General features: G+C 71.2%; 54 protein-coding genes and 2 pseudogenes (1 of these 56 running past the window's edge). 27 read left to right on the top strand and 29 right to left on the bottom strand.

Going from position 1 to position 56081, the window contains the following annotated elements:
- Together AB0M56_RS45415 and AB0M56_RS45410 are read left to right on the top strand one after the other, a co-directional pair.
- Nucleotides 1-790 carry the 3' portion of a cytochrome P450 gene (locus AB0M56_RS45415; RefSeq protein WP_364188345.1) on the top strand. It extends 419 nt beyond the left edge of the window, so the window shows 790 of its 1209 coding nt (coding positions 420-1209); the start codon falls outside the window, past its left edge; its stop codon occupies nt 788-790.
- Between the two features lie 60 nt (nt 791-850).
- Nucleotides 851-1603 carry a metallophosphoesterase family protein gene (locus AB0M56_RS45410; protein ID WP_364188342.1) on the top strand — a complete coding sequence of 251 codons (753 nt, stop codon included), beginning with the start codon at nt 851-853 and terminating at the stop codon, nt 1601-1603.
- On the opposite strand, the gene AB0M56_RS45405 is transcribed toward AB0M56_RS45410, so the two are convergent.
- The 8 genes and pseudogenes from AB0M56_RS45405 to AB0M56_RS45370 all read right to left on the bottom strand — a co-directional run bounded on the left by AB0M56_RS45405 (nt 1569) and on the right by AB0M56_RS45370 (nt 11749).
- Complete coding sequence (locus AB0M56_RS45405) at nt 1569-2444, bottom strand: SGNH/GDSL hydrolase family protein (RefSeq protein ID WP_364188390.1); 876 nt, start codon at nt 2442-2444, stop codon at nt 1569-1571. The genes AB0M56_RS45410 and AB0M56_RS45405 overlap by 35 nt on opposite strands.
- A 299-nt stretch (nt 2445-2743) precedes the next feature.
- The gene (locus tag AB0M56_RS45400; protein WP_364188339.1) at nt 2744-3931 is read right to left on the bottom strand and encodes a phosphotransferase; all 1188 of its coding nucleotides are present in this window, start codon (nt 3929-3931) and stop codon (nt 2744-2746) included.
- 79 nt (nt 3932-4010) lie between these two features.
- Nucleotides 4011-4952 (bottom strand): DUF389 domain-containing protein, encoded by a 942-nt coding sequence (locus AB0M56_RS45395; protein ID WP_364188336.1) that lies wholly within the window; start codon nt 4950-4952, stop codon nt 4011-4013.
- Nucleotides 4952-6814, bottom strand: coding sequence for an aspartate--tRNA ligase (gene aspS, locus AB0M56_RS45390; RefSeq protein WP_364188333.1), 1863 nt, complete (start codon nt 6812-6814; stop codon nt 4952-4954). Before aspS ends, AB0M56_RS45395 begins: the two co-directional genes overlap by 1 nt.
- A 441-nt stretch (nt 6815-7255) precedes the next feature.
- Complete coding sequence (locus tag AB0M56_RS45385; RefSeq protein ID WP_364188331.1) at nt 7256-9163, bottom strand: intein-containing Rv2578c family radical SAM protein; 1908 nt, start codon at nt 9161-9163, stop codon at nt 7256-7258.
- A 52-nt stretch (nt 9164-9215) separates the two neighbouring features.
- Nucleotides 9216-10537, bottom strand: a pseudogene (locus tag AB0M56_RS45380) (NAD(P)(+) transhydrogenase (Si-specific)).
- 167 nt (nt 10538-10704) lie between these two features.
- Nucleotides 10705-10911 carry a DUF397 domain-containing protein gene (locus AB0M56_RS45375; protein ID WP_364188328.1) on the bottom strand — a complete coding sequence of 69 codons (207 nt, stop codon included), beginning with the start codon at nt 10909-10911 and terminating at the stop codon, nt 10705-10707.
- Nucleotides 10901-11749 carry a helix-turn-helix transcriptional regulator gene (locus AB0M56_RS45370; RefSeq protein ID WP_364188326.1) on the bottom strand — a complete coding sequence of 283 codons (849 nt, stop codon included), beginning with the start codon at nt 11747-11749 and terminating at the stop codon, nt 10901-10903. The genes AB0M56_RS45375 and AB0M56_RS45370 overlap by 11 nt, the downstream gene beginning before the upstream one ends.
- A 125-nt stretch (nt 11750-11874) precedes the next feature.
- On the opposite strand from AB0M56_RS45370, the gene AB0M56_RS45365 reads away from it, so the two are divergent.
- Together AB0M56_RS45365 and AB0M56_RS45360 are read left to right on the top strand one after the other, a co-directional pair.
- Complete coding sequence (locus AB0M56_RS45365; RefSeq protein WP_364188323.1) at nt 11875-12159, top strand: zinc finger protein; 285 nt, start codon at nt 11875-11877, stop codon at nt 12157-12159.
- Between the two features lie 114 nt (nt 12160-12273).
- Entirely contained in the window at nt 12274-12486 is a 213-nt protein-coding gene (locus AB0M56_RS45360) for a hypothetical protein (protein WP_364188320.1), read from the top strand.
- 86 nt (nt 12487-12572) lie between these two features.
- On the opposite strand, the gene AB0M56_RS45355 is transcribed toward AB0M56_RS45360, so the two are convergent.
- On the bottom strand, nt 12573-15581 hold the full coding sequence (locus AB0M56_RS45355; RefSeq protein WP_364188318.1) for a BREX system ATP-binding domain-containing protein: 3009 nt from the start codon (nt 15579-15581) through the stop codon (nt 12573-12575).
- Nucleotides 15582-15873: 292 nt separating this feature from the next.
- On the opposite strand from AB0M56_RS45355, the gene AB0M56_RS45350 reads away from it, so the two are divergent.
- Nucleotides 15874-17268, top strand: coding sequence for an FAD-binding oxidoreductase (locus AB0M56_RS45350; RefSeq protein WP_364188315.1), 1395 nt, complete (start codon nt 15874-15876; stop codon nt 17266-17268).
- A 58-nt stretch (nt 17269-17326) separates the two neighbouring features.
- Here the strand turns inward: AB0M56_RS45350 and AB0M56_RS45345 are convergent, their stop codons facing one another.
- From AB0M56_RS45345 to AB0M56_RS45305, 9 genes are all read right to left on the bottom strand, one after another.
- Nucleotides 17327-18640 (bottom strand): glutamine synthetase, encoded by a 1314-nt coding sequence (locus AB0M56_RS45345; protein WP_364188312.1) that lies wholly within the window; start codon nt 18638-18640, stop codon nt 17327-17329.
- Nucleotides 18637-20430 (bottom strand): IucA/IucC family protein, encoded by a 1794-nt coding sequence (locus AB0M56_RS45340; RefSeq protein WP_364188310.1) that lies wholly within the window; start codon nt 20428-20430, stop codon nt 18637-18639. The genes AB0M56_RS45345 and AB0M56_RS45340 overlap by 4 nt, the downstream gene beginning before the upstream one ends.
- Nucleotides 20427-21752 carry a SidA/IucD/PvdA family monooxygenase gene (locus tag AB0M56_RS45335; protein WP_364188307.1) on the bottom strand — a complete coding sequence of 442 codons (1326 nt, stop codon included), beginning with the start codon at nt 21750-21752 and terminating at the stop codon, nt 20427-20429. The genes AB0M56_RS45340 and AB0M56_RS45335 overlap by 4 nt, the downstream gene beginning before the upstream one ends.
- Complete coding sequence (locus AB0M56_RS45330; protein ID WP_364188304.1) at nt 21749-23194, bottom strand: aminotransferase class V-fold PLP-dependent enzyme; 1446 nt, start codon at nt 23192-23194, stop codon at nt 21749-21751. Before AB0M56_RS45330 ends, AB0M56_RS45335 begins: the two co-directional genes overlap by 4 nt.
- A gap of 712 nt (nt 23195-23906) precedes the next feature.
- A complete protein-coding gene (locus AB0M56_RS45325) occupies nt 23907-24860 on the bottom strand; it encodes an LLM class F420-dependent oxidoreductase (RefSeq protein ID WP_364188302.1) in 954 nt (317 codons plus the stop codon).
- Complete coding sequence (locus AB0M56_RS45320) at nt 24857-26968, bottom strand: prolyl oligopeptidase family serine peptidase (protein ID WP_364188299.1); 2112 nt, start codon at nt 26966-26968, stop codon at nt 24857-24859. The genes AB0M56_RS45325 and AB0M56_RS45320 overlap by 4 nt, the downstream gene beginning before the upstream one ends.
- Before the next feature lie 20 nt (nt 26969-26988).
- A complete protein-coding gene (locus tag AB0M56_RS45315; protein WP_364188296.1) occupies nt 26989-27840 on the bottom strand; it encodes a PPK2 family polyphosphate kinase in 852 nt (283 codons plus the stop codon).
- 15 nt (nt 27841-27855) lie between these two features.
- Nucleotides 27856-28323 (bottom strand): SRPBCC family protein, encoded by a 468-nt coding sequence (locus tag AB0M56_RS45310; RefSeq protein ID WP_364188293.1) that lies wholly within the window; start codon nt 28321-28323, stop codon nt 27856-27858.
- Nucleotides 28320-28652: a metalloregulator ArsR/SmtB family transcription factor gene (locus AB0M56_RS45305; protein WP_364188290.1), complete on the bottom strand. Its 333-nt coding sequence runs from the start codon at nt 28650-28652 to the stop codon at nt 28320-28322. The genes AB0M56_RS45310 and AB0M56_RS45305 overlap by 4 nt, the downstream gene beginning before the upstream one ends.
- A gap of 144 nt (nt 28653-28796) precedes the next feature.
- Between AB0M56_RS45305 and rocD the strand changes: the two genes are divergently transcribed.
- Both rocD and AB0M56_RS45295 read left to right on the top strand, forming a co-directional pair.
- On the top strand, nt 28797-30032 hold the full coding sequence (rocD, locus tag AB0M56_RS45300; RefSeq protein WP_364188288.1) for an ornithine--oxo-acid transaminase: 1236 nt from the start codon (nt 28797-28799) through the stop codon (nt 30030-30032).
- 45 nt (nt 30033-30077) lie between these two features.
- On the top strand, nt 30078-31433 hold the full coding sequence (locus AB0M56_RS45295) for a DUF2252 domain-containing protein (RefSeq protein ID WP_364188286.1): 1356 nt from the start codon (nt 30078-30080) through the stop codon (nt 31431-31433).
- Between the two features lie 129 nt (nt 31434-31562).
- On the opposite strand, the gene AB0M56_RS45290 is transcribed toward AB0M56_RS45295, so the two are convergent.
- From AB0M56_RS45290 to AB0M56_RS45280, 3 genes are all read right to left on the bottom strand, one after another.
- Nucleotides 31563-31862 carry a hypothetical protein gene (locus tag AB0M56_RS45290; protein WP_364188284.1) on the bottom strand — a complete coding sequence of 100 codons (300 nt, stop codon included), beginning with the start codon at nt 31860-31862 and terminating at the stop codon, nt 31563-31565.
- Nucleotides 31863-32065: 203 nt separating this feature from the next.
- On the bottom strand, nt 32066-32653 hold the full coding sequence (locus AB0M56_RS45285) for an FAD-dependent oxidoreductase (protein WP_364188282.1): 588 nt from the start codon (nt 32651-32653) through the stop codon (nt 32066-32068).
- A 5-nt stretch (nt 32654-32658) separates the two neighbouring features.
- Nucleotides 32659-32946 (bottom strand): FAD-dependent oxidoreductase, encoded by a 288-nt coding sequence (locus AB0M56_RS45280; protein WP_364188279.1) that lies wholly within the window; start codon nt 32944-32946, stop codon nt 32659-32661.
- A gap of 102 nt (nt 32947-33048) precedes the next feature.
- Between AB0M56_RS45280 and AB0M56_RS45275 the strand changes: the two genes are divergently transcribed.
- Nucleotides 33049-33624 carry a phosphatase PAP2 family protein gene (locus tag AB0M56_RS45275; RefSeq protein ID WP_364188277.1) on the top strand — a complete coding sequence of 192 codons (576 nt, stop codon included), beginning with the start codon at nt 33049-33051 and terminating at the stop codon, nt 33622-33624.
- Here the strand turns inward: AB0M56_RS45275 and zapE are convergent.
- Nucleotides 33587-34609 carry a cell division protein ZapE gene (zapE, locus tag AB0M56_RS45270; RefSeq protein ID WP_364188275.1) on the bottom strand — a complete coding sequence of 341 codons (1023 nt, stop codon included), beginning with the start codon at nt 34607-34609 and terminating at the stop codon, nt 33587-33589. The two genes, AB0M56_RS45275 and zapE, sit on opposite strands and share 38 nt — an antisense overlap.
- A 103-nt stretch (nt 34610-34712) precedes the next feature.
- On the opposite strand from zapE, the gene AB0M56_RS45265 reads away from it, so the two are divergent.
- From AB0M56_RS45265 to AB0M56_RS45215, 11 genes and pseudogenes are all read left to right on the top strand, one after another.
- Entirely contained in the window at nt 34713-35462 is a 750-nt protein-coding gene (locus tag AB0M56_RS45265; RefSeq protein WP_364188273.1) for a pyrimidine reductase family protein, read from the top strand.
- A pseudogene (locus AB0M56_RS45260) lies at nt 35462-35701 on the top strand (sigma-70 family RNA polymerase sigma factor); the annotation flags it as partial. The gene AB0M56_RS45265 and the pseudogene AB0M56_RS45260, both read left to right, overlap by 1 nt.
- 37 nt (nt 35702-35738) lie before the next feature.
- Nucleotides 35739-35930: a hypothetical protein gene (locus AB0M56_RS45255; protein ID WP_364188393.1), complete on the top strand. Its 192-nt coding sequence runs from the start codon at nt 35739-35741 to the stop codon at nt 35928-35930.
- A 203-nt stretch (nt 35931-36133) separates the two neighbouring features.
- Nucleotides 36134-36586 carry an Asp23/Gls24 family envelope stress response protein gene (locus tag AB0M56_RS45250; protein ID WP_364188270.1) on the top strand — a complete coding sequence of 151 codons (453 nt, stop codon included), beginning with the start codon at nt 36134-36136 and terminating at the stop codon, nt 36584-36586.
- A 41-nt stretch (nt 36587-36627) separates the two neighbouring features.
- Nucleotides 36628-36804 (top strand): hypothetical protein, encoded by a 177-nt coding sequence (locus AB0M56_RS45245; protein WP_220238397.1) that lies wholly within the window; start codon nt 36628-36630, stop codon nt 36802-36804.
- The gene (locus AB0M56_RS45240) at nt 36801-37190 is read left to right on the top strand and encodes an Asp23/Gls24 family envelope stress response protein (RefSeq protein ID WP_364188267.1); all 390 of its coding nucleotides are present in this window, start codon (nt 36801-36803) and stop codon (nt 37188-37190) included. The genes AB0M56_RS45245 and AB0M56_RS45240 overlap by 4 nt, the downstream gene beginning before the upstream one ends.
- Nucleotides 37190-37726 carry a DUF6286 domain-containing protein gene (locus tag AB0M56_RS45235; protein WP_364188264.1) on the top strand — a complete coding sequence of 179 codons (537 nt, stop codon included), beginning with the start codon at nt 37190-37192 and terminating at the stop codon, nt 37724-37726. The genes AB0M56_RS45240 and AB0M56_RS45235 overlap by 1 nt, the downstream gene beginning before the upstream one ends.
- On the top strand, nt 37723-38322 hold the full coding sequence (locus AB0M56_RS45230; RefSeq protein ID WP_364188261.1) for an alkaline shock response membrane anchor protein AmaP: 600 nt from the start codon (nt 37723-37725) through the stop codon (nt 38320-38322). The genes AB0M56_RS45235 and AB0M56_RS45230 overlap by 4 nt, the downstream gene beginning before the upstream one ends.
- Nucleotides 38323-38348: 26 nt before the next feature.
- Nucleotides 38349-39428, top strand: a complete 1080-nt coding sequence (locus AB0M56_RS45225) for an ATP-dependent DNA ligase (protein WP_364188258.1) — start codon at nt 38349-38351, stop codon at nt 39426-39428.
- A gap of 68 nt (nt 39429-39496) precedes the next feature.
- Entirely contained in the window at nt 39497-41062 is a 1566-nt protein-coding gene (locus AB0M56_RS45220) for an alpha/beta hydrolase (protein ID WP_364188256.1), read from the top strand.
- 13 nt (nt 41063-41075) lie between these two features.
- Nucleotides 41076-41744, top strand: coding sequence for a DNA alkylation repair protein (locus tag AB0M56_RS45215; RefSeq protein WP_364188253.1), 669 nt, complete (start codon nt 41076-41078; stop codon nt 41742-41744).
- Nucleotides 41745-42766: 1022 nt separating this feature from the next.
- Here the strand turns inward: AB0M56_RS45215 and AB0M56_RS45210 are convergent.
- Nucleotides 42767-43009, bottom strand: coding sequence for a DUF2630 family protein (locus AB0M56_RS45210; RefSeq protein WP_364188250.1), 243 nt, complete (start codon nt 43007-43009; stop codon nt 42767-42769).
- Between the two features lie 87 nt (nt 43010-43096).
- On the opposite strand from AB0M56_RS45210, the gene trxA reads away from it, so the two are divergent.
- A complete protein-coding gene (gene trxA / locus AB0M56_RS45205; protein WP_364188247.1) occupies nt 43097-43480 on the top strand; it encodes a thioredoxin in 384 nt (127 codons plus the stop codon).
- Nucleotides 43481-43564: 84 nt separating this feature from the next.
- Here trxA and AB0M56_RS45200 read toward each other — a convergent pair whose 3' ends face one another.
- Both AB0M56_RS45200 and pruA read right to left on the bottom strand, forming a co-directional pair.
- Nucleotides 43565-44494 (bottom strand): proline dehydrogenase family protein, encoded by a 930-nt coding sequence (locus tag AB0M56_RS45200; protein WP_364188245.1) that lies wholly within the window; start codon nt 44492-44494, stop codon nt 43565-43567.
- A 13-nt stretch (nt 44495-44507) separates the two neighbouring features.
- Nucleotides 44508-46136: an L-glutamate gamma-semialdehyde dehydrogenase gene (pruA, locus tag AB0M56_RS45195; protein WP_364188242.1), complete on the bottom strand. Its 1629-nt coding sequence runs from the start codon at nt 46134-46136 to the stop codon at nt 44508-44510.
- A gap of 156 nt (nt 46137-46292) precedes the next feature.
- On the opposite strand from pruA, the gene AB0M56_RS45190 reads away from it, so the two are divergent.
- Genes AB0M56_RS45190 through AB0M56_RS45180 form a run of 3 tightly spaced genes read left to right on the top strand, consistent with a single transcriptional unit; the run spans nt 46293 to nt 49051 of the window.
- A complete protein-coding gene (locus AB0M56_RS45190) occupies nt 46293-47888 on the top strand; it encodes a helix-turn-helix domain-containing protein (RefSeq protein ID WP_364188240.1) in 1596 nt (531 codons plus the stop codon).
- 42 nt (nt 47889-47930) lie between these two features.
- Complete coding sequence (locus tag AB0M56_RS45185) at nt 47931-48551, top strand: maleylpyruvate isomerase N-terminal domain-containing protein (RefSeq protein ID WP_364188237.1); 621 nt, start codon at nt 47931-47933, stop codon at nt 48549-48551.
- Nucleotides 48548-49051 (top strand): AAA family ATPase, encoded by a 504-nt coding sequence (locus tag AB0M56_RS45180; RefSeq protein ID WP_364188235.1) that lies wholly within the window; start codon nt 48548-48550, stop codon nt 49049-49051. Before AB0M56_RS45185 ends, AB0M56_RS45180 begins: the two co-directional genes overlap by 4 nt.
- 52 nt (nt 49052-49103) lie before the next feature.
- Here AB0M56_RS45180 and AB0M56_RS45175 read toward each other — a convergent pair whose 3' ends face one another.
- The 4 genes from AB0M56_RS45175 to AB0M56_RS45160 all read right to left on the bottom strand — a co-directional run bounded on the left by AB0M56_RS45175 (nt 49104) and on the right by AB0M56_RS45160 (nt 52216).
- Nucleotides 49104-49355: a S1 RNA-binding domain-containing protein gene (locus tag AB0M56_RS45175; protein WP_364188232.1), complete on the bottom strand. Its 252-nt coding sequence runs from the start codon at nt 49353-49355 to the stop codon at nt 49104-49106.
- Nucleotides 49356-49535: 180 nt separating this feature from the next.
- Nucleotides 49536-50531: an LLM class flavin-dependent oxidoreductase gene (locus AB0M56_RS45170; RefSeq protein ID WP_364188229.1), complete on the bottom strand. Its 996-nt coding sequence runs from the start codon at nt 50529-50531 to the stop codon at nt 49536-49538.
- A gap of 48 nt (nt 50532-50579) precedes the next feature.
- Nucleotides 50580-50972, bottom strand: coding sequence for a DUF6221 family protein (locus AB0M56_RS45165; RefSeq protein ID WP_364188227.1), 393 nt, complete (start codon nt 50970-50972; stop codon nt 50580-50582).
- 221 nt (nt 50973-51193) lie between these two features.
- Entirely contained in the window at nt 51194-52216 is a 1023-nt protein-coding gene (locus AB0M56_RS45160; RefSeq protein ID WP_354880849.1) for a DNA polymerase domain-containing protein, read from the bottom strand.
- Between the two features lie 65 nt (nt 52217-52281).
- Between AB0M56_RS45160 and AB0M56_RS45155 the strand changes: the two genes are divergently transcribed.
- The 4 genes from AB0M56_RS45155 to msrB all read left to right on the top strand — a co-directional run bounded on the left by AB0M56_RS45155 (nt 52282) and on the right by msrB (nt 55607).
- A complete protein-coding gene (locus AB0M56_RS45155; RefSeq protein ID WP_364188224.1) occupies nt 52282-52956 on the top strand; it encodes a TVP38/TMEM64 family protein in 675 nt (224 codons plus the stop codon).
- A 117-nt stretch (nt 52957-53073) separates the two neighbouring features.
- Nucleotides 53074-54750, top strand: coding sequence for a serine/threonine-protein kinase (locus AB0M56_RS45150; RefSeq protein ID WP_364188388.1), 1677 nt, complete (start codon nt 53074-53076; stop codon nt 54748-54750).
- Nucleotides 54751-54856: 106 nt separating this feature from the next.
- Nucleotides 54857-55162, top strand: a complete 306-nt coding sequence (locus tag AB0M56_RS45145; RefSeq protein ID WP_220238380.1) for a hypothetical protein — start codon at nt 54857-54859, stop codon at nt 55160-55162.
- Nucleotides 55163-55181: 19 nt separating this feature from the next.
- Nucleotides 55182-55607: a peptide-methionine (R)-S-oxide reductase MsrB gene (gene msrB, locus AB0M56_RS45140; RefSeq protein WP_220247509.1), complete on the top strand. Its 426-nt coding sequence runs from the start codon at nt 55182-55184 to the stop codon at nt 55605-55607.
- The last annotated feature ends 474 nt before the right edge of the window (nt 55608-56081 follow it).

The following is a 56081-nucleotide window of genomic DNA, read 5'->3' as shown; positions in this document are numbered from 1 at the left end:
GATCGCCGAGCTGCTCGGCGTGCCGGCGAGCGACCGCCACCTGTTCCGCGAGTGGGTGGACCGGCTGTTCGAGAGCCCGGAGCAGTTCTCGCTCACCGACGACTCCGAGGAACAGCAGCAGCGGCTGAAGGAACAGCTGGCCGTGAGCCGCAAGTTCACCGACTACCTCGGCGAGCACGCCGACGAGCGCCGCCGCAACCCGCGTGAAGACCTGCTCACCAAGCTCGTCGAAGCGGAGGTCGACGGAGAACGGCTCACGCGTTCGGAGATCGTGAACTTCGCCCAGGTGCTGCTTCTGGCTGGGCACATCACCACCACGATGCTGCTGGGCAACACCGTGCTGTGCCTCGACGCGTTCCCCGAGTGGGACGCCCGCGCGCGCGCGGACCGATCGCTGCTGGCGCCGGTGATCGAGGAGTCGCTGCGCTACCTGTCGCCGTTCGGGGCCGTGGCGCGCGTGACCAACCGCGAGGTGACGGTCGGCGGCACCACGATCCCGGCCGACCAGATGCTCATGGTCTGGGTCGCCGCGGCCAACCGCGACCCGCGCGTGTTCGCCGAGCCGGACTCGTTCGACCCGACGCGCGAGGACATCACCCACGCGCACCTGGCGTTCGGGCGCGGCATCCACTTCTGCATCGGCGCGCCGCTCGCGCGGCTCGAAGGCCGCACGGCGCTGAACATCCTGCTCGACCGCTACCCCTCGCTGCGCACGATTCCCGGTGAGCCGCCGGCGTTCCAGCCCAACCCGGCGATGACGGGTGTGACCAAGCTGCCGCTCTCGGTGTAATCCGTTGCGCCACCGGCGAACATCCCTCGCCGGTGGCGCCGCGGCAGGCAGACTGGGCCGATGGTCTCTTCCGTCGCCGTGCTTTCGGACATCCACGGAGTGCTGCCCGCGCTCGACGCCGTGCTCGCGGAGCCGGACGTCGCGGCGGCCGACGTGGTCGTGCTGTGCGGCGACCACGCCGCCGGTCCCCTGCCGCGGCAGACGCTCGACCGGCTCGGGGCACTCGGCGAACGCGCGGTGTGGGTGCGCGGCAACGCCGACCGCGAACTCGTGTCACTCGCCGGCGGTGGCACCACGCAGATCCCCGACCCGATCGCGCCGTGGGCCGCGGCTGAGCTGCGCCCGGACCAGGTCGAGCTGCTCGCCTCGCTGCCGCCGACCGTCACGCTCGACGTCGACGGGCTCGGCGAGGTGCTGTTCTGCCACGCGACCCCACGCGACGACGAGGAAGTCGCCCTCGTCGACAGCCCGCTGTCCCGCTGGGCGGAGGTGCTCGCCGGGGTCACGGCGGAAACCGTGGTGTGCGGCCACACGCACATGCCGTTCGTGCGGCTCGCGGACCGCACGCGGATCGTCAACCCCGGCAGCGTCGGAATGCCGTACGGCACAACGGGTGCGCACTGGGCCCTGCTCGGCCCCGGCGTGCAGCTGCGCCGAACCCCTTACGACACCGCGAAAGCGTGCGAGGTACTGGCCGGCTCGGGGTACGCCGACATCGAAGAATGGGCGAACTACTTCGTGCGCAACCCGGTGTCCGACGTGGAAGCGTTGCGCGTGTTCAGTCCACGCGCTCGCGGAACGACCGCCACATGATCGCCACCGCGTAGGGCAGGAACTCGCGCCCGCGGCGCCACAGCCAGGGCACGCCCCGCGCGACCAGCCACACGACGTGGCTCGCGGTGCTCGGCTGGACGCCGCCCGAGCAGGTCAGGCTCACCGGATCCGGCACCGCGAACCCGGCTTCGGCCAGCAGCGCCGTGAAGCCGAGCGCCAGCATCCGGTGGCCCAGCTCCGACGGGTGCAGCCGGTCGACGCTCCACGACGGCAGGTCGTAGGCGCCGGGCATCGCATCGAGGTCCAGGCACGGCACGCCTTCGGCGGCCACGACCGCGTCGATGACCTCGTTGAGCTCCGCGACGCGGGCGCTGAGCGCGCGCTTGATCGACGGCGGGAGGCGGAACACCTTGCCGTGGTCGTGGAAGCGCACCGGCACCAGCAGCGTGCCGTGGGCGGCGAGCGTGCGGATGAGCTCGGTGAGGTCGGCGGAGATCTGCTCGGCGTCGAAATCGGGCCGCAGCGTGTCGTTCATGCCGACCACGAGCAGCGCGACCTCGGGCCGGAACTCCAGCACCGCCGGCAGCTGCTGGGTGAGCACGTCCTTCATCCGCGCGCCTTCGAACGACGGGTTGAGGTACCCGTCCTCGTCCACCCCGAGCGCGGCGGCGACCAGCGGCCCCACTCCGCGCCAGCCGCCTCGGTTCGGCAGCGGGTCGCCCAGACCCACGGCGGTGGAGTCCCCCAGCATGGCCAGCCGGCGCGCACGGCGCGGCTCGTCGGCCGGCGCGGCGTCGGTGGTCTGCCGCTGCGGCGCGGGATCGGCGGGTTCGGGGAAGCGGGTGACTTCGACGCTGATCACGGTCACGCAGAAGACCATCCGGCACCGAAACTCACCTGCGGTGATGACCAGGTAACGCGGCATGGACGGGGGCTGAAACTCTTGGCATGTCCTGTCCGCCCGGCGGGGTCGGAATTGCCGGTTTCCCGTGTTCACCCGCGCAAAACGGGATCTTTCGGGTAAATCGGGCCAGCCGTGTCCGGCAACGCTTTGGTTCGGATAGCCGTGCGTGGAGGAGCGCCGCGGGACGGTAGACGACGGGGATTTTGTCGTAGCGAGTGGCCAAGCCACGCCCCGGCAGCACGCCGACAAGGCGCCGCGGCTTTGTCAGACGCGGGCTAGCGGAAAGCGGGGTAGAACGCGAGGTCCGCGTGCGGTCCCAGCCGCGCGCCGAGCGCCGCCGCCACGCGCTGGGCGTGCTCGGCGATGTCGGTGAGGCGCGCGTAGCCCGCGTGCTTGGCCAGCTCGCGCCACCACGTGACGAGAGCCGCCTCGCGGCTCACTGGCGTGGCGTGGCGGCTGAGGTCGAGCTTGGGCAGCGTCTCGCGCGTGATGAGCCAGACCATCAGCAGCTCGCTGATCGTGAGCTGCGCGGCGAGCTCCTCGTCGTCGGCGAACGAGGGCCACACCGACACGACCTCGGCGCGCCAGGCCGCGATCATCGCCTCGCTCATGCCCGCGGGCAGGGCCAGCGCGTCTTCGCAGGAGGCGAACGGCAGGCGCAGGTACGCGGCGTCGACCAGGGCCGTGCGCACACGGCCGCGTTCGAAGTCGAGGAACCGCACGCCGGAGCCGGTCACGAGGTTGTTGTCGGGGCTCAGGTCCACCGGGCTGAACGCGCGGAACGACGCCGAGCGCGCCTGCGCGGCCGCCTGGGCGACGCGGTCGTGGACCGGCTCGGCGACCACCACGTCGAGCAGGTCCGCCAGCATCGGCGGCACCTCAGCGGTGAGGTCGGCGAGACCCGCGTCCTGGTTGCGCACCGGGCCGCCGAGGCGGCGCAGCAGCGCGTTGAAGTCGGCTTCGCGGCTGGCGGTGCTCGCGTGCAGGCGCCCGAGCGAGCGAGCCCACGACAGCAGCGCGCGCTCGGCCGCGCGGGAATCACGCGAAGCCAGCTTGTCCTGCAACGTCGGCGCGCGGCCGAGGTCCTCGATCACGAGCACGCGGTGGCGCCCGTCGTGGGCGAGCAGCTCGGGGCACATGCGCTCGTCGGGCGCCAACGCTGTGAAGAGCTGGTAACTCACCGCTTCCTGCGCGAACGGGTCGGCCTCGCCGGACTCGGGCGGGTCGGGGTAGTGCTTGATGACCAGCGTGCGCGGCAGCGCGAACGACGACGACACGACCCGGGCCCGCACGACCGTGGCCGGTCCGCTGCCTTCGAGTCCTTCCGGTGACACCAGGGTGATCGCGCTGCCGAAGCGGCGCGAGAGCACCGCTTCGCCCGCCGCGACCGCCGCGGCAACAGCGAGCTGCCCGGCTCCTGCCCCGACGCCCGCGTCGCCGGCGGAGGAGGTGTCGACTGTCATTGGCACCGACCCTACTCGTGACTGAGCAACCATGACCACAGTGATCCGGGCAAGAACACGCGAACCGACGCGTAGTTCATCACCCGCGTGAAAGCGGACGTAACAGGGCGCCGGAACGTTGCTTGCGCCGTCGAAGTATCAGCACAATGGCCGCAGCGAGCACGATCCCGATCAAGTTCACGAACAGCTGCAGCACCGAATACCCGGCCCGGTCCCAGCGGCCCGCGACCGCCGCCACCATCGCGTAACCGGCGGCGGGCACGGTGGTCACGGAGATGAACACCCCGACCAGCGCGGCAGACTTCGCCGACGTCATGGCGAGCATCCCGGCCGCTCCCGCGAGCAGAGCGACGATGAACGAAGCCTCGCCGACCTGGTAGACGAAGTCGACTTCGTGGTTGTTCACGATGTCGGCCGGGTCGACGGCGCCGGTCACCTTCCCCACCAGCACCGCCACTCCCGTGAGCACCATGGCCACCGGGAACCCCACGGCGAGCGCGACCAGCGCTTGCCGGACCAGGTCCCAGCGCCGCAGCACGAGCCCGACTGCGATCGCCGCGAGCGGGCCGAACTCCGGCCCCACCACCATGGCGCCGACCACCGTCACCGGCGAGTCGGTGATCACACCTACGGCCGCGAGCAGGCACGCGATGACCAGAAACGCCTGGAAGGTCGCGTTCCAGCGTGATTCCTCACCCGTGCGGCCCAGCAGTTCCTGCCACACCACTGCGTCGGCGCCTTCACCCGGCGCGGCTTCCTCGGCCGCGTCGGCGGCGTCGGACAGCGCGGTGTCGAGTGCCTCGAGCGTGATCCCGCCGGTGCGGTCGAGGTACAGCGCGCACAGCGAGTCGACGATCTCGTCGGCCGCCTCACGGGCGACGTCCGCCTCGATGAGGTCGCCTTCGGGCTCGACCGCCACACCGCGATGCACGATGAGGTGCGCGGTTCCGGCGTGTGCCCGCAGGAGTTCGATCGCTGAAGCCGTCTGCTCCGGCGGGCACACCGCCCTCAAGTGCAACATCAGCCCTGGGGCTGGGCCGGTTTCGCGCTCTGGGACTCGGCGGCCTGGGACTTGCCGCTCTCGGGCTTGGCGTTCTCGGACTTGGCGCTCTCGGATTTGGCGCCCTGGGGCTTGGCGTCAATGCCGGCTTCCTTGCGCTGCTGCGCCGTGATGGGCGCGGGCGCGGCCGTGAGCGGGTCGTAGCCGCCGCCGGTCTTGGGGAAGGCGATGACGTCGCGCAGCGAGTCGGCCTTCGCCAGCAGCATCACGATGCGGTCCCAGCCGAACGCGATGCCACCGTGGGGCGGCGGGCCGAAGGCGAACGCGTCGAGCAGGAAGCCGAACTTCTCCTGCGCTTCCTCCTCGCCGAGGCCCATCAGCGCGAACACGCGCCTCTGCACGTCGCCGCGGTGGATACGGATCGAGCCCCCGCCGATCTCGTTGCCGTTGCAGACGATGTCGTAGGCGTAGGCCAGGGCGGCGCCCGGGTCCTGCTCGAACTTGTCGACCCACTCCGGCGTGGGCGAGGTGAACGCGTGGTGCACGGCGGTCCACTTGCCCGAGCCGACGGCCACGTCATCGCCGATGTCCTCGACCGGCGCGAACAGCGGCGCGTCGACGACCCACACGAACGACCAGGCGTCCTCGTCGATGAGGCCGAGGCGCTTACCGATCTCGTCGCGCGCGGCGCCGAGCAGCCCCTGGGTCGTGGCGGTCTTGCCGGCGGCGAAGAAGATGCAGTCGCCGGCCTTCGCGCCGGCGGCCTTGGCCACGTTCTCGCGCTCGGTTTCGGACAGGTTCTTCGCGACCGGGCCGCCGAGCGTGCCGTCCTCGTTCACGAGGATGTAGGCGAGGCCGCGGGCGCCGCGCTGCTTCGCCCACTCCTGCCACGCGTCGAGCTGGCGGCGCGGCTGGTCGGCGCCGCCGGCCATCACGACCGCGCCGACGTAGGGCGCCTGGAACACGCGGAACGGAGTGTCGGCGAAGAACTCCGTCATGTCGGTGATCTCGAGGTCGAAGCGCAGGTCCGGCTTGTCGGAGCCGTACTTGGCCATGGCCTCGTGGTAGGTGATGCGCGGGATCGGGCGCGGGATCTCGTGGCCGATCAGCTTCCACAGCGCGGACACGATGTCCTCGCCGAGCTTGATCACGTCGTCCTGGTCGACGAAGCTCATCTCGATGTCGAGCTGCGTGAACTCCGGCTGGCGGTCGGCGCGGAAGTCTTCGTCGCGGTAGCAGCGCGCGATCTGGTAGTAGCGCTCGAGGCCACCGACCATGAGCAGCTGCTTGAACAGCTGCGGTGACTGCGGCAGCGCGTACCAGGAACCGGGCTTGAGGCGCGCCGGCACGAGGAAGTCGCGGGCGCCCTCGGGGGTGGAGCGGGTCATCGTCGGCGTCTCGACCTCGACGAAGTCCTGCTCGTCGAGCACGGCGCGCGCGGCCCGGCTGACCTGGCTGCGCAGGCGCATCGCGGCCGCCGGGCCGCTGCGGCGCAGGTCGAGGTAGCGGTACTTCAGGCGCACCTCTTCGCCGACGTCCACGCGGTCGTCGATCGGGAACGGCAGCGGCGCGGCCTCGGACAGCACCACGAGCTCGGTCACGAGGACCTCGATCTCGCCCGTGGGGATCTCGGCGTTCGCGTTGCCCTCGGGCCGCTTCGACACCTCGCCGACGATCTTCACGCAGAACTCCGACCGCAGCGCGTGCGCGCGCTCGGCCATCTCGCCCTCGCGGAAGACCACCTGGGCGACCCCGCTGGCGTCGCGGAGGTCGATGAAGATGACTCCGCCGTGATCGCGCCGCCGCGCCACCCAGCCGGTGAGGGTGACGGTCTGACCGGCCTGCTCGGCACGCAGGGTGCCGGCTTGATGAGTGCGGAGCACTGCGACTGCTCTCCTTAGCCCACGGGTTCACGGGTTCGTCGACGGGTTTTCGCCGAACACAGAGGCTAACGAATGGTGGGGAGAAGGCCGCGACCAGGTTTGAGTCGCTGTTCGAGTCGCCTTGAGCGGGGGTGGCGGAGATCCGAGGTGGGGGAGATCCGGTTGTGGGCATCGGCCGGGGGAAGACACGCCCCGCCCTCCCTGGGGGGCGTCCCTTGTCCAGTCTATCCGGCACCCCCGACAAAAACGGCGAGAACGCCGCTGGACCGCCGAGCTGTCCACAACTCGGGGCAGGTGTGGACAACTCTGCCAACGGTCATGCGCCGAGCGCCGGGAACGCCGCGCCAAAGGCGAGAGGGGACGGTGACCCGGCCGCTCGGGGGCCTGACGGCCGGGTCACCGCTGCTGAGCGCGCCGGTCGGGGAAGGCCGGGTGGCGCGGTCAGAGCAGGCGGAGCTGTTCGGCGGGTGGTGGGGCTTCCACCCGGGGCTCCGGGGCTTCCGGTTCGGCGGCCGTGCGGGGGTTGTAGCCCGTTTTCGGGGCCAGGCCGTGGCGGCGCAGCAGCGGGCCGACGCGTTCGCCGAGTTGCTGGCGGTAGGCGCGGTCGACGTAGCTGCCGCGGGCGTAGAGGCGTTTGTAGCGCGGTACCAGCGCGGGGTGGTTGCGGCCGAGCCACGCGGCGAACCACTCGCGCGCGCCGGGGCGCAGGTGGAGGGGGATGACGCTGACGCTGTCGGCGCCCGCGGCGGCGAGTTCGGTGAACAGCGCGTCGAGCGCCTCGACCGAGTCGGTGAGGTACGGCAGCACCGGCGCGACGAGCACGGAACACGGCAGGCCGGCCGAGCGCGCCTTGCGGACGAGGTCGAGCCGCGCTTGAGGGCTCGGGGTGCCGGGTTCGAGGCGGCGTTGCAGTTCGCGGTCGAGCAAGGCGATGGAGACCGCCAGGCTCACCGGCACGTCGTTCGCGACCGACTCCAGCAGCGGTAGGTCGCGGGTGAGGACTGTGCCCTTCGACAGGATGGACAGCGGCGTGCCCGAATCGGCCAGGGCGCGGATGATACCGGGCATGAGCTGGTAGCGGCCTTCGGCGCGCTGGTACGGGTCGGTGTTCGTGCCCATCGCCACGTGCTCGCGCTGCCAGCTGGGCCGTTTCAGTTGCGCGGCAAGGACTTCCGGGGCGTTGATCTTCACCACGACCTGGGTGTCGAAGTCGTGGCCCGCGTCGAAGTCGAGGTAGGTATGGGTGTTGCGGGCGAAGCAGTTATGGGACACCATGCCGTCGGCCACGAAATCGCCGGTGCCGGTGGTGATGTCGAACAGCGGCAGCTCCAGGCCGAGCGACTCGACGGACGTGACGACGCGCCGCACGGACCCGATCGTCGTGCCGTCGAGAGAGCGCTTCCACGTGACGGCCGGATCGGTCAGATGCAGGAACCGCAACACTTCCCCGGCGCCGCCGGTCAGCCGCGCCTGGCGCCGGCCGGCGTACTCGCGGTGGCCGACCGTGTCGTAGCCGAACGAGAACCGGTCCAGCGCGGCGAACATCGCGTCGACCACGTCGGTCTCGTCGTGCGCGATCGATAGCACCCCGCGCCGGTACGCGCCCGCCAGGTCGAACAGCCCGGCGAGGAACCCGCGCGCCCAGTGCGCGTCGGGCTTCCGCGGCAGGCTCATGAATCCCACGGACGAACCGAAATCGGGCAGGTACCGCACCGCTCGCGCCGCGGCGTCTTTCTCCGTCGCGAAGCCGCCGGAGCGCAACATCCCGCACAGGTAACCGGCGCGGTAGCCGAGCGTGTCGTCGGGTGTGCGCACGAACTTGCCGCCGCCGACGAGCTCCGTGCCCTCGACCAGGTGCGGCCGCTGCGCCGCGCCCAGCTTGCTGCCCGTGACGTACTTCCAGCCGCGCGCGCTGAGGAACCGGTGGTCGGGCCCGGTGACGAGCGCGGTGCCGTCGTCCAGCGTCACGCGGTACGCCTCGCGCACCGTCGTCCAGTGCGCCAGGACCTCCGTGGGCACCAGCCGCCGCGCGACGCCGTGGCCGCGCGTGCCGAGGATCCGCTCCCCCACCTGCAGGTCGGCGATCGGCTTCGCGCGCCCGTCGACCATCAGCACGGGCGTGCCGCCTTCGAGGCAATACGTGCACGCGTGGGAACACCCTCGGTACGGGTTCACGGTCCACCGGAACGGCACCTGCGACCCCTCGGGAACCCGGTTCAGCACGGACTTGGCGTGCACCTCGTGAAAGGTGACGCCGTCGAACTCCGGTGACCGCACGGACCGCAGCAGCCCGTCCAGACCAGGCAGGATCGGCTCGCCCTCCCCTGCTCGTTGTCGTTCCCATCGCACCCGTCCAGTCGAACACATGTTCTATCGAGTGTCAAACAGGTGTTCGAAGACCTCAGATCGGGAACCGGTCCAGAGCCCGGATCTTGTTCGTCGCGTCCAGGGCCGCGACCTTGTAGGCCTCCGAGAGCGTCGGGTAGTTGAACACCGCGTCGACCAGGTAGTCGACGGTGCCGCCGCAGCCCATGACGGCCTGGCCGATGTGGACGAGGTCCGTGGCGCCCGTGCCGAAGACGTGGACGCCCAGCAGTTTGCGGTCCACTGTGGACACCAGGAGTTTCAGCATGCCGTAGCTGTCGCCGGTGATCTGGCCGCGCGCGAGCTCGCGGTAGCGGGAGATGCCGACCTCGTACGGCACCGAGGACGACGTCAGCTGGGCCTCGGTGGCGCCGACGTAGGAGATCTCCGGGATCGTGTAGATGCCGATGGGCTGCAGGGCGCCGAGGCCGTTCGCCGGTTCGCCGAACGCGTGGTACGCGGCGAGCCGGCCCTGGTCCATCGAGGTGGCGGCGAGCGCGGGGAAGCCGATGACGTCGCCGACGGCGTAGATGTGGTCCACCTCGGTGCGGTAGTGCTCGTCGACCGACAGGCGGCCGCGTTGGTCGGCCAGCAGGCCGGCGTTCTCCAGGGCGAGCTCGTGGGTCATGCCCTGGCGGCCGGCGGAGTACATCACGCCGTCGGCCGGGATGCGCTTGCCGCTGGCGAGCGTGGTCACGGTCGTCGCGTCCGAGACCGCGACGTTCGCCACCTTCTCCCCGAACCGGAACGTGACGCCGAGGTCGCGGAGCTGGAACTTCAGCGACTCCACGATCTCCGGGTCGCAGAAGTCGAGCATCTGGTCGCGCTGCTCCACCACTGTCACGCGCGAGCCGAGCGCGGCGAACATCGACGCGCGGCGTCGAAGTCGACGTGCGCGGGGCGCGCGGGCCGGGTACCCGTGGCGATCACGATGTGGTCGCCCGACACCGTGCGCCGGTCGCCGACGTGCTTGCCCTCGACGAGCACCGTGTGCGGATCGGCGAACGACCCCGTGCCCGGCACGAGGTCGATGTGGTTGCGCAGCAGCTGGGCCCGGACCACCTGAACTTCGCGCCCGACCACGTGCTGGGTGCGCGCCATGAGGTCGGCGATGGTGATGTCCTGCTTCACGCGGTAGCTCGCGCCGTAGAGCTCGCGCTGGTTCATCCCCGTCAGGTAGAGGACCGCCTCGCGCAGTGTCTTGGACGGGATGGTGCCGGTGTTGACGCACACCCCGCCCACCATGTCGTGGCGATCGACGACCGCCACCTTCTTCCCCAGCTTCGCGGCCGCGATGGCGGCCTTCTGCCCACCCGGGCCCGAGCCGATGACGATCAGGTCGTAGTCGTGTTCGCTCACGGTGCGAGCCTGCGCAATCACTCCCCGCGCCGCAAGCCCTGGCCCGCGCCCGCCACGCCGCATTAACGCCGTGTTCGCGCGCGGCTGACCCGAAAGGCCCAGACCACCCGCGGAATCGGCCGTGCCCCAGCATCGTCGGGATGCTGGGGCACGCTCGCTCGCCTCGGTCAGCGGGCCGAGGTCTCCCGGTTCACGGTCGCCAGGAACCCTCGCCAGCCGGCCGGCGAAAGCTCGAAGTGACCCGCGCCGGGGTCCTTCGAGTCCCGAACTGCCACTGCGTCGAGCGGACCCGCCGCGGGGAACCCGACCTCAACACAGTCGCCCTGCGCGCTTCCCGAGTAGGACGATTTCCGCCAAAGGCGGTCACCGGTCATCTCCACCCTCCATCTCCTCGATCAAGTCGGCGATGAGACCCACCGATTGCTCGGGGCTCATCGCCTGACGACGGAGCTGTTCCGCCGCGCGCTGGTAGCCGCGAATGTACTGATCCGCGGTCAAAGTGGAGCTGGTGGCGTAGTGCTCCAGATAGACCACATCGGAGCCAGGATCGGTGCCGCGAATGAGCACGAATGCACCATCCCGCAGCGGGCTGTACCGCGCGGCGAGTGGGACGACCTGCAAGGTGACCTGCTTCTTCCGAGATACTTCGAGCAAGAACCGAAGCTGCTCGATCATGACCTCGTCGTCGTCGCATTCTGGGTAGCGCAATGCCAGCTCGCCGATGATGGCGTGGAACTCTGTCTTCGAGGAAAACAGTGTCTTTTGCCGGCGCATCCGAAATGTCACACCGGCTTCGACCACCGCATCGGAATTGCCCGCAGCCGACATGACTCTCTCCATGTACCTCTCGGTCTGGAGCATGCCGGGAATCCGTTGAGCCTGAGCGTTGAAGATCAACGTGGCCGCAGCTTCATATTCGCTCAGCAACGCGAGTTGCCTGTCCAGCCCGGTCAGCCAGTTCGGGTCGGCAGCTTCCGCTCGGACCTGAAGCAGAGCCGCGAGAGCTTTGCCCTCGATGCCGAGGTGCACGCAGATCGCATCGGCCTCCGCTTCAGAGGGAATGAGCTTCCCCTGGAAGAAGCGCGACACATGGGAAGCGTTGCGCCCGAGAAGGCCGCCGAGTTCCCGGGTCGACATGCCCTTCACCTCTGCGGCCTTGCGCAGCACGGAGCCGAACTCGCGCGATCGAGGCGTGGGCAGGTTGCTGGCCATGCAACAGATCGTAGCCGCCGGGCGCGATCCGTATTCACCCGATTGCGAAGCGGACAGGGCTTGCATGCAACGTTGCGCGCAACGATGCTAGTTGCACGCAACAGCCGATTACCGGGGAGGGCTTCATGTTCGTGTGGCAACAGGCTGCGGGACAACGGCACGCCAGGCAGGCCATCCACCGCGGGGTGCTGGACCTCGGTGCGACGTTCAAGACGCTGTGCGGCTACCGGCTGGAGGTCGGCGAGGCGGATGTGCACACGCCGGACAAGCCGTGGCTCGATCCGACGTGCGAGGGGTGCGACTACAAGATCCGGCGCGCCCTCGGGATTCCGCCGGCGCCGCGCGAAAACGCGGAACCGTTGGTGCTGGAGGACTACGAGGACCGTCAGCGGCCGAAGGTGAAGTGCTGAGCCGTGGCTGATCACGCCCAGACCCCTGCCGCCACGTCGGGTGGCGGCAGGGCCCCCACGCCCGGAGACATTCGTGCACGTCGGCCGGGGCTTCCGGCCGGTGACCGTCGAGTGTTGCAGGAGCTGGTCGACGCGGCCGACGCCGTGACGTGGGGGCTGTCGCTGACGATGTCCGGAATCGTGTGGGGGCTCAGGGAAACCACGGTGCCGACGACGGTCCTGGAGCTCGAACTCGTGCTGGAGCGAGCGCAGAGGCTCCAGAACGCGCTGGAGAAGTGTCGGGTGTTCGTCCACGAGCGGATCGGCGAACCTGAGCGACCCGTCTGAGGGATCCCGCACGAGGGACCCGCCGGACCATTCTCAACCGGCCGTCAGTACCGGTCTGTCTGTCCCGGTCTGTCAGTACCGGTCTGTCAGTACCGGTCGAGGTCCCGTTCACAACGCAGCCGAAGCGTCGTACTCCCCTGCGCGGCAGCCAGTTCCACCGCCGTCTTCAGGCGGATCCGGCCCTGTTCGCGGCCGTCGTAGGCGGAGCGCAGCCGCAGCACCTCGGGGAGCCACCAGAGGTCGTCGCGGGCTTGGCCGACGACGAGGGCCGCGTCGAGGGCAGCGCGGGCCGGGCCGGGGCGGTCGTGGCGCGCCATCAGGTCGGCCTGCAGTGCGAGCCAGTAGGGCATGCGGGCGAGCGAGCCCTCGGCCTTGAGGTTGGCGACGCCGCGGCGGATGTCGGCGAGGCCGTCGGCGTCGCCGCGCACCCAGCCGCCCAGGACGAGGCCCCATTCGCGGTAGTAGGCGAAGCCGTAGCGGTCACAGAGCTCGCGCAGCTCGGCCGAGACCTCCTTCACGTCGTCGAGGTCGCCGCGCATCTGGTGTGTGATGCCGGCGTACGCGAGGGCCACGGCGAGGCTGTACGGGTGCGTCTTCGTGCGCGCCAGGCGCACGGCTTCACGGCTGCTGCGGAGCGCTTCGTCCTCGTGCCCCAGCAGCCAGTGCGCGTGCGCGGCCCAGGCCGGGCTGTGCACCTCGGGCCGCGTGCCGATGGGCAGCGACGGCGCGCCGCGCGTGAGGCGGGCGGCGAGGTCGAAGTGGCGCAGCGCCTCCCCGGGCCGGCCGAGGCTCACCGACGAGCCGGCGAACGCGAAGTGCGCGGAGCCGTTGAGCTCGTCTTTGGTGCGGTCGTCGACGACGAGTTCGAGCGCGCGTCTCGCGGCCTCGTGCGCACGGGCGGTGCGGCCTTGCACGAACCGCGACGTCCACAGCCCGACCAAGGCGACGAGCGTGGAATCCTGCTGCCCCAGGCGTTCCGCGAGCACGATCGAGCGTTCGAGGGCCCGCTGGAGGTCGGGGGACGCGTAGCCGAGCCGGGCGTTGAGGGGTCCGGAAAGGGCTTCGAGCACCTCCAGCTCACGACGGTCGGTCTCCGGTCCGGAGGGGGCGCCGGCGAGCAGCGACAGGGCTTCGCGCAGCAGCCGGATCGCCTCGCCGTGGGCGAAGGTGCCGGCCGCGAGCTCGGCGGCCCGGCGGTAGAACTCGACCGCACGATCGGGGCGGCCGCCGCGGGCGTACTGCTCGGCCAGCTGCGCGGAGACCGAACTGGTGTCGCCGGGGTGCAGCAGTTCGAGGCTCTGGGCGAGCCGGCGGTGCAGCAACCAACGCCGCGCGCGGGTCACCTGCCGGTAGGCGGCGTCGCGGAGCAGGTCGTGGGAGAAGTCGTAGCCGTCGCGGAAGTCGCGCAGGATCCGCAGCCGCCACAGCTCGTCGACGGCGCGCACCACGGCTTCGGCGTCGAGGTCGCTGGCCTCGGTGAGCAGGTCGAGCGAGAAATCGCGGCCGACGGCGGCGGCCAGGCCCGCGATCTCGCGGGCGTCCGGGGTCGGCTGTCGTAGGCGTTCGGTGAGCACGGCGTCGAGGTCGCCGGGCGGGCCGCCGGAGCGCAACGCCTCCACCACGGACAGCGGGAAGCCGCCGGTCGCGACGTGCAGAAGGGTGAGCTCGTCGCCCGTGGGCAGGAGGCCGGAGACGGATTCGGCCAGGCGCGCGGTGTCGTCGACGTCGAGCGGGCTCAGATCCACTTCGGACAGCCGGCCGGTGGCGCGCAGGCGTTCGGTCCAGCCGGCCAGGGTGCCGTCGCCGTGATCCGACCGCTGCGTCGCGGCGAGCAGCAGCGGCGCGCGCGGTTCGAGACCGAGGCAGAAGAGCAGGAACGCCAGGGTTTCCTGATCGCACCACTGCGCGTTGTCGAGCACGAGCAACGTCGGCCGGCCGGCGCCGGTGAGGGCGCGGGCGAGGCCTTCGAAGAAGCGGTGCCGCTGCCACGCGTCGGCCACCGCGCGGACTGTGCGCACAACGGGGGCCGGTCCGCTGTCCTTGCCGGCCGGGACGAGCCGGTCCACTTCGGCGCGCCACACCGGCGCGAGCGTCGCCAAAGACGGCTGGAGCACGGGGTTGCGCAGCCAGTCCGCCACCGGTGCCAGCGCGAGGCGGCCCGACGTCCCGAAGCACTGCGTCCCCGCCACCACCGCGCCCTGGCTGCGCGCGAGCCGGGCCAGCTCGACCACGAGCCGCGTTTTGCCGACGCCGGCGTCACCCCGCACGAGCGCCACCGACGGCTGTCCGCGCGCGGCTTGCTGCCACCGTTCCCGCAGCTGCGTGAACTCGCGGGTGCGGCCGACGAGCAGGGATTCGCGGCTGGGCACGGCATCGGCCAGGAGCCGCCGCAAGGCCGCCTGCGTGGCGCGGTCGGGCACCACGCCCAGCTCGCGTTCGAGCACCGACGCGCACTGGTGGTAGGTGCTTACGGCCCCGGCGCGGTCGCCGAGGTCGGCCTGCAGCTCCATGAGTGTGCGGTAGCCCAGCTCCTCCAACGGCCGCAGGCGGATGCGGCGGCGGGCCGTCTCGGCGGCGCCCGCGAGGTCGCCCAGGCGGCGCTGGGCGTCGCCGAGCAGGTCGCACAGCGCCACGCACTGTTGTTCCAGCTCGGCGCGGGGTGCGAAGAGCCACTCGTCGGCCAGCCCGGGCATCAGCTCACCGCGGTACTCGGCCAGCGCGGCGCCGGCGTGGGCGCGGACTTCCTCGTCTTCGCCGGCGGCCAGGGCAGCTCGGCGTTCGGCGTCGAACACGCGCACGTCGACGCGGCAGCGGGGAGTGTCCTGCCAGGACAGATCCGTCGCGGTCGCGAGCAGCGCCGTGTCCTCACCCAGGACGTGGCGCAGGTGGTGCAGCTCGCGGCGCAGGTTCGTGCGGGCCTGCGCGTCGGAGGAATCGGGCCAGAACAGCGACGCGATCCGCTGCCTCGGCTGCGGCAGCCCCGCGTGGGTCACCAGGTAGCCGACGAGCGCGATCGCCCGCGGCGATCGGGTCACCGCCGGCCCGGTCGCACCGTGGGTGACCGACTGCTCGCCCAGCAGCGACACGTAGAGCATCCCGGGGTGCCTCCTGCCCAGGCACGGTAGTCGGGCGCACGCCGACGGTGGGCACACCTTATGGTTCCCGCGCCAGGTCGGCTCGCCAGCCTGCGGTGCGCGCCGTCGAGAAGTCCTTGCAGACCGCCAAAAAGATCGGCAGTCGTTTCCCACCACCGGCAAAAAACTCGTCGCCCCGAACGCCGCGAACGGGCCCCTCGGCGAACCCGAACGCTGCGCGAACGCCCCGTGCCTAACTTCGGTGGGGCAGGCAGCCCGACCGGGAGGCCGTTCCACATCAGGGAGAAATCGCATGACCACCATCACCGCACCGTTTCCCGAGCTGGCACTCGCGCTGAAGGGCGAGCTCGTGACGCGCGGCGACGACGGCTACGACCAGGCGCGCGCCGTCTACAACGGGATGATCGACAAGCACCCCGCCGCCATCGCCCGGTGCGCGGATACCGCGGACGTCGTCACGTGTGTGAATTTCGCGCGGGAGAACCGGATCGACCTCGCCGTGCGCGGCGGCGGGCACAACGCCGGCGGGCTCGGTATCGCCGACGACGCACTGGTGATCGACCTTTCCGCGCTGCGCAGCACGACGGTGGACCCCGAGACGCACACCGTGCGCGTCGACGCCGGGTGCACGTGGGGCGACGTCGACCACGCGACCGTGGCCTTCGGCATGGCCACCCCGTCGGGGATCATCGGCTCAACCGGCGTCGGCGGGCTCACCCTCGGCGGCGGGATCGGTTACCTGGCCCGGCGCTTCGGGCTGACCGTGGACAACCTGCTCTCCGCAGACGTCGTGCTCGCCGACGGCAGCTTCGTGCACGCCAGCGAGAAGTCGCACCCGGACCTGTTCTGGGCCCTGCGCGGAGGCGGCGGGAACTTCGGCGTCGTCACGTCGTTCACCTTCCGCTGCCACGACATCGGCGAACACGGCACGATCATCGGCGGCCCGGTGCTGTACTCGCTGGACGACACCGAAGACGTGCTGCGCTGGTACCGCGAGCTGCTGCCGTCGCTGCCCGAGGAGCTCAGCGGCTGGTTCGGCCTGATCACCATCCCACCGGCCCCGCCGTTCCCCGAGGAGCTGTGGAACCGCAAGGCCTGCGCCATCGTGTGGTGCTACACGGGTTCGCACGCGCGGGCCGACGAGGTCCTCGAGCCGGTGCGCTCCTTCGGCTCGCCGCTGCTGGTGGGTGTGCAGCCGATGCCCTTCACGGCGCTGCAGAGTGCGTTTGACGCGCTCTACCCGACGGGTCTGCAGTGGTACTGGCGTGCCGACGTCACCACGGAGATCTCCGACGAGGCCATCGCCATCCACCGCCGCTTCGGCGAGGCCCTGCCGACCATGCACTCCACCATGCACATGTACCCGATCGACGGCGCCGCCGCCCGTGTCGCCGCCGACGCCACGGCGTTCCCCTACCGCGACGGTGGCTGGTCCGGCGTGATCGTGGGCGTCGACCCCTCGCCCGACAACCGGGAGAAGATCACGCGCTGGACGAAGGACTACTGGACCGAGCTGCACCCGACCTCGGCCGGTGGCGCGTACGTCAACTTCATGATGGAAGAGGGCGACGACCGCGTGAAGGCCGCCTACCGCGACAACTACGAGCGGCTGGCGCAGGTCAAGAACCGGTACGACCCGGAGAACCTGTTCCACATCAACCAGAACATCCGGCCGTCCGGTTCGTGAGCGGCCAGGCCGGGTGGCTGCGGCGCGGCGGTCGGGGCCGCACCGCAGCACTGGGCGGTCAGGAACGGAGGGAGCCGCGACGGCGCTGGAAGTCGGTGACGGCGTCCAGCCCGGCGTGGAGTTCCTGACGCAGCAAGGCGAGCTGCTGGGTGGAGACGTCCTCCCCCAGCAGCTCGCTCACGCGGCCCTTTTCCAGCTCCGCCAGCGCTTCCCACGGCGTCGGGGCGAGCTCGCCCACGACCGTGCCCGGGTCCGGGGGCGTCAGGCCGTCGGCGACGCCGGCGTTACCGGCCGCCACCAGGGCGGCCACGACGAGGTGCGGCTGGGCATCGGCGCCTGCGAAGCGGAACTCCAGCCGCGGCGACGCGGAGGTGCCGCAGAGCCGGACGGCGGCGGTGCGGTCGTCCAGGCCCCAGCGCAGCACGCGCGGGGAGAACGACGTGGTGCGCAGGCGGACGTAGCTGTTCCACGTCGGCGCCCACACGGCGGTCAGCGCCCGCGCGTCGCGAAGCACGCCCGCGAGGAAGGCACCGAGGCCGAACGGGAAACCCGCCGGACCGTCCGGGGTCGACAGTGACAGGTGGACGTGGCACGAGTTGCCCTGGCCGGTCTCCGGAGCGGCGAGGTAGTCGGCGCTCGCGTTGTGCCGGGTCGCGACGCGGCGGGTGAGCAACTGGAGCAGCAGGGCGTCGTCGCAAGCGGTGAGCGCGTCACGGTGGCGCAGCACCACCTCGTACTGGCCGGGGTGACATTCGGCGCGCGCGGACTCCACGCCCAGGACCGAGGCGGCCGAGCGCAGGTCGGCCAAGAGCGGGGCCAGGCGTTCGGTGCCGCCCACCGCGTAGTCCACACCGTGGCCGGTCAGCGGGGTGCCGGAGTCGTCGCGGAACACGACCTCGTGCTCGATTCCCACCGACGGCACCAGACCGAACTCCTCGAGCGCGGCCAACTGCGTCCGCAGCACCGTGCGCGGCGCGAGGCCCGCCGGTTCGCCCGAAGGCAGTTCGGCGTCGCACACCACGGCCCAAGTGCGATCTCCCAGCGGCACGGCCGTCGCGGCGTCTGCGCGCATGCGCAGGTCGCCGAACCCGCCGAGGTAGGCGCTCAGGGAACCGCTGTCCGGCAACGGTTCCCGCTCCGGCGTCCAGGCGAAGACGTAGCTGCACACGCCGTAGCCGTCATCGAGTACCGACGCGGCGAACGGCGCCTCCAGCTCCACCGCGGCGAACCGCGCGTGCGGGTCGGGCACGAGCAGCACCAGCCGCGTGCCCTCCTCGGCCAGCACGTGCCGCAGCACGGCCGCCGCGGCCGAGCCCGCCTCCGCGCGCACGGTGAGCGAGCGCGCACCGACGGGCCGATCGAACGGCGTCACCACGCGCCGTCCGGATCCGGCGCGTGCAACGGGTTCGGCACCCGGCCCCAGCGGACGTCGAACTCGTCGTCGCGCTCCACCTTGTCGAAGCCCTGCCCGGCGAAGTGCTCGCGGTTGAGCGTGACCCGCTCCACGTCCGGCGCGAACAGCCGGCACGCGTCGAAGCGCTCGGCCACGTCGGGGTTCTCGTCGCGGTAGCGGCCGACGACCTCGCGCACCAGGGCCCAGAAGTCGCCGCGCGCCAGGCCGACGTCGTCGAGCAGGATCTCCGCCCAGAACCGCAGCTGGCCGGAGAACACCGAGCTGAACAGCGACTGCGCGAGCAGGTGGGCGGGCCAGCGGAGCATGTCGGCGTCGGCCTCGGGCGGAAGGTCGGCGTAACACGGCAGTTCCTCGTCCATCAGGTCCACGCCCTGGGCGAAGTCCTTGATGGCCACGCGCACGGGCCGGCTGTCGGCGTCGACGACGAGGATGAGGTTCTGGCCGTGGGGGCAGAACCCGACGCCGTAGCGCAGCAGCCACTGCAGCAGCGGCGTGAGCAGCAGGTCGAACAGCCACGACAGCCACACTTCGGCGCCGTCGCCGGCCTGGGTGATCAGCCGCGTGAGCACGGCTTCACCCGAAGCGTCGCGGTAGGGCAAGGCGGCGAACGAGATCGCGCGCTCGCCCTCGGCCAGCGTCGCGAGGAGCGGCTCGCGCCAGAGCGCGCCGAGCGTCTCGTGGAAGCGGTAGGGCAGCTCTTCGAGCGCGCCGAACAGCGGGTGGCGCACGGACACGCTCGCCACCTCGCCCAGCAGCGCGAACCGGTACTTCTCCGACAGCAGCGGGTCGGCCGCGTCGACGCGCCGCAGCCATTCGGTGACCGACGGTCCGGCCAGCGTCGCCGCGGAGTTCAGGCCGCGGTAGACCAGCGTGTTGCGCACGGACACAGCGGTTTTCACGTCGTGGCGATCGGGGTGGCTGCGGTTGGCGAGCGTGCGCACCGTCTGGTGCGGCCGGTAGGCGTCGGCGCTGCACCCCAGCTCGATCATCCGGCCGGTGGCCAGCTCGGCGGAGTACAGCGTGCCCAGGATCTCGTCGGCCTGCCATGGATGCACGGGCACCCACACGTAGTCGGCCGGGTCGCCGACGGCGGCGACGCGCGTGGTGAACTCCTCACGCTGGGCGTCGTCCAGTTCTCGGCGGAGCAGCGCGGCGGCGTCGAGGTCGGCGACGGAGCGGAACTGCGCCAGGTCGCGGTGCACGGCATACCAGCGCAGCCGGACGTCCTCGCCAGCCTCCGGCGCGTAGCGGGCGCGGTCGGGCGCGGAGAACCCGACGCGGCCCTTGTTCAGCACGAGCCGCGGGTGTCCGGTGAGGTGACCGTCGGCGAGGTTGTAGTCCATTGTGGACAGTTCGGCGGCCGTCGGGGCGCGGCGCAGGCGGGCGGCCTCGTTGGTGACGGTGGCGGTGAGCTCGGCGAGCACGTCGGCCAGGCGCAACCCGGTGAGGCCCAGCGTCTCCCGTGCGTCGACGACCAGGGTGCGCGGGTCGTCGGCGGGTGTTTCGGCGCCGTCGACGAGCCGGACGGCGCTGCCCGGCAGGACCGTCCACGACTCGAACGCGCCGCGGCGGGCCTCGAAGCGGTACGAGACGTCGCCGGGGAGGTCGAGCAGCCAGGTGCGGTGGCCGTCGCGGGTCGGTTCGCCGGGCCGCGGGCGCAGCATCGCCTCGTAGGACAGTTCGCCGAGCATCTTGTGCGTCACGAGCGAGCCCGCGGCCCGCCAGGCGGCGGCGTCGGTCAGGGTCACTGCTCCTCCGTTTTGTCCGTGCGGGTGGTGTCGAGGCTGGTGTTGTTCAGGCCGAACGTGGTGAACGCGGTGCGGTCGGGCAGGTCGTAGACGGCCTTGCCGCACACCGCGTTGAGGATCGCCGCGGCGCGCCAGGCGCCGAGGCCGAGGTCGGGCGCGCCGGGGCCGTGGGTGTGACGCTCGGCGTTCTGCACGAACACCGAGCCCGTGACGCCGTTGCCCAGCTCCAGCCGGTGGTCGGCCCCGATGACGAGGCGGCCGTGGTCGTCGCGGCGCGCATCGAGCTCCTGCAGCAACGGAGCCGTCGGCGTTTCCGCGTAACCGGTCGCGGAGACGACGGCCGCCGTGCGGTGCGTGGCGGTGCTCCCTTGCTCGGCGTGCCGCAGGCCCAGCTCGATCCCGTCCTCGACGGCCGTGGCCGAGACGACCTCGACGCCGGGCGTGAGCGCCGCGCCGGGCCAGCCGCCGCCGATGCTGCGGCGGTAGAGCTCGTCGTGGATCGCGGCGATGGTCTCCGTGTCGATCCCCTTGTACAGCTGCCATTGCGACGGCAGCAGCCGATCGCGCGCCGCCTCGGGCAGGCCGTGGAAGTAGGCAGTGTAGTCCGGCGTGAACTGCTCCAGTCCCAGCTTCGAGTACTCCATCGGCGCGAACGCGGGCGTGCGCGCGAGCCAGCGCAGACCGTCCACAGTGGACCGTGAACGCAGCAGGTCGAGGAACACCTCCGCGCCCGACTGTCCCGACCCGACCACGGTCACCGTCTGCGCGGCCAGCAGCTCGGCGCGGTGGGTGAGGTAGTCGGCCGAGTGCAGCGCGAGCACGTCCGGCGCCGCGACGAGGTCCCCCAACGGCTCGGGCATGCTCGGCCGGGTCCCGACGCCGAGCACGACCGACGACGCCAGCACCTGCTCAGTGCCCGACACGGTCAGCTCGAACGCCTCTTCCGCCGCCACCCAGCGAAGGCCGGTGACCTCGTGGCCGAAGCGGCACGCGGGCAGGCGGGCGGCGGCCCAACGTCCGTAGTCGTCGTATTCCGCGCGCGGCAGGTGGAAGCGCTCGGCGAAGTAGAACGGCAGCAGGCGGCCGCGTTCGCGCAGGTAGTTGAGGAAAGAGTGCCGGCTGGTGGGGTCGACGAGCGACACCAGGTCGGCGAGGAACGGGACCTGCAGTGTCGCGCCGTCGACGAGCAGCCCGGGGTGCCAGCGGAACTCCGGGCGCGCGTCGAAAAGCACCACGTCGAGCTGGTCGAGCGGGTCGGCCAGCGCGGCGAGCGAGAGGTTGAACGGCCCGATCCCCACGCCCGCGAGGTCGAAGCGCCTCACGAGGCGACCGGGCTTTGCGGTGCGGTCACGCCGCGCTCGGCCGCGGCCGTGGCGACGACCTGGTCGAGGAGGGCGACGTAGTCCTCGGCGGTGGTGTGCGGGTGCAGCAGGGTGAGCTTGAGCCACAGCTGCGAGGCGCCGTCCGGGCCGGTCGGCAGGGCGCCGCGGCCGATCACGGCCGTGCCGGCTTCCAGCAGCGTGCGGCGGACGCGGGCGACGAGGTCGTCGTCGGCGCCGCGCGGGCGGAAGACGACCGTGGACAGCTCCGGTTTGCCCCACGACTGCAGCGCCGGGTGGTGTTCCACCAACACGTTGACCTCGGTCGCGGTGGCGCAGCAGCGTTCGACGAGGGCGCCGAGGCCTTCGGTGCCGAGCGCGCGGACGGTCACGGCCATGCGGAACGCGTCGGGGCGCCGGGAGGTGCGGATCGAACGGCCGAGCAGGTCGGGCAGACCGGCTTCGGTGTCGTCGTCGGCGTTGAGGTACTCGGCGCGGACGGTCAGCGCGGAGAGATCTGCCGCGTTTCTCGCGGCGAAGAGGCCGGCGGCGACGGGTTGCCAGCCGAACTTGTGCATGTCGAGGGCGACGGAGTCGGCCAGTTCCAGACCGGCGACGCGGGGGGCGAGGGATTCGCTGCAGAGGAGCAAACCGCCGTAGGCCGCGTCGACATGGAGGCGGGCGCCGGAGAGGCGGCAGATGCGGGCGATTTCCTCGAGGGGGTCGATGCGGCCGGTGTTGGTGGTGCCGGCGGTGGCGACCACTACGGCGGAGGCGCCCAGGGGGGCGAGGGCTTCTGCGAGTGCGGCGGGGATCATGCGGTCGTCTTGGCAGGGGACGACGACTGGCGCGGGGAGGCCGAGGAGCCAGGCGGCGCGGGAGACGCTGTGGTGGGAGTTCGCGCCGCAGACGGGGCGGATGGTTCCTGCCGTGGATTCTCTCGCCAGGAGGAGGCCGAGGAGGTTGGATTCGGTGCCGCCGGAGGTGACCACCGCGTCGGCGGTGGGGGTGCCAGGGAAGCAGAGGTGGGAGATGCCGGAAAGGAACTCTGCTTCGAGCTCGCTGGCCATGGGGGCTTGGTCCCAGGAGTCCATGGAGGGGTTCATGGCTGCGGCTACTACGTCTGCGGCGACGGAGACGGCCAGTGGGGGGCAGTGGAGGTGGGCGGCGCAGGCCGGGTCTGCCGGGTCGGCTGTGCCTGCCGCCAGGAGAGTTGAGTAGTGGTGGAGGGCTTGTTCGGCGCCGATGCCGGTTTTGGGGAGGTGTTGGGTGCCGCCGGAGGCGGCCAGGGAGGCGGCGACGGTGGCGGGGCCGCCGGAGGGGATGGGGCCGTTGCGTTCGGTGATGCCTGTTTCCATGCCGTGGAGGGCGATGGGGAGGAGTTCGGTGAGGTGTGCTGCGCCGTCGCGACCGCCGGCCAGCCAGGTCGCTGAATCTCCACCCATGGAGCCGCCTTTCTTAGGGTAACCTTGCCTACCCTATGCAACAATACGGATACCCAGTGGTAGAGGACGGGGTGGGTCCTCTGTGTTCCTGTGTGTTCAGGATGGTGGGGTGGGTGGGGTTGTTGCGTCGGCCGATTGGGGGGTCGGAGGGCGGTTTGGGGACGGCTCGGCGCGCGGAGCGCACCATTGCCGGTTTTCGGGTGAGTGCAGGGCACCCCGATTTTTGATTGTCACGACGGTAGAGATCGGCTTGTCAAGGCGGGAAAGAGTACCTTGACAAGCCGATCTCTACCGTGTTGCGGAAAAGAATCGGGGGCCGGGCGGGGGAAGGGTTCGGGGTGGGGTTGGGGAGTTCGTGGGTTGCGTTGCCGGGTGAGGTTTGGGAAGGGCCAAGAGCACGGGGGCTTAGGTGGGGCGGGGAGTTGCGTTGCCGGGTGGGAGTTGCCGAGGGCAAGAGCGCGGGGAGATTGGGTGGGGCGGGGAGTTGCATTGCCGGGTGGGAGTTGCTGGGGGCAAGAGCACGGGAGCTTCGGTGGGGCGGTGAGTTGCCTGGCCGGGTGGGGGTTGGGTAGAGGCAAGAGCGCGGGGAGCTGGAGTGTGGGCGAGTTGCGTTGCCGGGTGGGGGTTGAGGGGTGACAAAAGCGCCCCAATGTGGCGTCGGTGCGGTGGGTGCAACGAATGCCGCATTGGGGCGTTTGGGTGGTGCGGGGGGTCAGCGCTTCGGGGCCAGGCCCTTGGCTAGGTCGAAGGGGTCGTTGCCGGTGGGGAGGAGGGCGATGATGGGGGTGGTGAGGCCATTGTCCACATAGGACTGGATCTGGTCGCGGCAGGAGTCGACGCTGCCGTGGATGACCAGGGAGTCGACGACGGAGTCGGGGATGACTTCGTTGGCTTTCTTGCGGTCGCCGGCAGCCCAGGCGGTGTGCATGGGGGCGAGGGCGTCGCCGCGGCCCAGCCAGTCGTGGAATTTGGCGTAGACGGGGACGGTGAGGTAGCTGGAGATCATCATGCGGCCCAGGGCGCGAGCGGCGTCTTTGTCTTCGGTGGGGCAGACGAAGATGCGGGCGGCGAGTTCGACGTCGGGGCCGATGACCTTGCGTATCTTGGGGACGTCGGTGGCGGCCAGCCAGTTGGTGATGGCGCCGTCCGCTTCGGCGGCGGCCAGGCGGAGCATGCCGGGGCGGAGGGCGGCGAGCATGACCGACGGGGCGGGGTCGGGGGCGCGTTCGAGGCGGAACTTGTTGACGGAGAAGGTCTCGTAGGACTCGGTGACCTTCTCGCCGGCCAGCGCGCCGCGGAGGAAGTGCAGGGTGTCGCGGGTGCGGGCGAAGGGGTCCTTGAACTCCGCGCCGTTCCAGCCTTCGACGATGACCGGGGACGAGGCGCCGATGCCGAGGACGAAGCGGCCCGGGGCGAGTTCGGCGAGGGTCGAGGCGCTCATGGCCAGGAGGCCGGGGCCGCGGGTGTAGACCGGCACGATGGCGGTGCCCAGGCGTAGCTGCGGTGCCCATTGTGACGCCAGAACCAGCGGGGTGAAGGCGTCGGTGCCGGCGGTTTCGGCCGTCCACGCGTCGGTGTAGCCCAGGTCGGGCAGTTGTTCCACGAGGGCGCGGTGCTCGAGCAGCGGCACCCCCGTGAGCGGGATGGTCAGGCCCCACCGGTTCATGCGTTCTCCTTGTCGACGGTGACGGCGGCGAGCTCACGCAGGATCCAGTCGACCTGCGTGCGCATCAGGTTTTCCGCGACCTCCTCGGCCTGCGGGGTCATGTGGGTCGCCCCGGCCAACGGGAGGAAGACGTGGGGGCGGCCCTTCGCCAGCAGCGCGCCGGAAAGGCGCAGGGAGTGCGCCGGGAAGACGTTGTCGTCGGCGAGGCCGTGGACGATGAGCAGGGCGCGGGACAGTTCGCCGGCGTCGGCGATCAGGGAGTTGTGCTCGTAGACCGCGGGGGCGTCCTGCGGTTTGCCCAGGTAGCGCTCGGTGTAATGGGTGTCGTAGAGGGCCCAGTCGGTGACGGGCGCGCCGGCGACGGCGGCGTGGAAGACGTCCGGGCGGCGGAGCACGGCGAGGGCCGAGAGATAACCGCCGTAGGACCAGCCGCGGATCGCGACGCGTTCGAGGTCCAGCTCCGGGTGGTCGGCCGCGGCGGCGTGCAGGGCGTCGACCTGGTCGGCGAGGGTGACGTCGGCGAGCTTGCCCGCGATCTCCCGCTCCCAGGCCGGGCCGCGGCCGGGCGAGCCGCGGCCGTCGGTGACGAGCACGGCGAAGCCCTGGTCGGCGAGCCACTGCGGAGTCAGGAAAGCGTTGCGGCTCTGGAGCACGCGCTGGGCGTGCGGGCCGCCGTACGGGTCGAGCAGCACGGGCAGCTTGCCCTCGCTGGGTTCGTAGCCGCGCGGGAGCACCAGGGCGGCGCGCAGGCCGCGCTCCCCCAGCGTGAGCCAGCTGAGGTTCGGTTCGATCTCAGGGTCCACAGTGGACGACGTGATGCGACCGACCTCGGTGCCGTCGCGCAGGACCGTGACCACCGGGCCGCTGTGGGCGAGGCTCCACTCCGTGAGCACGGTCAACTCCGCGCTGCCGGAGCCGCCGTGCACGCCGTCCTGAGTGGACAGTCGCTGCACGCCGCCGGAGCCGGTGCGGTAGACGTGGATCTGCGTGGAATCGGCCTCCGACGCGGTGAAGAGCACCTGCTCGCCCGCGTGCAGCACCGCGCGCAGCTGCGTGCCCGGCGGAGTGACGGGCTCCCCCGCCACCACGAGCCGGTGGTCGCCGTCGGCCGCGCTCGCGGTGACGAGCCGGCCGTCGGAAGTCCACGCCGGCACGCCCTGGACGATGTCGACCCAGTGCTCGTCGGTCTCGGTGTGCAGCTCGGTCACGGAGCCGTCGGCCGGGTCGAGCTCCAGCACGGTGAGGCGCTTCTGGTCGCGCGGCTGCACCGCGAGCAGCGGCGCGCCGCCGGCCGACCAGTGCACCGTGACCAGGTACTCCCAGTCGCCGCGCTCGACGTCGACGCGGCTGCCGTCCAGGCCGAGCACCGCGAGCGACACGACGGCGTTGGGCGAGCCCGCCGACGGGTAGGCCACGACGTTGGCCGGGTGGTCCGGGTTCGCGGGGTCGCCGATGGTCCAGCGCGGCACGGGGCCGCGGTCGGAGCGCTCGACGATGAGGCTCTGCCCGTCCGGCGCCCACCAGTAGCCGCGCGTGCGGTCCATCTCCTCGGCGGCGATGAACTCCGCGAGGCCCCACGCGATGTCGTCGCCGTCTTCCCCGACGAGCGTGCGGTCGGTGCCCGTGGCCAGCTCGATCACGCGCAGGCGGCGGTCGCGCACGTAGGCGACGTGGGTGCCCGTCGGGTTGGGCCGCGGGTCGACGACCGAGCCGTCGACGAGCACCGCGGTGGAGCCGGTGGCCAGGTCGAGCGTGTAGAGCTTGCCGGACAACGTGAAGGTGACGACGGTGAACGCGTCGTCCACGCCGTAGGCGACCACGCCGCCGCCGGTCTCCCGCGCGCGCTCGCGCCGCGCCCGCTCCTCCGGCGGCAGGTCCTCCTCGCCGGGCAGCAGCTCCGCGGCGTCGACGAGCTTGGACTCCGCACCGCTCGCGAGGTCGAGCGACCACAGGCTGTGCCGCGGGTCCGTGCCCGTCTCGCTGCGCAGGAACAGCACGCGCGAGCCGTCCGGGGCCACGCGGAACTGCTTGGGGGCGCCGAGGGTGAAGCGCTGCGTGCGGGCCTGTCGGCGGAGGAACGGAACGTCGTCGAGAGCAGAGTCGGTCACGCCCGCACTCTTCCAGACGATCAGGCCGGCACGCCATCACCCTTCAGCATCGCCAGCTGCTCGGCGACGTCGAAGTGCGGCTCCGGGAACCGCGGCGCCATCTCCGTCATCGTCTCGATCAGCAGCTCGGCGACGGCCCAGTTGCGATACCACTTGCGATCGGCCGGCACGACGTACCACGGCGCGTGCTCGGTGGACGTGCGCGCGACCAGGTCGGCGTACGCCTGTGCGTAGGCGTCCCAGCGGCCGCGGGCCTCGACGTCGGACGGCGCGAACTTCCAGATCTTCTCCGGCCGCTCCAGCCGCGCGACCAGCCGGCGCAGCTGCTCCTCGGGCGAAATGTGCAGGAACACCTTGACGATCGTGGTGCCACCCGCCACGACCTCTTCCTCGAACGCGTTGATCTGCGAGATCCGGTTGCGCCGCTCGGCCGCGGTCAGCAGACCGGACACGCGGGGCACGAGCACGTCCTCGTAGTGTGACCGGTCGAACACGCCGATCTGGCCCGACGCCGGCAGCTCCTTGCGGATGCGCCACAGGAAATCGTGGCGGCGTTCGGCGGGGGTGGGCACCTTGAAGCCCTTGTAGCGCACGCCCATCGGGTTCACCAGGCCCAGCACGTGCCGGACGGTGCCGCCCTTGCCGGAGGTGTCCATGCCCTGCAGCACGAGCAACACGCTGCGGCCGCCTCCGCTGGTGCCCTCGGCGTACAGCGCCTCCTGCAAGGCGTCGAGCCGCTCGCCGGCGGTGGCGAGTTTCTTCTCGCCCTTGCCCTTCTTGCCCGGCCCGACGGGTGAGGACCCCGGATCCGGCAGCTCCGCCGTGGCACGGAGCGCGTCGCGGACCCGGGTCCCGTTGTCGTTCTTCGCCATCCGGCGACGATAACCTCAGGAAGCGGCCTTCGCGGCGAAGAGCTTCAGCAGTCCGTTCCAGCCGCCCTCGGTGTTCACGCCGTCGCGAACCTTTTCGGCAGTGGCGCCGTGCCGCTCGAACGCGCGGTGTTCGACGTCGACTCGCGTGGTCCCGGGCCCCTCCTCCGTGAAAACAACCTCGATCTCGCTCGCACGTGCCGGGTCCGGATCGATCTTCCAGTCCCCGTCGATCTGCCACGACAGAACCACTCGGCCGGGTGGCTCCCAGACGAGCACGTGGCCCCAGACGCACTCGGACCCGTCGGTGAGGCGCTCGTACCAGCGTCCACCTTCTCCCGATTCGAGGACCACCTCGGCGAGCGCAACCTCGCCCAGGTGGTGCTCGCGGGGCCACCAGCTGTCGAAACCCTCGGTGTAGACCTTGAACGCGTGCTCGCGCGAGCAGGCGACGGTGATCGTCTTGCGGATCGGTTCGAGTGTCATGGCTCTTCGCTTCCTCGCTCGGGGGCGGTGGCTTCGGCTTGCTTCGCGAACGAACTCAGCGCGTCCGACCACATCTCGTCGAGGTAGGCGCGCAGCGCGGCGATCCCGTCGGGGCGCAGCCGGTACAGCCGTTTCGTCCCGGCCGCCTGGTCGACGACCAGACCCGCCTCCTTGAGCACCTTCAAGTGCTGCGAGACCGCCGGACGGCTGATCGGCAACGTCGCGGCCAGCTCTCCCACCGCGCGCGGCCCTTCGCGGAGCGCTTCGAAGATCGCGCGCCGCGACGGGTCGGCGAGGGCGGAGAGCTGGTCGCTTCCGTAAGTCGCCACGAACGGTAAGTTACAGCTTACCAATGACGGCCGTCAACGCCGCGCATCGATTCGCCGGTCGAACCGCCCGACTGCGCAACGAACGACGGGTGAAAGCAACGTTTCCCGGCTGAAGTCCCCGCCGCTTGGATCTAGCCTGAACGCATGACGACGCTCGCCGGTCGGGAGACCGCCATCCCTGCCTCCGCCGACGGTTTCATCGAGCTCGACGAGCGGTGGAGCACGCACAACTACCACCCGCTGCCCGTCGTGATCGCCGAAGCCGAGGGCGCGACGGTGACCGACGTCGAGGGCAAGAGCTACCTCGACTTCCTGTCCGGTTACTCCGCCCTGAACTTCGGCCACCGCCACCCCGCGCTGATCGCCGCGGCCGTGGAGCAGCTGGGCCGGGTCACGCTGACCTCGCGCGCGTTCCACCACGACCAGCTCGGGCTGTTCTGCCGCGAGCTCGCGGAGCTGACCGGCACCGAGATGGTGCTGCCGATGAACTCCGGCGCCGAGGCCGTGGAGTCGGCCGTCAAGGTGGCGCGCAAGTGGGCGCACCAGGTCAAGGGCGTGCCCGACGGCACGGCCGAGATCGTGGTCGCCGGCTCGAACTTCCACGGCCGCACCACCACGATCGTCTCGTTCTCCACCGACGACACTGCGCGTGCCGGCTTCGGTCCGTTCACACCGGGCTTTGTCACGGTCCCCTACGGTGACGCGGCCGCCCTGCGCGCCGTCATCACTCCCCGCACCGCCGCGGTCCTGCTGGAACCGGTGCAGGGCGAGGCCGGCGTGATCGTGCCGCCGGCCGGCTACTTCGCCGACGTGCGCCGCGCCTGCGACGAGAACGGCGTGCTGCTCATCGCCGACGAGATCCAGTCGGGCCTCGCCCGTACGGGCACCGTGCTGGCCCTGGACCACGAGGGCGTGCGTGCCGACGTCTACACCCTCGGCAAGGCCCTCGGCGGCGGCATCCTGCCCGTGTCCGCCGTGGTCGGCAGCCGCGACGTGCTGGGCGTGCTGAAGCCGGGCGAACACGGCTCGACGTTCGGCGGGAACCCGGTGGCCTGTGCCGTCGGCCGCGCCGTGGTGCGGCTGTTGCAGACCGGCGAGTACCAGCAGCGCTCGGTCGAACTCGGCGCGCACCTGCACGAACGGCTGTCGGCCTTGGTCGGCCACGGCCTGTCCACGGTTCGCGGCCGCGGTCTGTGGGCGGGCGTGGACATCGCTCCGGGCGGGCCCACGGGCCGGGCTGCTTCCGAGTCGCTCGCCGCACTGGGCGTGCTGTGCAAGGAGACGCACGACCACACGCTGCGCATCGCTCCCCCACTGGTGATCAGCCGCGAGGAGCTGGACCGTGGCATCGACGCGATCGCCCAGGTGGTGCGCAGGTAGCCCGCTCGCGGGAGCGTTTCGCCCGGTTCGCTCGTTGAGTCCGGTATGGGACGAGGGGACTGGGTGGAACGGCCGCTGGTCGGCACGGACGACGTCGACCCGGCGCAGCTGTACGCGCGCGGCAAGCAGCTGCGGGTGCGTACGCCGGTCGAGGCGCACGACCACGCGGCGGCGGGTGCGGCCCGGCCGAGCGTGCAGGAGTACTTCGCGGCGAGCAACGCGGCGCGGCTGCCCGAACTGGTGGAGCTGCGGCGCGAGCGGATGGCGGCGTCGCCGTTCACGTTCTTCCGCGGGGCGGCCGGATTGATGGCGGCGGACCTCGAGGGGTCGCCGTCGTCGGGGCTGACGGCGCAGCTGTGCGGTGACGCGCACGCGGCCAATTTCGGGCTGTACGGCACGCCCGAGGGCCGGATCGTCATGGACGTCAACGACTTCGACGAAACCGCGCCCGGGCCGTGGGAGTGGGACCTCAAACGGCTGTCGGCGAGCCTCGTGCTCGCCGGGCGCGAGGGAGGGATCGGCGAGGCGGCGTGCCGCGAAGCCGCGGAGGACGCGGTGAAGTCCTATCGCCGCACGATCCGCGCGCTGGCGGAGCTGCCGTTCCTGCAGTCGTGGAACGCGCTGCCCGACGCGTCGGCCGTGTCGCGTGCGCGTGCCGACGAGCTGATCGACGACTTCGCCGAAGCCGAGGAGAAGGCGCGCCGCAACACCAGTGCCAAAGTGGTGGCCAAATGGACCCGCCACGTCGACGACCACGAGACCGGCCTGGCGCGCCACCGGTTCGTCGAGGACCCGCCGGTGCTCACCCACGTCGACGACACCACGGCCGCCTCAGTCGTGGCCGGGCTGGCGTCCTATGTGGACACCCTGCGCGAGTCGCGGCGCACGCTCGCGTCGCGCTACCGCGTGGCCGACGTCGCGTTCCGGGTGGTCGGCACGGGCAGCGTCGGGTTGCGCAGCTACGTCGTGCTGCTGCACGGTAACGAGGACGAAGACCTGGTGCTGCAAGTGAAACAGGCGCAGCCCTCGGCGCTGGCGCCCTACCTCGGCCTCTCCCCCGCCGACCACGAAGGCCGCCGCATCGTCAACGGCGCCCGCCTCGTCCAGGCCGAAACCGACATCCTCCTGGGCTGGACGACGATCGACGGCATCCCCTTCGTGGTCCGCCAATTCCGCAACCTCAAGGGCGCCATCGACCCGGCCGCCCTGCGCGAGAACCACCTCGACGACTACGGCCGCCTCGCCGGCGCCCTGCTCGCCCGCGCCCACACGCGCTCGCTGCACCCCCAACTGCTCGCCGGGTATTTCGCCGACGACGAGGACCTGGACGAGGCGATCGGGGCGTACGCCTTGCGGTACGCCGATCAAACGGAAGCTGACCACGCGGAGTTCATCGGCTGAGGCGGACACGTCAGCGGCCAATGCTGGAGAACGAATTCCCCGGGCCGCGCACGTGCTCCAGAGTCGCGCGAACGACAGTGCCTGCCTGAAAGCCCGCGGCATCACCCAGCTCGGGCGAGCGTCTACTGGTCAGCCGGGATCGGTGAACGAGATCGGCTTGCCGGTGGCGTGGGCATATGCGATCTCCCTGCTTGTGGACTCGCCGATATACCCGCCGGGGTTGACGACCAGAACCCGGTCAGCCAGGTCGATCTTGCGCAGGTGGAGGGCGTCCAGCGCGGTCTTCTGCTCGTTGGTGATCAACTCGTCTGCTTCGCCTGGAGCGACGACGATGACACCTGCGAAGGTCAGATCACGGTTCGCCGCACGCATCTCGTCCACGAACCGGGTAGAGCCGCAGATGCAGACAATCTCAGGTCGGTCGGGCACGGCTCAGTCCTTCGGTCGAACGGGAAACCGTCAATGTGCACGTTGACATCACAGACGGCACACAAGCCAACAGTTGTGCAGCGAGATGGACACCGGCGGCTGCACCATCGCAGGCGGGAGGCGTGGCCCGTACTGGGAATGACGCTGCTCGACGGCGAAGTCCCGGGCGCACCCGGCCCACCAGCTTCCTTGGGCAACACGGCCTAGGCGACCAGCGAAGCCACATCCTCCGCGCAGCCCCACGCCAGCGTGATCCCCGCGCCGCCGTGGCCGTAGCAGTGGACGATGTCGCCGACGCGTTCGAGCCGCACACTCGGCCGCCCCGGCCGCAGCCCCACGCGCGTGCCGAGCACGGCGGCGTCGGCCAGCCGCGGCTCCAGCTCCCGGCACCGGCGCACGATCGCCGCCGCCACGGCGGCGTCCGGCTCGAGGTCGTTGCGGCCGATCTCCTCGGTGCCACCGCACACGACGTGGCGGCCGTGCGGGATCACGTACGTCAGGTCGCCGTCGGCCTCTTCGACCGACCACGACGTGAGCCCCGGGTCGGCGAGGTGCACGACCTGGCCGCGCACCGGGACGAGCGTGTCGTCGCCCGCGAGGGTGCCGCCGGCGAGGCCGGTGGCGTTCACGACGACGTCGGCGTCGAGGTCGGCCGGCGAGGTGATCGTGCGGTACTCGGTCCGCACGCCCAGCGCGGCGACCTGCTCGGCCAGCCACGTCAGGTACACCGGCGTGTCCACGGGCGCCGTGGTGAAGGCGAGCACCGAGCCCTCGCGCGACACGTCGGTCATCGCGGTCAGCCAGGCGGGTTGGGCACAGCTGAAGGGACACGAATCCAGCCCGGCAGGAACCGGATCCCGGGCGCGGCCAGCAGCGAGCGGTACACGCCGACGGTGGTCTCGGTCCAGCGCACCACGCGCTCGTCCGGCCGCGCCACCGGCGGGTAGATCAGCCCGCCGGCCACGGCCGACGTCGTCTCGGCCGGTTTGCCCGCCGTCACGACCGTGACGCTGTGGCCTGCCTCGGCCAGCCGGTACGCGCAGCTCAGCCCGACGACCCCGCCGCCGGCCACGGTGATCCGCATGCCGCTCCCTCCGCTCGTGCTCCCGCCCGTGATCGTGGCCGAAGCCGGGCCACCGGCGCCACCCGCCATCCGCGTAGGCTCGCTCCGGGGAGGGGAGAAACCGTGAGCCGCATTCTGGCGCTCGTCGCCGTGCTCTGTGCGCTGGCGACCGTCGCACTGGGACTCGTCTACGCGGGCGGGCGCTCCCCCGGCGCGCTCGACGCGGGCGCGGCGCAAGCGATCGCCGGCCTGGGCCACACCACGCTGAACGTGCTGGTGCTGCCGACCGAGCCGTACGTGCTGATCCCGGCCATCGTGGTCATCGCCGGCGCCTGCCTCTACCTGCGCCGCCGCACGGACGCGCTGCTGGCCGTCGCGGGCCCGGCGCTCGCCCTCGCGCTCAACACCTGGGTGCTCAAGCCGCTGTTCGACCGCTGGAAGAACGACATCCTCGTCTACCCCAGCGGCCACACGGTGAGCCTGGTGACCGTGCTCGTGGTGCTGGTCCTGGTGGCAAAGCCGAAGGTGGTCACCGTCGTGCTCAGCGTGGTTCTCCTGTGCTGCGCGGCGATCGGCATGATCGGCCTCGGCTACCACTACCTCACGGACATCGTCGGCGGCACGTTCTTCGCCACCGCCGTGGTGACCGGGGTGCGCGCCGTCACACCGCGTCGCGTGCCAGCGCCGTCAGCCGGCTGACCGCCCGCAGGTACTTCTTGCGGTAGCCGCCGTTCACCATCTCCTCGGTGAACAGCTCCGGCAGCGGCACGCCCGACACCACGACGGGGATCGCGCGGTCGTAGAGCCGGTCGGCGAACGCCACGAGCCGCAGCCCCACGTTCTGGTCCGGCGCCGGCGTCACGTGCTTGAGGTGCACGCGCCGCACTCCGTCGAGCAGCTTGCCGTAGCGCGACGGGTGCAGCTTGGCCAGGTGCGCCACGAGCGCGTCGAAATCGTCCACAGTGGACCCCTCGTGCGCGGCGGCCGACGCGTCGAGCTCCTCGTCGCTCACCGGCGGCGGCGCGTCGGGCAGGCCGCGGTGGCGGTAATCCGGCCCGTCCACGCGCACGACTTCGAAGCGGCGTGAGAGCGCCTGGATCTCGCGCAGGAAGTCCTCGGCGGCGAAGCGGCCCTCGCCGAGCTTGTGGGGCAGCGTGTTGGACGTCGCGGCGATGTACACACCCGCGTCGGTGAGCTCCTGCAGCAGCCGGCTCACGAGCGTGGTGTCGCCGGGGTCGTCGAGCTCGAACTCGTCGATCGCCAGCAGGCGGTGCTCCGACAGCCGCCGCACGGCCTCGGCGAACCCCAGCGCGCCGACGAGGTGCGTGAGCTCCACGAAGGTGCCGTATGCCTTGGGCGAAGGCGCGTCGTGCCACGCCGACGCGAGCAGGTGGGTCTTGCCCACGCCGAACCCGCCGTCGAGGTAGAGGCCCATCGGCCCGGCCGGGGCGGCCTCGCCGCCGCCGAAGAGCGAACGCAGCCGGGACTTCTTCGCCGGCCGGTCTCCGATGCGCCCGGCGAACGCCGAACACGACTTCACGGCGGCGGCCTGGCTCGGCTCGTCGGGGTTCGGGAGGTACGTGGAGAACCGGGCCTCGCCGAACCGCGGCGGCGGCACCAGCGAGGAGATCAGCTCGTCGGCCCCGAGCTCGGGAAACCGGTCGGTCAGGGCAGCTGCGGGCATGGCTGCAGAGCCTAGCCAGGCCCCGCGCGCGGGCGGTCCGGGTGTCCGCACCCGCGTATCCCCCGGTCGGGGCCGGGTCGGTGCCCGTGCTGGGATAGCGGGCGTGCGGAGCGTGTGGCCACCATCACCGGGCGGGACCGGGCCCTTGTCCGACGAGGATCTGGAGCGCGTCTACAGCTACCCCGAAGACCTCACCGACCCGTTCGTGCAGGTCAACTTCGTGGCGTCGGCCGACGGCGCGGTGGCCGTGGACGAGCTGTCGAAGGGCCTTTCGCACCCGGCCGACCGCCGTGTGTTCCTGCTCGCGCGCGACCTCGCCGACGTGATCCTCGTCGGCGGCGGCACCGCGCGCGCCGAGAACTACCGTGGCGCCCGGACCAACGCGGTGCGCTCGGCCCGTCGCGCGCGGCTGGGTCTGGCGCCGGTGCCGCCCATCGCCGTCGTCACGCGGACGGGCTCGCTCGACCCGGCGGGCCCGCTGTTCACCGACACCCGCGTGCCGCCGTTGGTCGTCACCACTTCGCGCGCCGACACCGCGGCGGTGCGGGAGGCCGGAGCCGACGTGCTCGTGGCGGGCGACGAAGACGTGGATCTGCCGAGAGCGCTGGCGATGCTGACCGAACGCGGCCTGCGGCGCGTGGACTGCGAAGGCGGGCCCGGGTTGTTCGCGGCGATGATCGCGGCCGACCTCGTCGACCAGCTTTGCCTCACCGTCGCCCCGCTGCTCGTCGGCGGCGCCGCGAGCCGGATCGCGGCGGGACCGGTCGCGCGGCCACCGCGCCGGATGGAGCTCGCGTCGATCCTCGTGGACGACGGCTTCACGCTGCTGCGCTACCGGCGGGGCCGCGGCTGATGGCCGACAGCGAGGCGCTCGTCGCGGCCGCGGCGGCGGGTGACCACGCCGCGTTCGACACGCTGGTGCGCCGGCACACGCCGATGATGTACCGCGTCGCGCTGCGCATCACCGGCAGCCCGGCCGAGGCCGAGGACGTGGTGCAGGAGGCGTGGCTGGCCGCGTGGCGGTCGCTCGCGACGTTCCGCCGCGAGTCGGCGGTGTCCACGTGGCTCTACCGCGTGGTCACCCACGGCGCCGCTCCAGGCGACCCTCGAGGTCATCCGCCGGGGCTCCATGCGGGACATCACCGCGCGCACCAAGACCGAGATCCGCGAACTGTTCCACGAGCTGGAGATCATCCCGTCCAGCGCCGCCGGCGACGCCGACATCGTGCCCGTGGCCGAGTGGTGGGCCGACGGCCCGCGGTACACGAAGCCGACGATCGCGCAGCAGATCATCGCGGGTGGCGTGGCGCGCGAGCTCTGAATCTCCGAACCTCTGTTCCGAGGCCGCATCCCTGGCGGCCACGGTCGTTTCCTCGCCCCGAACCGACCGCTCACCGGGCCGAACTCACCCGTTCGAGTGACCCGCCGTGAGCTTTTCCCCGGTTCGGACATCGTAGGAGTGGGCAAGCTTCCGGCGCCGACACCAGTGGCGCCGTCCCCCACCGACAGCGAGGAGCGAACTCCATGGTGCAGCCGATCCCCCGCCGGGCCGATGTTCCGGGAACCGCGATCACCACGCCGCTCAACGAGGAGGGGTCCGCGGGCCGGACCACGATCTCGTCGCTGGTGGTGCAGAAGGTCGCCGGGCTAGCGGCACGCGAGATCGCCGGTGTCCACGCGCTCGGCGGCGGGGTGTCGCGCGCGTTCGGCGCGCTGAAGGAGCGGATCCCCGGCTCCGGCACCACGTCCACCGCAGGCGTCGCCGTCGAGGTGGGCGAGAAGCAGACGGCAATCGACCTCGACCTGGTCGTGGAGTACGGCGCCCGGATCGTCGAGGTATCACGAGCCGTGCGGCGCAACGTGATCGAGGCCGTGGAGCAGATCACCGCGCTCGAGGTGATCGAGGTGAACATCGCGGTCAACGACGTCCACCTGCCCGACGAGGACGACGAACCCGAATCCTCCCGCGTGGAATAGCACCGCGCGACTCTCCGACCACCCAGCACCAGGAGGAAACGTTGAACGCAACGCAGACCGGGATCCTCGCCGGGCTGATTCTCGGCCTCGCCGCAACCCAGGGGTTTACCGCCTTCCTGGTCACGTTCGCCGTGGGGGTCGTGGGGCTGGTCATCGGCCGCGTCGTCGACGGTGAGCTCGACCTCGGCGACCTCTTCGGCCGGGGCCGCGACAAGTGACCGGCCAGCCGCTCCCGGTCGACCTGCCGCGCGGCGACCTGGCCGAACCCGAGGAGCGCGGCAGCCTCAGCATCGCCCACGCCGTGGTGCGCAAGGTCGCGCAGCACGCCGCGGACCTCGTGCCCGGCACGGTGCAGACCGAACGCCGCGTCGCCGGCCTCACCCGCGGCCGATCCGGCGCGAGCGCGAAGGTCGGCGGCGAGGACAACGACGTGGACCTGGCGCTGGAGCTGGCGTTGCGGTACCCGGCGCCGGTCCGGACCGTGACGGGTGACGTGCGCGCGAAGGTCACCGAGGAGGTCGAGCGGATCACGGCGTACCACGTGCGCTCGATCGCGGTGACCGTTTCCGCGCTGCTGCCCGACGCCCGGCCGCGGGTGCGCTGATGCGGTTCCTCGTGCGGTTCCTGTCCACTGTGCTCGGTCTGGCCGTCGCGGTCGGCGGAGCCCTGCTGGCGATCGAGGTCGGGTGGCGCTGGTGGCAGCCGGGCCGCGCGCCGCTGATCGTGCCGTGGGAACGCTGGCGCGAAGACCTCGCCGCGCTGCCGTGGACCGGCACGTCCGTGCGGGTCACGGCGGTGATCGTGCTCGTGGCCGGGCTGCTGTTCGTGCTCTTCGCCCTCACCGCGGGCAGCCGTGCCGTGCGGATGGCCGACCCGGCCGACGGGATCTGCGTGAGCACGTCGCCGCGGGCGCTCGCGCGCCTGGTCGGGCTCGCCGTGCGCGCGCAGGCCAACGTCACCGGCGCGAGCGTGACGGCGAGCGCGCGCAAAGTGCGCGTGCGTGCGACCAGCCGGCTGGAGAACGAGGAACAGCTGCGGCCGCGGCTGCTGGAGACCGTCGCGACGGTGCTGGACGACGTCCCGCTCGAACGGCGGCCGAAGGTGTCCGTGGTCGTCGACTCACCGAAGGACCGCCGATGAGCCGCTCCACCGCAAGCCGCGCCCTGGGCCGGTCCCACAGCGCCGAGCGCACGCTGACGTTCCTGACCGGCCTGGTCGCGGTCCTCGCGGGCGCGGCCGCGCTCGTGGTCGGGCAGGGCTGGCTCGGCGAGTTCCGCGCGCAGCGGCCGCTGCTCGATCCGATGGCCGTGAGCTGGCTGGCCGGGCACCAGCTGTCCGCGCGGGTCGGCACCGTCGTGCTCGGCGTGCTGCTGTTCGTGCTGGGGCTGTGGTGGTTCTTCCGCTCGCTGCGCCCCGAACGCCGCCCTGACCTGGCGCTCGACGAGACGCCGGGCGCCGAGCTCATCGTGACCGCCGGCGCGCTCGCCGGTGCGGTGCAGACCGACGCCGAGGCCATCGCCGGCGTCACCCGGGCGAGGGCGCGCGCGGTCGGCACGTCCGCCGAACCGGCGCTGCGCGTGACGCTGTGGCTGAGCGAAGGCACCGACGTCCGGCGCATCTGGACCGACCTCGACACATACGTGCTCACCCGCGCCCGCGAGGCGCTCGGGATCGACTCGCTGCCCACGGCCGTGCGGCTCGAACTCGACACGACGGGCCCGGCACGCGTGCGCTGACCGCGCGTTTCGCACAGAATGCCCGCATGGCCCTCCCCGTGCAGGCTCCGATCAAGCCCATGCTCGCCAAGCCGGCGAAGGCGATCCCCGACTCCGGCGGGCTGCTGTTCGAGCCCAAGTGGGACGGGTTCCGCTGCCTGGTCTTCCGCGACGGCGACGAGCTCACCCTGCAGTCGCGCGCCGAAAAGCCGCTCAACCGCTACTTCCCCGAGGTCGTGGAGCGGCTGCTGGCGACGCTGCCCGAGCAGGTCGTGCTCGACGGCGAGCTGGTGGTGGGCCGCGGCGGCAAGCTCGACTTCGACGCGCTGACCGAGCGCATCCACCCGGCCGACTCCCGCGTGCAGCTGCTGGCCAAGGAGACGCCCGCGGAGTTCGTGGCGTTCGACGTGCTCGCGCTCGGTTCGGAGTCCTTCATGGACGAACCGACGTCGGCGCGGCGAGCGCGGCTGGAAGGCATCGCGGGCGACGGCGTGCACCTCACGCCGGCCACGACCGACCCGGACACCGCGCGGCACTGGTTCGAGCTGTTCGAGGGTGCGGGGCTCGACGGCGTGATCGGCAAGCCGCTCGACGAGCCGTACTCGCCGGGCAAGCGCGTGCTGTTCAAGTACAAGCACTCCCGGACCGCGGACTGCGTGCTGGCCGGGCTGCGCTGGCACGTCGACGGCGGGCCTGGTGAGGCCGTCGGGTCGTTCCTGCTCGGGCTGTACGACGCCGACGGGCTGCTGCACCACGTCGGCGTGGTCGGCTCGTTCCCGGTCAAGCGTCGCCGTGAGCTGGCCGAGGAGCTGGCCCCGCTGATCACCGACGGCGAGGGCCACCCGTGGGTGGGCGACGCCGTGCGCGAGGGCCAGCGGATCCCGGGCGGCATCACGCGCTGGCGCTCGACCGAGCACGCGTGGGTGCCGCTGAAGCTGGAGCGCGTGGTCGAGGTGGGTTACGAGCACACCGAGGGCGGCGAGCCCGCGCGGTTCCGGCACACCGCGCAGTTCAAGCGGTGGCGCCCGGACCGGGAACCGGCGTCGTGCGGCTACGCGCAGCTGGACGAACCGGCGCGCTACGACCTGTCGGCGGTGTTCCGCGGCGAAGTCGTGCGGACCCGCTAACTTCCGCGTCACACCCGGCGTGCCAAGCTCGTCGGACAGCTCCACCGATACCACGTGAGGACCAGCCCGTGCGCCGCCGTTCCACCAGCCGCCCCCGCCTGCGTGCCCTGGTGGCAGTGCTGGTGGCAGCGCTGACCGTCGCGGGCTGCACCACGGGACCGTCGGTGCGCCCGGCGGTGGTGGACAACGACGGTCAGGCCACGCAGCCGCCGGCCCCCAGCGCCGCGCCCGTGCCGCTGCCGCCGCTCGCGCAACCGCAGTCGCCCAGCCTGCGCTGGACCGACTGCGACGACGACACCCGCCAGCGCATGGGCTCCCCCGCCGCGCCGGCCTCGCTGCACTTCACGTGCGCGCGCCTGACCAGCCCGCTCGACGCGCCCGACGACACGCAGCACCTGCTCGCGCGCATCCTCGTGCTCAAGGCCGGCGACGGCCCGATCCCGCTCGTGGTCGTGAACGACATCGGCGGCGAACCCGGCTCCGTCTTCGCCGCGCGCCTGGCCTCGCAGCTGCCGCCCGCGCTCCTCCAGAAGTTCTCGCTGATCGGCGTGGACCGCCGCGGCACCGGCCTTTCGGGCGGCGTGCAGTGCGTGCCCCCGGAAGCACGAGAAGCGCTGCTCGGCGCCGACCCGGCCCAGGGCGACCTCACGGACGTTCTCGACGCCTCCCGCCGCGCCGGCCAGCAGTGCGCCATCGACCTCGACACGGCCCAGACGGCGCTGGACAGCTGGCGCACCGCCGGCGACCTCGAACAGCTGCGGACCCAGCTCGGCGTGCCGCACCTCAACGCTCTCGGGCGCGGTGATGGCTCGAAGGTGCTGTCGGAGTACGCCGTGCGCTATCCCGCGCAGGTGGGACGGATGGTTCTGGACGGCTTGCCGGATCCTGGTGAGGACCGTGCCGCGGTGCTGGACGCTGTCGCCGCGGGTGCGCAGGCGACGTTGGACGCGTTCGGGGCTGATTGTGCGGCTCGTGGGTGTGCGATGGGCGACCCGAAGGCCGCGTTGAAGGCGGTGACCGACCGCTCGCGTGCGGCACCGGAGACGACTCCGGACGGCGTCACGGTGACTCCCGGTATCGCGACTTACGCGGTGTATCTCGGCTTGGCCGACCGGACGCGGTGGCCGGCGCTTGCCGATGCGCTGGCTGCGGCCAAGTCCGGCGATGTGACTGCGCTGGAGTCGTTCGCGGACCCGGTGATCGTCGATGCGCAGGGCCGTACGTCGCGGATCGGCGGGGTGCTGGCGACTCGGTGCAATGACGCGGCTACCCGGCTGCCTGCTGATCAGATCAACAAGGTCGACGAGGGGATGCGGGCCAAGTATCCGCAGTTCGGGTCGGCTGTGGCGCAGGAGCTCGCGTGGTGTGGGGCCTGGCCGGTGCGTCGGGAGCCGTTGCCTGCTGCCGGGGCGCCTGGTGCGCCACCGATTCTGGTCGCCGCGACGGCTGCTGACCCGGTGACGCCGGAGATCGGGACGACGCGGGCTGCGGATCAGATGCCGAGTGCGGTGACCATCTCGTGGCAAGGGGCCGGGCATGGGGCAGTCGGGCAGTCGCCTTGTGTGACGTCGGCTGTTCAGGCGTTTTTGATCGATGGAAAGGTTCCTACTGACGGGACTCTGTGCCCGGCTTGACAGGGGGTTCACCGTGACCGACAGCACTGTGGCCGAGGTGCTGGCCGAACTGGCCGCCCTGGAGGACCCGAGGTCTCGGGCGGTGAACGAGAAACATGGCGATGACCATGGGGTGAATCTCGGTAAGTTGCGTGCGCTGGCCAAGAGGATGAAGACGCAGCATGAGCTTGCCGTTGAGCTCTGGGCTACCGGGGACACAGCTGCGAGGCTGGTGTCACTGCTGATTTGCCGGCCGAAGTTGTTCGAGCGTGTCGAGTTGGACACCATGCTGCGTGCGGCTCGGACGCCCAAGGTGCATGACTGGCTTGTGGCCTACGTCGTGAAGAGAAGTCCTCACGTCGAGGAGCTGCGGGTTGCCTGGTTCAGTGATTCGGATCCGATCGTGGCCAGTGCTGGGTGGGCGCTGACTACTGATCGTGTGGCGAAGGCTCCTGATGGGCTGGATCTCGGTGGGTTGCTGGATGTCATCGAGGGTGAGATGAAGGATGCGCCCGAAAGGTTGCAGTGGGCGATGAATCAATGTCTTGCGCAGATTGGGATTGAGAATCCGGGTTATCGGGGTCGTGCGGTGGATATTGGGGAGCGGTTGGGGGTTTTGAAGGATTATCCGACGCCGGCGAATTGTACGTCGCCGTATGCGCCGGTTTGGATTGCTGAGATGGTTGCTCGTAAAGCCGTGTAGTTACGGCTCGGCGCGCGGGGCGCACCATTGCCGGATATAGGGGTGGGTGGTGGGCACCCCGATTTTTGATTGTCACGACGGTAGAGATCGGCTTGTCAAGGCGGGAAAGAGTACCTTGACAAGCCGATCTCTCCCGTGTTGGGGAAAAGAATCGGGGGCCGGCCGGGGGAAGGTTGCGGGGAGAGGTTGAGAGAACTTCAGGTGTGTTGCCGGGTGGGGGTTGGGTAGAAGCAAGAGCACGGGGACCTTAGGTGGGTGCGCCCTGCTGCGTTGCCGGGCGGACGCGGGCAGGGACAAGAGCGCGGGCAGCTTAGGTGGGTGCGGCCAGTTGCGTTGCCGGGTGAGAGGTCGGTAGAGGCAAGAGCACGGGCGGCTTGGGCGTCAGCGAGTTGCGTCGCCGGGTGGTTATTGAGGAGAGGCAAGAGTCGCCGAGGTGAGTGGGGGGGTGGCGGGTTGCGCGTGCGGCCGGGAGCCGAGAGGTCGCAAAAGCCGCCGAGGCGGGTGCGGTGCAGGCGGGCGGCGGGCGAGGAGTGACAGCAGCGCCCCAATGCGGCATTCGGTGCATTGGGGCGCAACCGGCGCGGCGTTCGGGGCCTTAAGTGCAACGAACGCCGCTTTGGGGCGCTGGGACTCAGCGTTTCGGCGCTAGACGTCCGGCTAACCGAGGGGCGCATCACCAGCCGGAAGTGGCAAAAATGCTCAGCATTGAGCAAACCGGGGCCACATAACCTGCGCGCGATTTCAAAGCCAACCAAACCACCGAATCGCGGCGCCCTTGCCCCACTCAACCGCCACCCGGCAACGCAATCCACCAGCGCACTATCCCCTCCCCGCAACCTTCCCCCGGCCGGCCCCCGATTCTTTTCCACAACACGGTCTGGGTCGGTTTGTCAAGGTACTCTTTCCCGCCTTGACAAACCGACCCAGACCGTAGTGACAATCAAAAATCGGGGTGCCCATCCACACACCCCTATATCCGGCAATGGCGCGCTCCGCGCGCCGAGCCGGACAACAAGAAAACCCTACTGCCGATACCCCTCAACCTCACCCACAGACCGCACCGACGCCTCATCCGGGTTCTCGTGGAACTCCGTCCGAGCCCGCCGCTGCCTCAGCAGGTCCCAGCACTGGTCGAGCTCCTGCTCCACCTTCGTCAGCTGCGCCTGGTCGTCAGCGGACAGCCCGGTACCGACCGAACGCGACCGCAGCTGGTGCTCTTCCGCGATGAGCTCGTCGATGCGGCCCAGGATCTCGCCGTTGGCCATGGGTGGTCCTCCTCACCTCGTACTACCGGCCCATGACGCTACCCGCCGCCGGGGAATTCCCGCCCGGCGCCGTCCGTTGAATCCACCATGAGCACCGTTGAGCTGACCACCGCCAACTTCGACCAGACCGTGACCGACAACGACTTCGTCCTGATCGACTTCTGGGCGAGCTGGTGCGGGCCGTGTCGCCAGTTCGCGCCGGTGTATGACAAGTCGTCGGAGAAGCACTCCGACATCGTCTTCGCCAAGGTCGACACGGAGGCCGAGCAGCAGCTGGCCGCCGCGTTCGACATCCGCTCGATCCCGACGCTGGCCGTGATCCGCGACAAGACGCTGATCTACGCGCAGCCGGGCGCGCTGCCGGAGCCGGCTCTGGAGGACCTCATCCGCCAGGCTCGCGAGGTCGACATGGACGAGGTGAAGAAGGCCGCCGCCGAGCAGGCCGAGCAGGCCGCCCAGGAGCAGGCCTGAAGCACCGCCCCGAGCAAGGGGTCACAAACCACGAAGGCCCCCTCAACCACGGATGAACGTGGTCGAGGGGGCCTTCGCAGGTTCTCAGGAGCGGGTGACGAGCCCACGCAGGAAGAACGCCAGGTTGGCCGGACGCTCGGCGAGCCGGCGCATGAAGTAGCCGTACCACTCGTCGCCGCACGGCACGTACACGCGCATCGTTCGCCCCTCGGCCGCGAGGTTCTTCTGCTCCTCCGGGCGGATGCCGTAGAGCATCTGGAACTCGTGGTCGCCGGGTTTGCGGCCCGCGTCGGCGGCCAGCTCCTTCGCGATGGCGATCATCCGCGGGTCGTGCGAGGCCACCATCGGGTAGCCCTCGCCCGCCATCAGCACGCGCAGGCAGCGCACGTAGGACTTGTCGACGTCGGCCTTGTCCTCGAACGCCACCGACGAAGGCTCCGCGTAAGCGCCTTTGCACAGCCGCACGCGCGACCCCGGGCCGGACAGCTCGCGGCAGTCCCGCTCGGTGCGCTTGAGGTAGGCCTGCAGCACCGCACCGACCCACGGGTACTCGCCGCGCAGCTCCCGCAGGATCTGCAGCGTCGAGTCCGTGGTGGTGTGGTCCTCCATGTCGAGCGTCACCGTCGCGCCGACGGCCTCGGCCGCCGCGCAGATCTTGCGCGCGTTCTCCAGCGCCACGCCCTCGCCGTCACCGGGCAGGAACTGGCCGACGGCCGAGAGCTTCACCGAGACGTCGGCACCGGCGGCCAAGCCCTGGTCGGCGAGCGCCGAGAGCAATTCCTCGTAGGCCCGGACCGTGGTGGCCGCCTGGGTGGCGTCGGTCGTGTCCTCACCGAGGTGGTCGATCGTGATCGACCGGCCGTCGGCGGCCAGCTCGCGCGCGGCGCGCACGGCGTCGGCGGTCGTGGACCCGGAGACGAAGCGGCGCACGACGGATCGCGTCGCGGGCACTGCTTCGATCAACGCGCGCATCCGCCGGGATCGGGCGGCGGCGAGCAACGGGGCACGCAGCATGGCGGTTTCTCCCTCAGCCCTGGTGCGGGTAGCGCACGGCGGTCGGCGGCACGAACGTCTCCTTGATCGAGCGCGGGCTCGTCCAGCGAAGCAGGTTGAAGATCGAACCGGCCTTGTCGTTAGTGCCCGAAGCGCGGGCCCCGCCGAACGGCTGCTGCCCGACGACGGCGCCGGTCGGCTTGTCGTTGACGTAGAAGTTGCCCGCCGTGTAGCGCAGCGCCTGCGAGGCCTTGGCCACGGCGGTGCGGTCGTTGGCGATCACGGAACCGGTGAGCGCGTAGGCCGCGGTCTCGTCGATGACCTTGAGCATCTCGTCGAACTGCGCGTCCTCGTACACGTGGACCGACAGGATCGGGCCGAAGTACTCGGTGCTGAAGATCTCGTGCTTCGGGTTGCTCGACACGAGGACGGTGGGCTGTACGAAGTAGCCCACGCTGTCGTCGGCGGTGCCACCGGTGAGGATCTCGACCTCGCTGTCGCCCTTGACCCGCTCGAACAGCGACGCGTGCTTGTCGAACGCGCGACGGTCGATCACGGCACCGCCAAAGTGCGCCAGGTCGCTGACGTCGCCGTAGGTGATGGCCTCCGTCTCGCTGACCAGGCCGTCCTTCAGCTGCTCCCACAGGCTGCGCGGCACGTACGCACGCGAAGCCGCGGAGCACTTCTGGCCCTGGTACTCGAAGGCGCCGCGGACCAACGCCGTGCGCAGCACGTCGAGGTCGGCCGACGGGTGCGCGAGCACGAAGTCCTTACCGCCGGTCTCGCCGACGAGACGCGGGTAGCTGCGGTAGCCGGCGATGTTCGCGCCGACGGTGCTCCAGAGGTGCTGGAACGTCGGCGTCGAGCCGGTGAAGTGGATGCCGGCGAGGTCGCGGTGCGTCAGCGCCACCTCGGACACGGCCTTGCCGTCGCCCGGGAGCAGGTTGATCACGCCCGGCGGCATGCCGGCCTCTTCGAGCAGCCGCATGGTGAGGTGCGCGGCCAGGCTCTGCGTCGGCGACGGCTTCCACAGCACGGTGTTGCCCATCAGCGCGGGCGCGGTGGGCAGGTTGCCGGCGATCGCGGTGAAGTTGAACGGCGTGATCGCGTAGACGAAGCCCTCGAGCGGGCGGTGCTCCATGCGGTTCCACACGCCGGGCGAGCTGGCGGGCTGCTCGGCGAGGATGCGGCGGCCGAACTCGACGTTGAAGCGCCAGAAGTCGGCAAGCTCGCACGCGGAGTCGATCTCGGCCTGCGTCGCGGTCTTCGACTGGCCGAGCATGGTGGCGGCGTTGATTGTCGCGCGCCACGGGCCGGTCAGCAGGTCGGCGGCGCGCAGCAGCACGGCGGCGCGGTCGTCGAACGACAGCGCGCGCCACTCCGGCGCGGCTTTGCCGGCGGCGACGATCGCGTCCTTCGTGTCCTGTTGAGACGCGCTGGAGATGGTGCCGAGCACGTGGCTGTGGTTGTGCGGCTCGACGACGTCGATCTTCTCGCCGCCCCCGGCGCGCTGCTCGCCGCCCACGGTCACGGTCAGGTCGACCGGACCGGCCTGACCCAGTTTCTTCAGCGCCCCTTCCAGCTCGGCGCGCTCGGCGCTGCCCGGTGCGTAGGTGTACACCGGCTCGTTCTTCGGGGTCGGTGTCTGGGTCACGGCGTCCACGGCGGCTCCCTCTGGTCTTTCTTCTGCTGTGCTTCCCGGTACTGCTGCTCTGTACTGCGGGGATGCCCGAACGGTAACTCCGGAAAGCGCCGGCAGGTTTGTCCGACCGGCTAGAATCATGGTGATGAACTTGTCCGATCGGATGAAGGTGATCCGATGACAGCGGAAGCGTCCGACGGCTTGCCCGCCACCTCGCTGCGCCACGTGCTGGCGACGCTGGGCGAGCCGCTCGTACGGGTGCTCGTGGCGCCGCAGGGGTTGGGCGTGCGGGTCGACGACGTAGTGATCCTCGACCCCGAAGACCCGCCGGAAGCCCACCCTGGTGACCTTGTGCTGGTGATCGGCGCGCGCGGCCGGGCGGCGGCCGCGGCCATCCGCGCGGCCGGGCGCGGCGGGGCGGCCGCGGTGGCCGTGAAGGGCGAGGGCGGCACGGACGTGGCGGCCGACGCGGGCGTCGCGCTGCTCACCGTGGGGGCCGAGGCGCGGTGGGAGCAGGTGGAGGCGCTGGCGCGCGGGGTCGTCGACGCGGCCCGCGCCGGCGGCGAGGCGGAGACCGGCGAGGTGCTGGGCGACCTGTTCGCCCTGGCCCAGACGGTCGCGACGCTCACCGGCGGCCTGGTCAGCATCGAGGACACCGCGAGCCGCGTGCTGGCGTACTCGCGCTCGTCCGACGAGGTCGACGAGCTGCGCCGGCTGTCGATCCTCGGGCGCGAGGGACCCGAGCGGTACCTGGCGATGTTGCGGGAATGGGGCGTCTACCAGCGGCTACGCGCGGGCGAGGGGATCGTGCGGATCGACGAACGGCCCGAGCTGGGCATCCGCCGGCGCATCGCGGCCGGCATCCACGCGGGATCGCAGCCCCTGGGCACGATCTGGGTGCAGGAGGGCGCCACGCCGCTCACCGAGCAGGCGGAGGTGGCGCTGCTCGGCGCGAGCCGCTCGCTGGCGCCGCAGCTCATCCGGGCCCGCACGCTGCCGAGCCCCCAGCTGCGGCTGCGCGAAGACCTGCTGGCCGGGCTGCTGGAAGGCCGCGTCGACGCCGAGTCGGTGGCCGACGACATCGGCGCCGATCCCGCACGGCCCGCGCAGGTGCTGACGTTCGCGTTGTCGTCGACCGGGCCCGCCGCGTCGGACCGGCTGTTGCGGCGCGCGGAGCTGGTGCACCTGATCGCGGTGCACACCGCCGCCTACCGGCGCAGTGCCCTGGTGAGTGTGCTGGGCGCGCGCGTCTACGCGTTGCTGCCCGACCTGCCGGAGCATTCCGACGCGGCGGTTCTGGCTCTGGCCAAGGAGATCGTGACGGCGGCGGAGCGGCACCTCGACGTGCCGGTGCGTGCCGCGCTCGGTGGCGTGGTCCCCCGGCTGTCCGACGCAGCGGCTTCCCGGGGCGACGCGGACCGGGTGCTGCTCGCGATGGCGCGCGGGCGCTGGCCCGAAGCCGTCGCGTCGCTGGCGGATGTGCGCGCCGACGTGCTGCTGTCGGAAGTGCTGGCGTACCTCGCGGACCAGCCCCGCATCCGCGATCCACGGCTGACCGAGCTGCTGGCGCACGACGCCGACCACGGCGGCATTCTCGTGCCGGCGGTGCTCGCGTACCTCGACGCGTTCGGGGATGCGCGCGCGGCCGCGAAGGCGTTGAACATCCACCCGAACACCGTGCGGTACCGCGTGCGGCGGGCGGCGGAGGTGTCCGGTGTCGACCTCGGGGATCCGGCCCAGCGGCTGCTCACGCAGCTGCAGCTGCGGCTGTAGAAACCTTGTGCGGGGCGGAGTGCGGCCTCGCTAGGGTGCGGCATGGATCTTTTCCCCCGGGCCTGGGGCACCCTGCAGGAAGCCGTCCACTCTCTCGACGACGCGCAGTGGGTCTCGCCGTCCGGCTGCGCCGGGTGGCTGGTGCAGGACCTCGTGTTCCACCTGGTCATCGGTGCGCAGGACATCCTCATCACGCTCGTGACGACCACCGACGCGCCCGCGACACGCGACGCCGTGACCTACTGGGAGCCCGGCTCCCCCGGCGACGGCACGGACGCCGAATCGGCGTTCGTCCGCCGCGGCGCCTCGGCGTACTCGGGACCAAAATCGCTGCTGCACCACTTCGACGACCTCGCCGTCGCCGCCGGGAAAGCCGCGGCGGCTGCGGATCCCGCCACTCGCGTGGAAACTCGCGACGAGGTGCTGACGGTCGCGGACTTCCTCACGACGTACGTGGTCGAAGCGACGCTGCACCACCTCGACCTGACGCTGCACCTGTCCGATGTGGACGGTCCACCGGCGTCGACACTGGCAGCGACGAGGGCGATCGTGGAGGGCGTTGTCGGGCGGCCGTTGCCTTCGGAAGACGACCGGGAGGCGCTGCTGTTCGCCACGGGCCGGCTGCCTGCTCCGGCGGAGTTCACTCCGGTGGCGCTGGGATGATCGTCTGGCTCAACGGGACGTTCGGCTCCGGAAAGACCACGACCGCGCGGGAACTCACCGGGCTGCTGGGGGCGCGGGTGTTCGACCCGGAGTACGTCGGGTACCTGCTGCGCGTGCCGTTTCCCGAGCCTGAGGGCGATTTCCAGGACCTCGACCTGTGGCGTCCGCTGGTGGTCGAGACGCTGGCGCGGGTGCACGCGCACACCGGCGGACCGCTCGTGGCCCCGCAGACGATCCTCGTCGAGCGGTACGCGCGCGAGATCTTCGACGGGCTGTCCGCGCGCGGCATCACCGTGCACCACTTCGTGCTGCACGCGAACCGCGACGAGCTGCTCCGGCGCATCGAGGCCGACGAACCGAGCATCCGGCAGTGGCGGCTGGATCACCTCGACGCGTACGAGAAAGCCCTGCCGTGGCTCAAGAAATCGGGCACGGTGCTGGACACAGTGGACACACCGCCGACCGAGGTGGCGCGCACGATTTCGGCCGCGGTGAGCTGAAGAAGGTGAGCTGAGGGCTGGGGCAGCAGCGCTTCTGCCCCAGCCCCGCGCGTCACTCCGTGACGAGGCTGAACCGGCGGCGTTCGACGTCGATCTGCTCAATGCGCACCGACAGGCGGGCACCGACTTCAGGAGCGGCGCCGCGGTCGGTCACGAGCAGGCCCTGGATGCCGGGCGCCACCTCGACGAACGCGCCGAACGGCAGCTGCTGCACGACCACGCCGTCGAGCACTCCGCCCGCGGCGTGCTCGGACAGCCAGGAGCGCCAGGTGGTTTCCGCGGCGCTGGTTTCCGATGTGGACAAACGATTTCACCTCCCTTCGCGAACCGCAGGAATGTCCTCGGAAGTTCGCTTCGGGAGGGTGGGCCACGGGCCCACCGGGGGGTCACGGCAAGGCCGGGTACCCCGTCTGCTCACGGCTCTCGGCCGACCCGGCAGTCATGCGTTCACCGTAGCAGTGTGTTCCGCCGCGGGTAAGCGTTTTTAGGCTGAGACCGAAAGCCCGGCCAGCTCCGCGAGCGCGGTGAACGACTCGACGCGGGCAGCCTGGTCGTAGGTACTCGTGCTGACCAGGAGCTCGTCGGCCCCGGTGGCCTCGACCAGCTCGCCGAGCCGGTCGGTCACCTCGGCGGGGGTGCTGCCGATCTGGCTCGCGACGATGTCGTCGAGGCGCGAGCGTTCGCGGTCGGTCTTGGGCAGCGCCAGGATCTCGTCGACGGGCGAGAGCGGCGGGAAGACGCCGTGGCTGCGCGAGTACACCGTCGACCACGCCTCGGGCACCAGCAGCCGGCGCGCCTGTTCGCGGGTATCGGCGACGGCGACCGATGTCGACACGACGACATGCGGCTCGGTTCCCGCTCCTGCGAACGTGTCCCGGTACCGGCGGATGGCCTCGACCATCGCCCGCTCCCCGCGCGCCGGCGCGATCACCAGCGGCAGGCCCAGCTCGGCAGCGAGGTCCGCGCCGGAGCCGGTGGCCAGCAGGAACGTCGGCAGGCTCAGCCCTTCGGCCGGGATCGCGTGCACGCCGGGGTAAGCCGTCTGGTCGCCGCGGAAGAACGCGAGCAGCTCGCGCACCTGGCCGCCGAAGTCCTCGGCCGCCTCGCGCCCCTGCCCGAGCGCTTGCCGCACGCCGTCGGTGAAGCCCACCGACCGGCCCAGCCCCAGATCGATCCGGCCCGGGAACAGCGATTCCAGCACCCCGAACTGCTCCGCCACGACCAGCGGCCGGTGGTTCGGCAACATCACGCCGCCCGTGCCGACGCGGATCCGCGACGTCACCGACGCGACCGCCGCGGCCAGCACCGTCGGCGCCGACCCGGCCACCCCGGGCACGCTGTGGTGCTCCGACACCCAGAACCGGTGATACCCGAGCGCCTCGATGTCCCGCGCGAACGCGACGGTGTCCCGCAGCGCCTGCGCGCTACCCCGCCCGCGCCTGGCGGGCGAACGGTCGAGCACGGAGATCCGGAACGTCACCTCTGGATCAACACGGCCGCGTGGCCGCGGATTCCCCGGCGTGACGAGCTACGGCCGCCAGCGTTCGCTGTAGTCCGGGTGCTCGGCGTACGGCAGGGCGAGCAGCCGCAGCGTCAAGCACCAGTTCGACCCCGCCTCGTCGGCCGGGACGTGACAGGTCTCGCACCAGTATTCGCTGCCGTACAAAGGAAACCCGGGGACCTTTTCGGACACCGTCGTGCGGTGGGCGAGCATGATGCGGCGCGTGACCTCGACCTCGTTGATCATCTGGTTGACGACGTCGAGCTCGTTGTCGCCCAGCGCGCGTACGCGTTGTTCGACCGCGACCTTCGTCTCGCCGCGGTTGAGCGCCTCGCCGGTCTTCGCCTTCTGCACCGCCTGCATGATCAGCGCCTGCCGCTGACCCACCCGCGCGGCGAGGAACGCGATCAGGTCGTCCACGAAAGGCCTCCCTCCTCGAGCCGGGCTCCTCCGGCGCGGGATAGTCGCCGCGCGGCGCCGGGGTGTTACGCGCCGGCTGTGCCAGGGGACAACCCGAGCCCGCCGGACGCTACTCCACTCCCAGCCTGACCTGCGGGAACGTTACGCAGCCGTAAAGGTGGGAATTTTTCGCGTTCGCCGAAGTTGATCACGGACCGTGAGCACCCGCGGCGACGAGTCGATCACTCGGTGTCGGGCCGCGCCTTGCTCGGCTGCACGCGCTTGGGCTCGCCCGGCATCTTCGGGTAGTCCGGCGGGTAGGGCAGTTCCGCGCCGCCGAGGTCGCGGTCGTCGCGTTCGTACCACTCCAGCAGGGTTTCGAGGCCGAACGCCGTTTCGTCCATCGGCGCGTGGAGGTCGCCGTGCTCGGCCAGGAAGGCCGGCACGGTGAGCACGTCGAAGTCGTCCGGGTGCACGTCGTCGAGCATCGCCCAGGTCAGGGGCGTGGACACAGTCGCGCGCTGCGTCCCTCGGACCGACCACGTGGAGGCGACGGTGCGGTCGCGCGCCGCCTGGTTGTAGTCGAGGAACACGCGGCCGCCGCGTTCCTCCTTCCACCACGAAACGGTGGCCTTGTCCGGGATGCGGCGTTCGACCTCGCGCCCGAGCGCGATCACCGCGTGGCGCACGGCGATGAAGTCCCACTCCGGCCGGATGCGGACGAGCACGTGGACCCCGCGCCCGCCGGACGTCTTGGGGTAGCCGGTGAGCCCCGCGTCGGCCAGCACCTCGCGGACCACGCGTGCCACCGCGACGGCGTCGTCGAAGCCGGCCGAGTCCGGCGGGTCGACGTCGATGCGCAACTCGTCCGGATGGTCCACATCGGACCGCCGAACGGGCCACGGGTGGAAGTCGAACGTGCCGAGGTTCGCCGCCCACGCGAACACTGCGGGTTCGGTCGGGCAGACCTCGTCGGCGGTGCGCCCGGACGGGAACGTGATCCGCGCGGTCTGGACCCAGTCCGGCGCGCCCTTGGGCACGCGCTTGGCGTAGAACCACTCGCCCGCCACGCCGTCGACGTAGCGCTTGAGCGTGGTGGGCCGCTCGCCGATCGCGCGCAGCAACGGCTCGCCCACCGCGAGGTAGTGCTCCACCACCTGCCGCTTCGTGATGCCGCGCTCCGGGAAGTACACCTTGTCCGGGCTCGTGACCCTGACGGTGCGCTCCCCCACCTGGTACTCGACCGGATCGCCGTTCTTGGGCATGGGCCCACCGTAGCCGGATCCACGCCGCGCGCCTGCCGATCACGTTTTCCTCTACCGTGGGCCGGGTGTCCGGCAGAACCAAGCTGATCCTCGCGCTCACCGTGCTCGCCCTCCTCGCGGCGGCCGCGGTGTTCCTGCCGATCCCCAGCCCGTCGGACCTGCGCCGCTGGGCCCAGGCGACCGGACCGGCGACGCCGCTGGTGCTGCTGGTCGCATATTCGTTGCTCACCGTGGCGCCCATTCCGCGCACCGTGTTCAACCTCGCGGCCGGGCTGCTCGTCGGCAGCGTCGCGGGGATCGCGATCGGCTTGGTGGCGACGACGATCGCGGCGGGCCTGTCGTTCGCGCTCGCGCGGCTGCTGGGCCGGGACCTCGTGCTGCGGCACCTGCACCGCGCGCCCGTGCGCATCGTGAACGAACGGCTCTCCGGCGGCGGCGTGCTGGCTATCACCTCGCTGCGGCTGATCCCCGTGGTCCCCTTCGCGCCGTTGAGTTACCTGTGCGGAGTGTCGACGGTGAAGCTGGTGCCGTACCTGGTCGGCACGCTGCTCGGGAGCATCCCCGGCACGGTCGCCGTGGTGATCCTCGCCGACGCGCTGACCGGCGACACGCCGCCCGCGCTCCTGGCTTGTTACGCCGTTTTCGCCGCAGCCGGAGCCGTCGGCCTGGTCAGGGTGCTGAAGAAGCGCAGCCCCGCCGTCGGCGAGGAAGAGCCCGCCGTCTCCGCACCGGCTGGCTGACGGCGGCAACATCCACCCGACCGCTACACTCGTTCGGGTGCGCGAGGGGTATCCGCGCTGAGTAAGGCCACGATCACCGGGATTTCGTCAGGAGCGGTCGCCATCGACACCGGTCAGCTGATCGCGGGGCACTACCGCCTCGTCGAGCACATTGGTAGCGGTGCCATGGGTGTGGTGTGGCGCGCCGTCGACGTGCGCCTGGAACGGTCGGTGGCGATCAAGCAGATCCTCCCCCAGCCGGGCGTTTCCGAAGCCGAACGCGACAACATGCGCCAGCGCGCCATGCGCGAGGCCAAGAACGCGGCCCGCTTCCAGCACCCCAACGCGATCGTGGTCTTCGACATCGCCGAACACGGCGGCGACCCCTGCCTCGTGATGGAGTTCCTCGACGGTCCGAGCCTCTCGGCCGTGCTGGCCGAGCAGGGCACGCTGCCCGTCGGCCAGGTCGCGCGCATCGGGGAGCAGGTGGCCGCCGCGCTCGTCGCCGCGCACCGCTCCGGGATCGTGCACCGCGACGTGAAGCCCGGCAACATCCTCATCGACGAGACCGGCACCGCGAAGATCACCGACTTCGGCATCTCGCGCGCGGCCGGCGACATGACGCTCACGCAGACCGGCCTCATCGGCGGCACCCCGGCGTACCTCGCGCCCGAGCTGGCGCGCGGCGCCGACCCGGTGCCCAGCTCCGACGTGTTCGCCCTCGGCGCCACGCTCTACCAGGCCATCGAGGGCCAGACGCCCTACGGCAACACCACCAACCAGCTCGCGCTGCTGTACGCGGCCGCCAACGGCCAGATCAACCCGCCGACCCAGGCCGGCCCGGCCACGGCGCTGCTGATGAGCCTGCTGCGCAGCGAGCCCGGCGAGCGCCCGAGCATGGCCGAGGCCCGCGAAGGCCTGGCGAAGCTCGCGTCGGGCGAACCGGCCGGCCCCGAGCTGCTGTCGTCAGGCCCCACCGAACGCCTCGACCGCGGCGGCTCACGTCCGCCGTGGCAGCGCGTGGACGGCCCGAAGCCCGGCGCCCCGATCCCCGCGCAGAAGGCCCCGTCGAACCCGCCGCGCACCCCGACGGCGGCGTTCATGCCGATGCGCTCGCCCGCCGCGCCGCCCAACACGCCGCCGCGGCCCCAGCCCGCCCAGCCGGCGCCCCCGGTCCGGCCGACGCAGCAGCAGCCCCGCCCGGCCCCGACGGCCGCCGCGCCGAACTACCGCAATGCGTCGAGCACGCCGCCGCGTGCCGACAACAAACGCAAGTTCGCCCTGCTCGCGGGCGGTGCCGCGGCCGTGGTCGTGATCGCGGTGGTGGTGTTCCTCGTGCTGAGCTCGGGCGGTGGCGGCGACAAAGGCACCTCCACGCAGGCGGGCCAGCAGCCCCAGCAGTCGAGCTCGGCGCCCGGGCCGAGCTCCAGCGCTCCGTCAAGCAGCTCGGCGCCGCCGCCGGTCGCGTCGAACGGCAACGTTCAGTGGCAACCCGCGGGCAACGCCGTCGTGCAGTTCTACGGCGCGGTCGGCGACAATCCGGCGGCGGCGTGGGCGATGCTGACCCCCGCCGCGCAGGCTCCGTACGGCAGCCTCGACGCCTTCACCTCGTACTGGAGCCAGCACGTGCTCAAGAAGTACAAAGGCGCCTCCGCGTACCTCGGGCGGAACAATCCGGACGGCTCGGTCGACATCCAGATCAACCTCACGACCGACAGCGGCACCGCGCCGAAGGTCGTCCAGGTGATCGCCGTGCAAGGCGGTGCGCTGATGCTCAACGGCGACACCCGGCCGGACGGCGGGGCGAGCCAGTAGCGGGTCCCCCACCCGCCGTCACCAGGAGCGACGACACCGTTGCGAACCAGTGAGACTCGCCGCGCGGGGAGTGTGGTGAGCAGGGGTGATGGCCTACCGTGGAGCCATGGCCGAGAGCGGAGCTGTACAGCCGGGCTGGAATCCTCGGTTCCACGAGGATCTCGTCGGGCTGGATCCGTACGACCCGGAGGCGCGCGCGTTCGCCGCGCACCTCGACCGGATGGAGCGCACGGGCCCGACGTTCACCGTCGAAGCGTGCCTCGACCAGGTCTCCGACTTCGCCGACTCCAGCAGCCGCGCGGGCGGGCTGCGCTACTGGGTTTCGGCGCTCATCGCGGCGTTGATCGTGCTCGGGGTGATCGTGACCGCATGGCAGATCGTGACCCACGCGATCGCTTTCCTGGCGGGGTAACGTGGGCGACGTGAAAGGTATGAAACCCGTGGTCGGCACCACGCCCCGTGTGGTGAAGTCCGAGCAGGAGTGGCGCGAGCAGCTCAACCCCGAGGAGTACGCGGTGCTCCGCCAGGCCGGCACCGAGCGGCCGTTCGTCGGCGAGTACACCGACACCAAGACCACCGGCGCTTACGAGTGCCGGGCTTGTGGTGCCGAGCTGTTCCGCAGCGACACGAAGTTCGAAAGCCACTGCGGCTGGCCGTCGTTCTTCGACCCGGCGGACTCCGACGCCGTGCTGCTGCGCGAAGACCGCACACTCGGCATGAAGCGCATCGAGGTGCTCTGCGCCTCGTGCCACAGCCACCTCGGCCACGTCTTCGAGGGCGAGGGCTACGACACGCCGACCGACCAGCGCTACTGCATCAACTCGATCTCGCTGAAGCTCGTTCCCGAGACCGAGTGACACGACGATCACCCAAGAGCGCCCTCCCCCACCGGGAGGGCGCTTTTATTTGAGGAAGGCTTAGGGAAACTCCCGGCAACCACGGCGGCTTCCCACGCGTGCACGAAACACGACGCTCCGGGAGGCGCCATGACCCTCATCGCCACCATCACCGGCACGCTGCTCGGCGTGCCCGGATGCGCGGAGCTTCCGCTGTTGCCGAGCCGCACTCAGGCAACCACGGGCTGCACTGTTCCCAACCGGGGCCCAGATGTGCGGACCCGCCACCGTTCCCGACGTCGCCCTGGTGTGCGGGGCTTCCGCGATTCGCGAGCCGGCAGCAGGCCGCGCCACGGAACGTTTCCTCATGGCGCACGAGGACCGGTCGCGCGAGGACAAACCCCCGCCCTCCGGCGGTTTCTAGCGGTGGTTGCAACACTGCTGCTAGACGGTGAGTAACTGTGTCATGCGTTCGGCGGGGCTGTCCCAGCCGAG

It is taken from the genome of Amycolatopsis sp. NPDC051372 (assembly GCF_040682095.1).
GTDB lineage: Bacteria > Actinomycetota > Actinomycetes > Mycobacteriales > Pseudonocardiaceae > Amycolatopsis.
This window is presented reverse-complemented; position numbering and strand designations above follow the sequence as displayed.

Coding starts and splice junctions, on each gene's coding strand:
- AB0M56_RS45200 (WP_364188245.1), bottom strand. CDS start 44,494: ATGCTGCGTGCCCCGTTGCTCGCCGCCGCCCGATCCCGGCGGATGCGC.
- AB0M56_RS45250 (WP_364188270.1), top strand. CDS start 36,134: ATGGTGCAGCCGATCCCCCGCCGGGCCGATGTTCCGGGAACCGCGATC.
- AB0M56_RS45400 (WP_364188339.1), bottom strand. CDS start 3,931: ATGACAGTCGACACCTCCTCCGCCGGCGACGCGGGCGTCGGGGCAGGA.
- AB0M56_RS45180 (WP_364188235.1), top strand. CDS start 48,548: ATGATCGTCTGGCTCAACGGGACGTTCGGCTCCGGAAAGACCACGACC.
- AB0M56_RS45280 (WP_364188279.1), bottom strand. CDS start 32,946: ATGCGGATCACCGTGGCCGGCGGCGGGGTCGTCGGGCTGAGCTGCGCG.
- msrB (WP_220247509.1), top strand. CDS start 55,182: ATGAAACCCGTGGTCGGCACCACGCCCCGTGTGGTGAAGTCCGAGCAG.
- AB0M56_RS45350 (WP_364188315.1), top strand. CDS start 15,874: ATGACCACCATCACCGCACCGTTTCCCGAGCTGGCACTCGCGCTGAAG.
- trxA (WP_364188247.1), top strand. CDS start 43,097: ATGAGCACCGTTGAGCTGACCACCGCCAACTTCGACCAGACCGTGACC.
- AB0M56_RS45295 (WP_364188286.1), top strand. CDS start 30,078: ATGGGACGAGGGGACTGGGTGGAACGGCCGCTGGTCGGCACGGACGAC.
- AB0M56_RS45365 (WP_364188323.1), top strand. CDS start 11,875: ATGTTCGTGTGGCAACAGGCTGCGGGACAACGGCACGCCAGGCAGGCC.
- AB0M56_RS45230 (WP_364188261.1), top strand. CDS start 37,723: ATGAGCCGCTCCACCGCAAGCCGCGCCCTGGGCCGGTCCCACAGCGCC.
- AB0M56_RS45190 (WP_364188240.1), top strand. CDS start 46,293: ATGACAGCGGAAGCGTCCGACGGCTTGCCCGCCACCTCGCTGCGCCAC.
- AB0M56_RS45310 (WP_364188293.1), bottom strand. CDS start 28,323: ATGACACTCGAACCGATCCGCAAGACGATCACCGTCGCCTGCTCGCGC.
- AB0M56_RS45325 (WP_364188302.1), bottom strand. CDS start 24,860: ATGAACCGGTGGGGCCTGACCATCCCGCTCACGGGGGTGCCGCTGCTC.
- AB0M56_RS45315 (WP_364188296.1), bottom strand. CDS start 27,840: ATGGCGAAGAACGACAACGGGACCCGGGTCCGCGACGCGCTCCGTGCC.
- AB0M56_RS45370 (WP_364188326.1), bottom strand. CDS start 11,749: ATGGCCAGCAACCTGCCCACGCCTCGATCGCGCGAGTTCGGCTCCGTG.
- AB0M56_RS45160 (WP_354880849.1), bottom strand. CDS start 52,216: ATGCCCAAGAACGGCGATCCGGTCGAGTACCAGGTGGGGGAGCGCACC.
- AB0M56_RS45285 (WP_364188282.1), bottom strand. CDS start 32,653: ATGACCGACGTGTCGCGCGAGGGCTCGGTGCTCGCCTTCACCACGGCG.
- AB0M56_RS45185 (WP_364188237.1), top strand. CDS start 47,931: ATGGATCTTTTCCCCCGGGCCTGGGGCACCCTGCAGGAAGCCGTCCAC.
- AB0M56_RS45210 (WP_364188250.1), bottom strand. CDS start 43,009: ATGGCCAACGGCGAGATCCTGGGCCGCATCGACGAGCTCATCGCGGAA.
- AB0M56_RS45235 (WP_364188264.1), top strand. CDS start 37,190: ATGCGGTTCCTCGTGCGGTTCCTGTCCACTGTGCTCGGTCTGGCCGTC.
- rocD (WP_364188288.1), top strand. CDS start 28,797: ATGACGACGCTCGCCGGTCGGGAGACCGCCATCCCTGCCTCCGCCGAC.
- AB0M56_RS45145 (WP_220238380.1), top strand. CDS start 54,857: ATGGCCGAGAGCGGAGCTGTACAGCCGGGCTGGAATCCTCGGTTCCAC.
- AB0M56_RS45225 (WP_364188258.1), top strand. CDS start 38,349: ATGGCCCTCCCCGTGCAGGCTCCGATCAAGCCCATGCTCGCCAAGCCG.
- AB0M56_RS45355 (WP_364188318.1), bottom strand. CDS start 15,581: ATGCTCTACGTGTCGCTGCTGGGCGAGCAGTCGGTCACCCACGGTGCG.
- AB0M56_RS45405 (WP_364188390.1), bottom strand. CDS start 2,444: ATGGTCTTCTGCGTGACCGTGATCAGCGTCGAAGTCACCCGCTTCCCC.
- AB0M56_RS45255 (WP_364188393.1), top strand. CDS start 35,739: ATGCGGGACATCACCGCGCGCACCAAGACCGAGATCCGCGAACTGTTC.
- AB0M56_RS45410 (WP_364188342.1), top strand. CDS start 851: ATGGTCTCTTCCGTCGCCGTGCTTTCGGACATCCACGGAGTGCTGCCC.
- zapE (WP_364188275.1), bottom strand. CDS start 34,609: ATGCCCGCAGCTGCCCTGACCGACCGGTTTCCCGAGCTCGGGGCCGAC.
- AB0M56_RS45395 (WP_364188336.1), bottom strand. CDS start 4,952: ATGTTGCACTTGAGGGCGGTGTGCCCGCCGGAGCAGACGGCTTCAGCG.
- AB0M56_RS45330 (WP_364188304.1), bottom strand. CDS start 23,194: ATGGGTGGAGATTCAGCGACCTGGCTGGCCGGCGGTCGCGACGGCGCA.
- AB0M56_RS45375 (WP_364188328.1), bottom strand. CDS start 10,911: ATGACCGGTGACCGCCTTTGGCGGAAATCGTCCTACTCGGGAAGCGCG.